This is a genomic window from Phytohabitans maris, from assembly GCF_031085175.1.
Taxonomy (GTDB): Bacteria; Actinomycetota; Actinomycetes; order Mycobacteriales; family Micromonosporaceae; genus Phytohabitans; species Phytohabitans maris.
In genome coordinates this window covers 114,962-172,632 of sequence record NZ_JAVHUY010000005.1, presented here as the reverse complement: position 1 = coordinate 172,632, position 57,671 = coordinate 114,962, and the positions used below count along the sequence as shown (strand labels likewise).

49 protein-coding genes and 1 pseudogene (2 of these 50 running past the window's edge) are annotated in these 57,671 nt (G+C 71.5%); 24 read left to right on the top strand and 26 right to left on the bottom strand.

Annotated features, from left to right (window positions below):
- Positions 1–329 carry the 3' portion of an MBL fold metallo-hydrolase gene (locus RB614_RS07075; protein WP_308711554.1) on the top strand. It extends 505 nt beyond the left edge of the window, so only the last 329 of its 834 coding nucleotides appear in the window; its start codon lies off the left edge, out of view; the stop codon is at positions 327–329.
- A gap of 10 nt (positions 330–339) precedes the next feature.
- Here the strand turns inward: RB614_RS07075 and RB614_RS07070 are convergent, their stop codons facing one another.
- Complete coding sequence (locus RB614_RS07070) at positions 340–714, bottom strand: nuclear transport factor 2 family protein (RefSeq protein WP_308711553.1); 375 nt, start codon at positions 712–714, stop codon at positions 340–342.
- Between the two features lie 86 nt (positions 715–800).
- On the opposite strand from RB614_RS07070, the gene RB614_RS07065 reads away from it, so the two are divergent.
- The 3 genes from RB614_RS07065 (at position 801) to RB614_RS07055 (ending at position 3,698) form a co-directional block, all read left to right on the top strand.
- Positions 801–1,217 carry a DUF1801 domain-containing protein gene (locus RB614_RS07065; protein WP_308711552.1) on the top strand — a complete coding sequence of 139 codons (417 nt, stop codon included), beginning with the start codon at positions 801–803 and terminating at the stop codon, positions 1,215–1,217.
- 421 nt (positions 1,218–1,638) lie between these two features.
- A complete protein-coding gene (locus tag RB614_RS07060; protein ID WP_487379823.1) occupies positions 1,639–2,751 on the top strand; it encodes a lytic polysaccharide monooxygenase in 1,113 nt (370 codons plus the stop codon).
- Positions 2,752–2,891: 140 nt separating this feature from the next.
- Entirely contained in the window at positions 2,892–3,698 is an 807-nt protein-coding gene (locus tag RB614_RS07055) for a DUF6879 family protein (RefSeq protein WP_308711550.1), read from the top strand.
- Here the strand turns inward: RB614_RS07055 and RB614_RS07050 are convergent.
- On the bottom strand, positions 3,669–4,682 hold the full coding sequence (locus RB614_RS07050; RefSeq protein ID WP_308711549.1) for an FAD-dependent oxidoreductase: 1,014 nt from the start codon (positions 4,680–4,682) through the stop codon (positions 3,669–3,671). The genes RB614_RS07055 and RB614_RS07050 overlap by 30 nt on opposite strands.
- A gap of 36 nt (positions 4,683–4,718) precedes the next feature.
- Between RB614_RS07050 and RB614_RS07045 the strand changes: the two genes are divergently transcribed.
- Both RB614_RS07045 and RB614_RS07040 read left to right on the top strand, forming a co-directional pair.
- A complete protein-coding gene (locus RB614_RS07045) occupies positions 4,719–5,729 on the top strand; it encodes an SCO2521 family protein (RefSeq protein WP_308711548.1) in 1,011 nt (336 codons plus the stop codon).
- Entirely contained in the window at positions 5,726–6,736 is a 1,011-nt protein-coding gene (locus RB614_RS07040; protein WP_308711547.1) for a DUF6879 family protein, read from the top strand. The genes RB614_RS07045 and RB614_RS07040 overlap by 4 nt, the downstream gene beginning before the upstream one ends.
- On the opposite strand, the gene RB614_RS07035 is transcribed toward RB614_RS07040, so the two are convergent.
- The 5 genes from RB614_RS07035 to asnB form a co-directional block, all read right to left on the bottom strand.
- Positions 6,729–7,682: an SCO2522 family protein gene (locus RB614_RS07035; protein ID WP_308711546.1), complete on the bottom strand. Its 954-nt coding sequence runs from the start codon at positions 7,680–7,682 to the stop codon at positions 6,729–6,731. The genes RB614_RS07040 and RB614_RS07035 overlap by 8 nt on opposite strands.
- Entirely contained in the window at positions 7,682–8,602 is a 921-nt protein-coding gene (locus RB614_RS07030) for an SCO2523 family variant P-loop protein (protein ID WP_308711545.1), read from the bottom strand. The genes RB614_RS07035 and RB614_RS07030 overlap by 1 nt, the downstream gene beginning before the upstream one ends.
- Positions 8,603–10,456: an SCO2524 family protein gene (locus tag RB614_RS07025; protein ID WP_308711544.1), complete on the bottom strand. Its 1,854-nt coding sequence runs from the start codon at positions 10,454–10,456 to the stop codon at positions 8,603–8,605.
- A 30-nt stretch (positions 10,457–10,486) separates the two neighbouring features.
- Complete coding sequence (locus RB614_RS07020; protein WP_308711543.1) at positions 10,487–11,293, bottom strand: SCO2525 family SAM-dependent methyltransferase; 807 nt, start codon at positions 11,291–11,293, stop codon at positions 10,487–10,489.
- A 121-nt stretch (positions 11,294–11,414) separates the two neighbouring features.
- On the bottom strand, positions 11,415–13,343 hold the full coding sequence (gene asnB, locus RB614_RS07015) for an asparagine synthase (glutamine-hydrolyzing) (RefSeq protein ID WP_308711542.1): 1,929 nt from the start codon (positions 13,341–13,343) through the stop codon (positions 11,415–11,417).
- Between the two features lie 64 nt (positions 13,344–13,407).
- Between asnB and RB614_RS07010 the strand changes: the two genes are divergently transcribed.
- Complete coding sequence (locus tag RB614_RS07010) at positions 13,408–14,856, top strand: aminopeptidase P family protein (protein WP_308711541.1); 1,449 nt, start codon at positions 13,408–13,410, stop codon at positions 14,854–14,856.
- Positions 14,857–14,916: 60 nt separating this feature from the next.
- On the opposite strand, the gene pulA is transcribed toward RB614_RS07010, so the two are convergent.
- Positions 14,917–18,258, bottom strand: coding sequence for a pullulanase-type alpha-1,6-glucosidase (gene pulA / locus RB614_RS07005; protein WP_308711540.1), 3,342 nt, complete (start codon positions 18,256–18,258; stop codon positions 14,917–14,919).
- 80 nt (positions 18,259–18,338) lie between these two features.
- On the opposite strand from pulA, the gene RB614_RS07000 reads away from it, so the two are divergent.
- From RB614_RS07000 to RB614_RS06980, 5 genes are all read left to right on the top strand, one after another.
- Positions 18,339–19,253 carry a serine/threonine dehydratase gene (locus RB614_RS07000; protein ID WP_308711539.1) on the top strand — a complete coding sequence of 305 codons (915 nt, stop codon included), beginning with the start codon at positions 18,339–18,341 and terminating at the stop codon, positions 19,251–19,253.
- Positions 19,254–19,576: 323 nt separating this feature from the next.
- Positions 19,577–22,396: an aconitate hydratase gene (locus RB614_RS06995; protein ID WP_308711538.1), complete on the top strand. Its 2,820-nt coding sequence runs from the start codon at positions 19,577–19,579 to the stop codon at positions 22,394–22,396.
- Between the two features lie 143 nt (positions 22,397–22,539).
- Positions 22,540–23,199: a hypothetical protein gene (locus tag RB614_RS06990; protein ID WP_308711537.1), complete on the top strand. Its 660-nt coding sequence runs from the start codon at positions 22,540–22,542 to the stop codon at positions 23,197–23,199.
- A 2-nt stretch (positions 23,200–23,201) separates the two neighbouring features.
- A complete protein-coding gene (locus RB614_RS06985) occupies positions 23,202–25,787 on the top strand; it encodes an AAA family ATPase (RefSeq protein WP_308711536.1) in 2,586 nt (861 codons plus the stop codon).
- 138 nt (positions 25,788–25,925) lie between these two features.
- Complete coding sequence (locus RB614_RS06980; protein WP_308711535.1) at positions 25,926–26,177, top strand: DUF2630 family protein; 252 nt, start codon at positions 25,926–25,928, stop codon at positions 26,175–26,177.
- A 23-nt stretch (positions 26,178–26,200) separates the two neighbouring features.
- Here RB614_RS06980 and RB614_RS06975 read toward each other — a convergent pair whose 3' ends face one another.
- Together RB614_RS06975 and RB614_RS06970 are read right to left on the bottom strand one after the other, a co-directional pair.
- Complete coding sequence (locus tag RB614_RS06975; protein WP_308711534.1) at positions 26,201–26,866, bottom strand: HAD family hydrolase; 666 nt, start codon at positions 26,864–26,866, stop codon at positions 26,201–26,203.
- Between the two features lie 67 nt (positions 26,867–26,933).
- Positions 26,934–27,773, bottom strand: a complete 840-nt coding sequence (locus RB614_RS06970; RefSeq protein WP_308711533.1) for a carbon-nitrogen hydrolase family protein — start codon at positions 27,771–27,773, stop codon at positions 26,934–26,936.
- Between the two features lie 59 nt (positions 27,774–27,832).
- Between RB614_RS06970 and RB614_RS06965 the strand changes: the two genes are divergently transcribed.
- The 6 genes and pseudogenes from RB614_RS06965 to mug all read left to right on the top strand — a co-directional run bounded on the left by RB614_RS06965 (position 27,833) and on the right by mug (position 32,187).
- Positions 27,833–28,405, top strand: coding sequence for a TetR/AcrR family transcriptional regulator (locus RB614_RS06965; RefSeq protein ID WP_308711532.1), 573 nt, complete (start codon positions 27,833–27,835; stop codon positions 28,403–28,405).
- A gap of 22 nt (positions 28,406–28,427) precedes the next feature.
- Positions 28,428–29,369, top strand: a complete 942-nt coding sequence (locus tag RB614_RS06960; protein ID WP_308711531.1) for a TIGR04222 domain-containing membrane protein — start codon at positions 28,428–28,430, stop codon at positions 29,367–29,369.
- An 86-nt stretch (positions 29,370–29,455) separates the two neighbouring features.
- Positions 29,456–30,367: an MbnB/TglH/ChrH family RiPP precursor modification enzyme gene (locus RB614_RS06955; protein WP_308711530.1), complete on the top strand. Its 912-nt coding sequence runs from the start codon at positions 29,456–29,458 to the stop codon at positions 30,365–30,367.
- Positions 30,364–30,657, top strand: a pseudogene (locus RB614_RS44585) (SCO6045 C-terminal-like domain-containing protein); the annotation flags it as partial. The gene RB614_RS06955 and the pseudogene RB614_RS44585, both read left to right, overlap by 4 nt.
- A gap of 229 nt (positions 30,658–30,886) precedes the next feature.
- A complete protein-coding gene (locus RB614_RS06945) occupies positions 30,887–31,648 on the top strand; it encodes an SDR family oxidoreductase (RefSeq protein WP_308711529.1) in 762 nt (253 codons plus the stop codon).
- The gene (mug, locus tag RB614_RS06940; protein WP_308711528.1) at positions 31,645–32,187 is read left to right on the top strand and encodes a G/U mismatch-specific DNA glycosylase; all 543 of its coding nucleotides are present in this window, start codon (positions 31,645–31,647) and stop codon (positions 32,185–32,187) included. The genes RB614_RS06945 and mug overlap by 4 nt, the downstream gene beginning before the upstream one ends.
- A 26-nt stretch (positions 32,188–32,213) precedes the next feature.
- On the opposite strand, the gene RB614_RS06935 is transcribed toward mug, so the two are convergent.
- From RB614_RS06935 to RB614_RS06925, 3 genes are all read right to left on the bottom strand, one after another.
- Positions 32,214–34,154 (bottom strand): ABC transporter ATP-binding protein, encoded by a 1,941-nt coding sequence (locus tag RB614_RS06935; protein WP_308711643.1) that lies wholly within the window; start codon positions 34,152–34,154, stop codon positions 32,214–32,216.
- A gap of 102 nt (positions 34,155–34,256) precedes the next feature.
- A complete protein-coding gene (locus RB614_RS06930; protein WP_308711527.1) occupies positions 34,257–35,021 on the bottom strand; it encodes an enoyl-CoA hydratase/isomerase family protein in 765 nt (254 codons plus the stop codon).
- Between the two features lie 46 nt (positions 35,022–35,067).
- Positions 35,068–35,295 (bottom strand): helix-turn-helix domain-containing protein, encoded by a 228-nt coding sequence (locus RB614_RS06925; RefSeq protein WP_085066491.1) that lies wholly within the window; start codon positions 35,293–35,295, stop codon positions 35,068–35,070.
- Positions 35,296–35,434: 139 nt separating this feature from the next.
- Between RB614_RS06925 and RB614_RS06920 the strand changes: the two genes are divergently transcribed.
- Positions 35,435–36,613, top strand: coding sequence for a hypothetical protein (locus tag RB614_RS06920; RefSeq protein ID WP_308711526.1), 1,179 nt, complete (start codon positions 35,435–35,437; stop codon positions 36,611–36,613).
- A gap of 116 nt (positions 36,614–36,729) precedes the next feature.
- Here the strand turns inward: RB614_RS06920 and RB614_RS06915 are convergent, their stop codons facing one another.
- Entirely contained in the window at positions 36,730–38,328 is a 1,599-nt protein-coding gene (locus tag RB614_RS06915) for an ABC-F family ATP-binding cassette domain-containing protein (RefSeq protein ID WP_308711525.1), read from the bottom strand.
- Positions 38,329–38,510: 182 nt separating this feature from the next.
- On the opposite strand from RB614_RS06915, the gene ypfJ reads away from it, so the two are divergent.
- Both ypfJ and RB614_RS06905 read left to right on the top strand, forming a co-directional pair.
- Positions 38,511–39,419: a KPN_02809 family neutral zinc metallopeptidase gene (gene ypfJ / locus RB614_RS06910; protein ID WP_308711524.1), complete on the top strand. Its 909-nt coding sequence runs from the start codon at positions 38,511–38,513 to the stop codon at positions 39,417–39,419.
- Between the two features lie 140 nt (positions 39,420–39,559).
- Positions 39,560–40,744 (top strand): MFS transporter, encoded by a 1,185-nt coding sequence (locus RB614_RS06905; protein WP_308711523.1) that lies wholly within the window; start codon positions 39,560–39,562, stop codon positions 40,742–40,744.
- A gap of 396 nt (positions 40,745–41,140) precedes the next feature.
- Here RB614_RS06905 and RB614_RS06900 read toward each other — a convergent pair whose 3' ends face one another.
- Complete coding sequence (locus RB614_RS06900) at positions 41,141–41,785, bottom strand: acVLRF1 family peptidyl-tRNA hydrolase (RefSeq protein ID WP_308711522.1); 645 nt, start codon at positions 41,783–41,785, stop codon at positions 41,141–41,143.
- 28 nt (positions 41,786–41,813) lie between these two features.
- Here RB614_RS06900 and RB614_RS06895 point away from each other — a divergent pair, with 28 nt between their 5' ends.
- Together RB614_RS06895 and RB614_RS06890 are read left to right on the top strand one after the other, a co-directional pair.
- The gene (locus RB614_RS06895) at positions 41,814–42,488 is read left to right on the top strand and encodes a DNA alkylation repair protein (protein WP_308711521.1); all 675 of its coding nucleotides are present in this window, start codon (positions 41,814–41,816) and stop codon (positions 42,486–42,488) included.
- Between the two features lie 61 nt (positions 42,489–42,549).
- The gene (locus RB614_RS06890) at positions 42,550–45,723 is read left to right on the top strand and encodes a penicillin acylase family protein (protein ID WP_308711520.1); all 3,174 of its coding nucleotides are present in this window, start codon (positions 42,550–42,552) and stop codon (positions 45,721–45,723) included.
- Here the strand turns inward: RB614_RS06890 and RB614_RS06885 are convergent.
- Positions 45,715–46,341, bottom strand: a complete 627-nt coding sequence (locus tag RB614_RS06885; RefSeq protein ID WP_308711519.1) for a LysE family transporter — start codon at positions 46,339–46,341, stop codon at positions 45,715–45,717. The two genes, RB614_RS06890 and RB614_RS06885, sit on opposite strands and share 9 nt — an antisense overlap.
- Positions 46,342–46,758: 417 nt before the next feature.
- On the opposite strand from RB614_RS06885, the gene RB614_RS06880 reads away from it, so the two are divergent.
- Complete coding sequence (locus RB614_RS06880; RefSeq protein ID WP_308711518.1) at positions 46,759–49,707, top strand: AfsR/SARP family transcriptional regulator; 2,949 nt, start codon at positions 46,759–46,761, stop codon at positions 49,705–49,707.
- Between the two features lie 52 nt (positions 49,708–49,759).
- Here RB614_RS06880 and RB614_RS06875 read toward each other — a convergent pair whose 3' ends face one another.
- From RB614_RS06875 to RB614_RS06830, 10 genes are all read right to left on the bottom strand, one after another.
- Positions 49,760–50,194 (bottom strand): metal-sulfur cluster assembly factor, encoded by a 435-nt coding sequence (locus RB614_RS06875; RefSeq protein WP_428982951.1) that lies wholly within the window; start codon positions 50,192–50,194, stop codon positions 49,760–49,762.
- Positions 50,169–50,660 carry a Fe-S cluster assembly sulfur transfer protein SufU gene (gene sufU, locus RB614_RS06870; RefSeq protein ID WP_308711517.1) on the bottom strand — a complete coding sequence of 164 codons (492 nt, stop codon included), beginning with the start codon at positions 50,658–50,660 and terminating at the stop codon, positions 50,169–50,171. The genes RB614_RS06875 and sufU overlap by 26 nt, the downstream gene beginning before the upstream one ends.
- Positions 50,660–51,952 carry a cysteine desulfurase gene (locus RB614_RS06865; protein WP_308711516.1) on the bottom strand — a complete coding sequence of 431 codons (1,293 nt, stop codon included), beginning with the start codon at positions 51,950–51,952 and terminating at the stop codon, positions 50,660–50,662. Before RB614_RS06865 ends, sufU begins: the two co-directional genes overlap by 1 nt.
- Before the next feature lie 9 nt (positions 51,953–51,961).
- Complete coding sequence (gene sufC / locus RB614_RS06860) at positions 51,962–52,735, bottom strand: Fe-S cluster assembly ATPase SufC (RefSeq protein ID WP_308711515.1); 774 nt, start codon at positions 52,733–52,735, stop codon at positions 51,962–51,964.
- Positions 52,732–53,061 carry a non-heme iron oxygenase ferredoxin subunit gene (locus RB614_RS06855; RefSeq protein WP_308711642.1) on the bottom strand — a complete coding sequence of 110 codons (330 nt, stop codon included), beginning with the start codon at positions 53,059–53,061 and terminating at the stop codon, positions 52,732–52,734. The genes sufC and RB614_RS06855 overlap by 4 nt, the downstream gene beginning before the upstream one ends.
- Before the next feature lie 11 nt (positions 53,062–53,072).
- On the bottom strand, positions 53,073–54,206 hold the full coding sequence (gene sufD, locus RB614_RS06850; protein WP_308711514.1) for a Fe-S cluster assembly protein SufD: 1,134 nt from the start codon (positions 54,204–54,206) through the stop codon (positions 53,073–53,075).
- Positions 54,207–55,625 (bottom strand): Fe-S cluster assembly protein SufB, encoded by a 1,419-nt coding sequence (sufB, locus tag RB614_RS06845; RefSeq protein WP_308711513.1) that lies wholly within the window; start codon positions 55,623–55,625, stop codon positions 54,207–54,209.
- 11 nt (positions 55,626–55,636) lie between these two features.
- Positions 55,637–56,320, bottom strand: coding sequence for a helix-turn-helix transcriptional regulator (locus tag RB614_RS06840; protein ID WP_308711512.1), 684 nt, complete (start codon positions 56,318–56,320; stop codon positions 55,637–55,639).
- A 270-nt stretch (positions 56,321–56,590) separates the two neighbouring features.
- The gene (locus RB614_RS06835) at positions 56,591–57,529 is read right to left on the bottom strand and encodes a COX15/CtaA family protein (RefSeq protein ID WP_308711641.1); all 939 of its coding nucleotides are present in this window, start codon (positions 57,527–57,529) and stop codon (positions 56,591–56,593) included.
- A 36-nt stretch (positions 57,530–57,565) separates the two neighbouring features.
- A protein-coding gene (locus RB614_RS06830; protein WP_308711511.1) for a S8 family serine peptidase crosses the window boundary here: on the bottom strand, positions 57,566–57,671 show its 3' portion. It continues 3,095 nt past the right edge of the window; the window shows 106 of its 3,201 coding nt (coding positions 3,096–3,201); the start codon falls outside the window, past its right edge; the stop codon is at positions 57,566–57,568.

Genomic DNA, 57,671 nt, shown 5'->3' with positions numbered 1-57,671 from the left:
ACGTGGTCGTGGCCGGCGACCTGGTCGAGGAGGGCGCGCCACCCTCGTTCGGCGACGCGTACCCCCTGGAGTGGCCGGAGGCGGTGGCCGAGCTGCTGCGGCTCACGACGCCGACGACGGTGGTCGTGCCCGGGCACGGCGCCCCGGTCGGCCCCAACTTCGTGAAGGGCCAGCACGAGGAGCTGGCGGCGCTCGACTGGCTGATCCGCGACGGCCACCTCGACGGCGCCTCGGTGGCCACGGTCGCCGCCAAGGCCCCCTTTGGCCTGGACGCCGCCCGGGTGGCGGTCCGCCGCGGCTACGCCGAGCTGTCCGGCCGCACCCAGTAACGCCGCTCGCTCAGTAGCGCTCGACCAGGTGCTCGCGGCCGGCCGGCGGGTCGTAGGGCTCGGGCCAGAAGTCGGTGACCTTGGCGATCAGGCCGGCGTCGTCGAACTCGAAGAACGTGAGCGCCTGCTCCTCCACCCCGTCGGTGACGAAGTGCGCCCAGGTCGCCGCGTGCCGCTCCTCGCCGACCGCCATCCGCACGGTGAGGTGCCAATCCCCCGGGTACTCCACATTGAACCGCAGGTAGCGCACCTTGCCACGGATCCGCTCGCGCGACTGCGGCAGCTCGTAGACCACGTCGTCGGCGAGCAGCGCGGCGAAGCCCGGCCAGTCGCGTGCCTCGGCGGCCGCCCAGTATGCCAGCACCGCGTCGCGTGACCTCGTCATGGCACCCCCTCCTGGTTGGCTCCGGGCGGTCGCGTGGCGCGCCGTCCCGAAAGCTGGAACACAGACTGGCATCCCGGTCTGACAGAATGGGCGCGAGTGCCATGGACGCCGAGGTCAAGACACCCGAGGAGTACATCGCCGCGCTGCCGGAGCCGCGCCGGGGCGAGGTGCGGGTGCTGCACGACCTGATCCGCCGCGAGGCGCCCCAGCTCGAGCCGCACATGGAGTCGTCCGGCCTGGTCGGCTACGGCACCTACCACTACCGGTACGACAGCGGCCGCGAGGGCGACTGGTTCGTGGTCGGGCTGGCCGGCCGGCGGGCACACATCTCGCTCTACGTCAGCGCCTCCGACGGCGACCGGTACCTGGCCGAGACCTACCGTGACCGCCTGCCGAAGGCGGACATCGGGCGCAGTTGCGTGCGCATCAAGCGGCTGGCCGACGTCGACCTGGCGACGGTGGCCGAGCTGGTCCGCGCCGCCGCGGCGGCCCATCCAGGCTGAGCGCGCGGGGTCGTGAAACCGCGGAGGGTGAGGCCGCGGGAATGCACCCCAAGAAAACGCTCCGCTGCGCTCCACGTTTCCCCGGGGGCCCCGCGCGACGGTCCGGACCACGGCGGACGTCGCGGTAGCTCAAGATTTCGGGCTTGTGCGACCGAGCTCTCCGCCGCCGCGGGCGCCGGCCCGCCCAGTGAGCGACATAGACGAGCTGCTATTGCCCTGGATATCGATTCATGGTGCAATGTCGATTGCCGGACGGCGCAGGGCTGACACGCGCCGAGCCGGCTGCCGGGCTATGGGCCATGTGAGAGGCGCGCGTGCGTCCGAGATCGGACGGGTGCGTCGAGCCGACCTTTGCCGCGCCATCCTGTCCGCATCTCCCCCGATTCCGGTGCGCGCCACCACGCGTCACCGGGGCCTCGTACTGAAAGGGAGACCAAAGGTGAAACTTCTACGCAGGGCAGCGGCTGCCGCCGCCGTCGCTGTGGTGGCCGCCGGCATCATCACGGTGATCACGCCCGGCGCGGCCCAGGCGCACGGCGCCGCGATGGTGCCCGGCAGCCGCACCTTCCTGTGCTGGAAAGACGGCCTCTCGTCCACCGGCCAGATCATCCCCAACAACCCGGCCTGCCAGGCCGCGGTCGCCCAGGGTGGCGCCAACCCGCTGTACAACTGGTTCAGCGTGCTGCGCTCCGACGCGGCCGGCCGCACGACCGGCTTCGTGCCGGACGGGCAGCTCTGCAGCGGCGGCAACTCCACCTTCTCGGCGTACAACCTGGCCCGCAACGACTGGCCGCTCACCCACCTGACGGCGGGCGCCAACATCGAGTTCCGGTACAGCAACTGGGCACACCACCCGGGCACGTTCTACTTCTACGTGACCAACAACAGCTGGAGCCCGACCCGGCCGCTGGCCTGGAGCGATCTGGAATCCACCCCGTTCCTGACGGTCACCAACCCGCCCCAGCGCGGCGCGGTGGGCACGAACGACGGCCACTACTACTTCTCCGGCAACCTGCCGTCGGGTAAGAGCGGCCGCCACATCATCTACTCGCGTTGGGTCCGCTCGGACAGCGCCGAGAACTTCTTCGGCTGCTCCGACGTCACCTTCGACGGCGGCAACGGCCAGGTCACCGGCATCGGCCCCGGCCAGGGCACCCAGTCGCCCAACCCGAACCCGACCACCAGCAACCCGGGCCCCGGCCCGACCACGTCGAACCCCGGCCCCGGCCCGGGCACCGGCGCCTGCACGGCGACCTACAGCTCGGTCGGCTCGTGGAACGGCGGCTTCCAGGGTGAGGTCACCGTCCGCAACAGCGGCACGGCCAACATCGCCGGCTGGTCCGTCGGCCTGACACTCGCGTCCGGCCAGACCGTCAACAGCCTCTGGAACGGTACGCAGTCGGGTACCGCACCCAACCTGACGGTACGGAACGCCGGTCACAACGGCGCGCTGAACGCGGGCACGTCGACGACGTTCGGCTACGTCGGCAGCGGCCCCTCCACAGCACCGACACTCAGCTGCTCGGTCGCATAGCAGTCGCACCACCCTCCGGGCCCGGCGCCATCTTCAGCGCCGGGCCCGCCTTCTCGTGACCACTACGGTTCGCCACCATCCCCGATACGGACGGTTGCCACCCTCTCGTCCATGCTGTGCAATCGATGAGCATGAGCCAAGTGCAGGACAAGAGCGACTGGCGCGTGACCCGCAAGATCCTCATCACGACGACTACCGGCGCGGTCGCCTACCTGCTGACGAACCTCACCACGCAACCGAGGATCTGGGGCATCACCATGTCGGTCTTCGTCGCCGGCGCGATCCTGGTCGTCCAGTTCCTGATCGACTTCGCCCGATGGAACATCGCGCAGACCGCCGACCTGATCCGGGACCTCAACGACGGCTTGGCCACCTATGCCGGTGAGGACTGGACCTGGCTCTTCGGCCTGACCGAGACCGCGCAGCGAACGATCGACGCCACCAGCCTGGTCTCCCGCATCGGCACCGGCCGCGGCGTCGACGAAGGCGTCTGGACATCCGACCAGGGCCGGCGCTACCTGCAGATGCAACGCAGGGCGATCGATCGTGGCGTACGTATCCGCCGGATCTTCATCCTCGATCCACCCGCCGACGTCACGGACGAGGTGGTCGCGTCGTGCGAGCAGCATCGGCAGAGCGGGGTCGACGTGCGACTCCTCGATCCTTCGAACCTCGACTGGCCGGACCGCAGCGCCCACTCGGACTTCGTCCTCTTCGACGGCGTAATGAGCTATGAGATCTTCTCGTCGGTCAGCTTCGAGGAAATGACCAAGCCACTGATCTTCGCGACCCACCTCGAACGCCGCCCCAACCGCGTCGACGGTCGCAAGCAATGGTTCGAAGCACTCTGGTCCCGTGCAGTCGAATTCGAACAGCATGAGTCCGGGCCCCGGGTCCTGGAGGCGGTCGCGGATCCGTCACCTACCGACGCCGAGGGAGCCGCGTGACGGCGCCGCGGGCTGTCCACTGTCGACATCCTGGACGAGTCGCAGCACCTCTGCCGCGCATCCCCAGGACAGCGTCACTCCTGAGCCGCCGTGCCCGTAGTTGTGGATCACGTGTCCGCCGTTGAGCTCCACGCGCTCCACCCGTACGCTCCGGCGACTCGGGCGGACGCCGACCCGGTGCTCCCGCACGGTCGCCTTCGCGAGAAGCGGATTGACCGCGACGCACCGCTCCAGGATGCGCCGCGCCTCGCTCCGGTCGAGTCGCAGGCTGCGCCGCCCGGGCTGCGCGGTGCCGCCGAGGACGACGCGGTCTCCTTGCGGGAGTATGTAGGTCAGCTCGCTCGGGTCTTCACCGTCGACCTCCGCGTCGGCGAAGAACTCGTCGATGCCGGGATTGTCGACCACGAGAAGCTGTCCCCGGATCGGCCGGAGCATCGGGTCTGGCACGAGCCGGCGCGCGCCGTAGCCGGTGCAGTTGACCACGATGGGCGCCTCGGCGACGGCGTCGGCGAGGGAGGCGACCGTGCCGGCCTCGATCTGTCCACGCTGGACGAAGCGCTCGCACAGATACGCCAGGTACACCGGCATGTCCACGACCGGCGCCGTGTAGGCCCATCCGGTCACGAAACCTGCCGGCAGGTCGTCCGGGCCGCGCAGCGTGTAGCCTTCGATCTCCGTCGCCCATCGCGGTGGCGGCACTCTTCGTGTGGCCGCTTCCACTCCCGCGACGATGCGGATGCCGGCCCGCTCCCCGGCGAGCGACCGCAGCACCCGCCTCGTCTCGTGGCACCAGTCGATCAGGCGGGGATCCTCCAGCAGGAACGGTCCCCACAGCGCACCCGCTGAGCACGACGTCGTCTGAAGCGGTGGTCGCGCGGTGCGGATCCGCACCGGGTAGCCTGCCTCGGCGAGACAGACCGCAGTCGTCAGGCCGGACACGCCGGCGCCGATGACAAGGATGGGCGGCGGCAGTTTGGGGGGCACCATTTGACATTAGCTGCGATCGTTCCATCGAGGAATATGAAGACTCTGACACATGGTTGCGAAACCAGCGAACCGTGCTGTCCAATCGATGACATCGACCTTGCCGCCGGAGGTGCGATGCTGACCTTGGGAGAGGTTCACACCGGATTCCTGCGAAACTCCACCTCAGTGTCCGGGGATCGCATGTCCCGGGTCCTGGCCCTCGCACAAGGCGAACGTGTTCGCCGCTCGGAAAGACCCATGCCCTATGCGATCTCGCCGGAGAGGTTAAGGGGCATAGACTGCGTGCTCGTCGCCGCCTCAGGCGCTCGGCACCGGACGATCGGCACAGTGGCGACCCACGCCGCGATCACCGGTGGACATGTGCTCCAGGGCTCCGCCTTCACGCGGATTGTCGGCAGCGAAAGCAAACGCCGCCTTCCCTGGCCCCACTATTTGAGCCGTCCGGGAGTCGTCGAGATCGTCGGTAAGATCGATTGGGCCGATCTTGTCGCCGGTTTCCTCTCCGAGTCCCACTCGCGGGACGCAATGGACTTGGGCGCGATCTGCGCGGAGGTCATGCATCTCGTGCAGACTTCGTCCGATCTGGACCAGATCACGCCAATGCGCACGGCACGGGCCCGCCTTCGTTGGGCCGCGCTCGACCAGGACGGAGATCGTCGCGTCCATTTCGCGATCGAGCAGGGTGGCCTGCGCACCCTCCGCATCCCCGGGGACCACGGCGATCCCGGCGCCCTCGCCGAGATCTGCGCGGATCTGGCTATGCACGACTGGTTGCTGACCTCGCTCGAATCGTTGATCGAGCGCAGCGACATCGGTGCGGTCAGCAGGACACAGATCGTTCGGCGGTTCAGGCCGGCCATCGACTACCTACTCCACCTATGGATGCCAGCCGCCCGGGTCGACCAATCGGTATGGGACGCGCTGGAGAGAAACCCCGGATTCACCCGGCATTGGGAGGCGTTGGTCAACCGCATCCGCGATCAATTGGCGGCGGCCACGGTGGCGCTACTGGGCGAGTCGTTGACCGAAATGAGCGACAGATGACGACCATGGATGTCCGCGGGCGGATCGTCCGCAAGGTAGTACTGACGCTCTTCACGAGCTTGATCGCGTACTCCGTCACCAACCTCACCGCGCAGCCGGACATCTACGCGGTGATGCTCGGCGCCTTCGTCGGCGGGGTAACGCTCGTTGTCGACTTTCTCGTCGAGTTCGACAACCGGCTCAAGGCCGTCGAAAAGGGTCAGATGGAGGTCGAGGACGGGCTGACCCATCACGGCGACAGCACCAACGCGCTCGTACGCGATCGCTTCAACGCGGTCGAGCGGATGGTCGAGGAGAAGTTCTCGAAGATCAACGAGGCGACCGCGCTCTTCGGGCTCGTCGAGGCCTCCGCCGTCCGCACCGATCTCGTCACGCAACTCGTGCGGCACTCCACTCAAATCGACTCGTCCTTTCCGCCGATCGTCTACGAATTCGCCCAATCCGAGATCGAGCGGATGACCGCGTTTCTCAAGGAACTTGGCGCCGGCGCCGATGTGACGTACGACGGCGAGGACCGGGACTGGCTACTGGGACTGGCCCGCACGGCGCGGATCTCCATCGACGCCACGAGCTTGACCACAGTGGACGCCGGCGGTGCCCGGTACACGGACGGCGGACTCTGGTGGAGTGACCTCGGCCAGCGTTACCTGGAGGCGCAGCGGGACGCGATCCGGCGCAACGTCGCGGTCCGGCGGGTGTTCATCGTCGACCAGCCGCACCTGGCCTCCGACTCCAGCCTGCGGCAGGTCTGCGCGCGGCAGGAGGAGATCGGCATACAGGTACGCATCCTCGATCCCTCCACCAACCCCCGGCTCCGCAAGAGCTCCCTATTCGACTTCGTCCTGTTCGACAAGGAGATCAGCTACGAGACGACGCCCGCGTCGCGCATCGAGGGCGACTCGCGGCCGACGATCGTCAACACCCGGCTCGTCCGCCGGCCGGGCCGGGTGAGCGACCTGATCAGGCAGTTCGAGGAGTTGTGGGCGGCCGCCGACGAGGTCATATGAGGGCGTAGCGGAGGCGGTCCACCAACTGCCTCGGCAGATCCACGCTCTCCTGCTCGGCGGCGCTGGCGAGCTGGTTCATCGCGTCCGAGTCCGGCCAGAACTGGCTGATGATCGTCCGTACCGCACCCTCGACGGGCAGGAACGAGACGGGCAGGACGGAATACGTGCGGTACGCACTGAACGGGGCGGCCGACGGGTTGAGCCGGACGATCGCCGGCAGCTGGTCCCAATCCTCCGGCCATTCGCCGTCCCAGGTCCGCGGCACCATCACCGGCTCACCTTCGTTGCGCAGGAGCCCGAGTCGCACCAGCTGCCAGACGGCGGCGAGAAAGGCGCACGACCAGACGCGCCCCTGCCGCGACTCGTCCCAGATCTCCACGTCCATGAAGATCGAGTGGCGGTTGGCCGCGTTCTGCACGGGCGGACGCCACTTCTTGATCCCCGCCATCGCCTCGCTCGAGCCCCCGACCGGCGAGCGCAAACCGTTGGAAAGCCAGCCGGTCTCCGTCACCGGTGGCCGCGACCCGTTCGTGCCTGGCGGCGGGTCCGGGACCAGCCGACCCTCCACCAGGCGGGCGAGCGGGATGCCGTCCGCCACCGCACAACCCGACTCGCGAGCCACGTAGTCGATCTCCAGATCGGACTCCCGCGCCGCGTCGAGCACGGTCGGGATCACCTCAGCCGGCGATTTGAACCGCGTGAAGTAGTCGTCGACCAGGAAGCATGTGCTGATCCGGGGCTTCTTGCCGGCTGCCTCCACCTTGGCCTGGCGGCGGGCGGCCTCAGCCCAGGGCGCCACCCGTTCGAAAAGCGCACGCAGCCGCGCCGGCCCCTCGACGAAGTCCTCCATGTACAGGTGACCCAGCTCGATCGAGAGGTGCGACAGCGGCAGCCGCTTGGTCCGCCGCTCCGCCCCCGCCTCCCGGAAGGTCGCGTCCGCGGCCATCAGAGGCTCACCCAGACCGCGTCCTCCGTCAAACGCTTGGCCAGCAGCTCGAACGCGTCGACGGTCTCGCGGTTGGCGATCTGGCGCGCGTACACGTCGTTGTCGGAGATGAGCTGCTCCCGCCACTGGAGCACCGGGTCCAGCGGGATCGCCCCGAGCATCGTCGTCCGGCCGACCTTGCGCGCGCTGGCCAGCTCCTGAAGGTCGCGGTTGCAGTCGCGCAGCCAAGCGATCTGGGACGAGCGCAGGCCCGCGAGCTCGTCGGAGTTGGGGTCGACCACGGCCGTGCGGACGAAGCGGATCGAGTCGGCAAGCTCCCGTGGATCGTGCCCGCGGTCCTGGCCCACCTCGATGATCCCGCGGCGGCCGTGGACGAGCCCGTTCGCCGCGATGATGTGCTGGCGGGTCCAGCGGTGGAAGACCAGCCAGCGAGCGGTCACCGAACGCATCTCGGGCGCGGCCGTGGCCGCCAGCACCATATCGGTCGCGTACGAGCGGCCGGCGCTCAGGTCGAGCAGGCAGAGCTCGAACTCCTCGTCAACGCGGCGCAACAGCCTGACACACCGCTGTACGGCTTCGTCGTCGATGGAGAACTCACTCCCGCCGGCGTCGCCTGGAAAGAGCACGAGCCGCCCCGCGCCGGGCGGCCGATGGCGCAAGCTCGGCCGGTCGGACTCGGTCCAGATGTCGATGGCCACGGGCTCGGAGACGCGCCCCTGCATGTACGAGTGGAGCCCGAGACCCGACGTCACGCCGCGGGCGGCATTGTCCACATTGAAGATCGTGCCAGCCGTGGGCGAGCCGAAGTCGAAGTCGAGGTAGCACACGTCGCTGCCCTGCAGTGCGCGCCGGTAGGCCACGTTGCTGCTGGTGACCGACCGCCCGGTGCCACCCTTGTCGGAGGTCGCGAAAACAAGCACTCAATCCGCCTCGAAGACACTTTGCCGCGCCGCGGCCAGACGATCGAGCTCCCGCAACACGTCACTGGCGAGCACGTACGCCGTCCCGGGGCGTTCGTCCAGGAGCTGGCGCGCCCGGCGCAGGGCGGCTCGGGCGTTCTGCAGCGCGTGGCGGAGCGCGGGTCCGCTCTCCCCGCCGCCGCTGAGCAGCTCGCGGTCGAAGAGGTGGTCGGCCTCGTTGAGCAGCTCGCTGGCCAGCCCGGCGAGCGAGCCACTGCGCAGCGGGGAGGTGTCGAGCAGATTGGCGGCCGCGACCAGGCACTCCACGACGCGTTCGGTGTAGTACCAGGACGGGCTGTCGTCGGATGGATCGATCTCGCTGAACGCACCCGAGGGCTGGTCCCACAGGTCGCGGCCCGCGCCCTCGACGAGACGCCGCTTGACCAGGTGATCCCAGACCAGGTCGGCCTGGGCCAGCAGCCGGCCCCGCAGATCGGTGTCGCGGACCAGCCGGGCGACCTGGAGCATGCGCTTCAACAGCAGGGGTGAGAAGTCCGAAGCGACCCAGGTCAGCCGTGGCCCACCCAGGCCGCCGCTCCCCACCAGCTCGAACGAGACACCGGGGGAATGGAGCGTCACGGCCGGGTCCCGGGCCACCGGGCGCCGGGTCACCCGTCCCCGCGCGGCCAGCTCTTCCAGCACCTGGCCCACCCGGTCGAGGGCGGCGTCCGACCCGCGCCGGCTCTCCAGATCCTGCACGGTTACGGCGCTGACCAGCAGGCTGAGGTGGTCGTTTTCGACCTCGTCGGTGGTGCGCCAGGGAAGGTCCTCCAGCGGCCACCTCCCCGGACCGAACGACGCGATCGTCGCCCAGTACTGCTGGGTGAGGTCCCAGCGGAGCTGCAGCGCGCGGGCGAGGCGCTGCTGCTCCTCGGTGAGCAGCCCGAGGATGCGGGTGCGCTCTGAGAACAGCGCCGCGATGCCGTCCAACGCCACCATGGTGAAGTACAGGTATGGCGCGGCTTCGGCCACGCCGTCCGGCTGCGGCCGAGCATCCTCGGCGGGATCGTCCAGGTCGATCCGCGGGGCGTCCTTGACGATCCCCCAGGACCAGCCGCACTCGAAGAGGCGATGGGGATTTTCCAGATCGAGCACCTGCGCGGCACCGGATCCGATGGTGACCTCCCGCAGCGCGGCGGCAACCTGGCGTAGCGCGCGGCGCAAGTCGTCGATCACGTGCCGCGCCGGCAGGCCGCTCTGGTTGGTGGTGCGCACCAGCGCCCGGCCCAAGGGCGAGTCCGCGTCGAACACGCTGACCGTGAAGCTGCGCAGCAGGCCCACCATCGCGGCGGTGAGCCGCGTGCTCGCCAGCTTTTCGAGCGTGTCGACCTCGACCCGGATGTCTTCCCGGCGCAGCTGCGCCCGGAACACCCGCACGAAACCGATCGTGGCCAAGGCGAGCGTCACCGAGACGGCGAAGGAGTCGACGACATCGAGCTTCGTCTGCGCGTGCGTCGGCTCCCTGTCCCGCTCGGAACTGCGGAAGTAGCTGTCGCCGGAGAAGACGGGTGTGCCGTTGTCGTCCGTGTATCGCCGCATGTACTCCGTCAGGACCCGAACCAGGCGCTGCGGGATCTCCACCGGATCGCCCAAGCCGCGCAGCGCCCGAGCAACCTCGTCGTCCGTGGCATCCGGCTCATCGAGACCGAACGACTCGACCGTGGTGGCCGGCAACATCAGGCAGAGCAGTTGCTCGGCATCGCTGATCGAATTGGCCCGTCCCCGCCCTCCCCACGACCATTTCCCGTCCTGGACCGATGAACGAACCGTCGCACGCCACACCTCGAGAAGCTGCTGTCGCGGCTGCAGCCTCATCTCACGTGTCCATCTGCGGAGGCGTCACCTCTATTTGCCCGCCCTCCCAAGGGCCAGAATCATCCCACCGCTGTAGCCCTCGCGCAGGGGCTTCTGGCTGGCTACCGGCTGAACCTGTGGCTTGTCGACAATGTCTTGCAGGCATTTCTCGACGTCTTCGATGGTAATGGGAACGGCGGGAAAGCGATAGCCACCAACATCGTACCCACCGGACTGCTCCATGAAGGCCGCGGCGAACGGAGCACCCGGCTTCAAGGAGGCCACAAACCGCTTGGTGGCCAGTTCGAACTCCTTGGGATCCTCGGTCAGCGACTCGGCCACGAAGAACATCGTGCCCACGTCGAACGCGGCCTCCGGAAGATCGAACACGCTTCCCTGCCGCACCTCCGCGACGCGGGCAAGCATGCTGCGCGGATCGATGGCACCCTCCGGCACCTCCTCGCCGAACCAACTCCGGCGAGCCCGGGTAACGAGCCGCCAGAACGGATCCCAGGTGGACCGGAACGACCTCAGCTCGCCGCGGAGCCACCGCACGTTCGCCGCGGAGTGCTCCCAGAGAACGATCTCTTCACAGAACGGCAGCATGGCCAACGCGGGGTAGAGGTTGGCACCCGGGCCGACGTCGACGCCCTTTGCCCGGGACTCCGGCGGAAGCTGCGTGAAGAAGTCCTCCATGATGCTGAGAATCTGCTGGTCATCATCCCGAAGGGACTTGTAGTTGGCCTCCCAGTAGGCCGAGGAGTCGAAGAGATCCCAATTGACGTCCTGGTTTCGGACCGCTTCAGAGATCTTGGGCGCCGCGCGGCGCTGGGTGAACTGCGGCGCCTCTGTGGCCATGAGCCGACTCCTCGTCTTGTTCAAACTTCGACCGTACAACGGATGTAAAACCTACCGCTAAACGAACCAGCGGGATATCCGGAAACTCTCCGAGTCGCCGCGTGATTGTCGGCGTTCGGACTCAGGCCACGGGAGAGCTGAGGGGTGGCTTGGTGAGCAGGGCGGACTGGTTGCGTTCGATGCCCGGGTCGATCGTGCCGTCCACGAAGACGCCGTACCAGACACAGAAAACCAGCACCGTCCAGACCTTGCGGGAGTGGTCGGCCTCGCCGCGGCGGTGGTCCTCCAACAGGTCCTCGGCGTACCCGAGGTCCAGCAGCTCGCCCGCCCCGGAGGTGGCCAGGATGTGCCGGGCCCACTCGTACATCTCGCCGCGCAGCCACACCCGCGTCGGTGTGGGGAAGCCGAGCTTGCGCCGGTTGACGATGGGCGGCGGGACCACGCCGTCCAGCGCTCGGCGCAGCGCGTACTTGGTGGCGTTGGAGCGTGGCGGCAGCTTGAGCCCGACCGGCAGCGTGGACGCGACCTCGAAGACGTCCTTGTCCAGGAACGGCACGCGCACTTCCAGCGAATGCGCCATCGAGATCCGGTCGGCCTTGACCAGGATGTCGCCGCGCAGCCAGGTGTGCAGGTCGACGTACTGCATCTTGGTCACGTCGTCCAGGTCGGTGCACTCGGCGTAGATCGGGGCCGTGACGTCCGTGTACCGCACCGAGCCGTCGTTGCGGCGCATCAGCACGCGCTTCTCCACCTCGGCGAACATGCGGGCGTTGCCGTAGTACCGGTCCTCGATCCGGGTCGTGCCGCGTTCCAGGAAGCTCTTGCCCTTGACCCCGCGCGGGATCACCCGGGACATCGCCCGCAGGCCGCGCTGCAGCGGGTGGGGCAGGCGCTGGATCGAGTTGAGCGACAGCGGCTCGCGGTAGATCGTGTACCCGCCGAAGAACTCGTCCGAGCCTTCTCCCGACAGCACCACCGTGACGTGCTCGGCCGCCTTCTTCGCCACGAAGTAGAGCGGTACCAGCGACGGGTCGGCGACCGGGTCGTCCAGGTGCCAGACGATCTTGGGGAGGGCGTCCATCATGTCCTGCGGGCCGATCACCGTCGGGATCGTGGTGACGCCGAGGTGCCGGGCCGAGTCCTGGGCCACCCCGATCTCCGAGTACCCGTCCACGTCGAAGCCGACCGTGAAGGTCAGGATGTTCGGGTTGAACTCGCGCGCCAACGCCACGATCGCGGTCGAGTCGATGCCGCTGGACAGGAACGCCCCCACTGGCACGTCGGCCCGCATGTGCACCCGCACGCTGTCGCGCAGCGTGTCCCGGATCCGGTCGAAGACCTTCTGCTCGTCGTCGACCGGCGCGGGCTGGAAGACCGGCCGGAACCAGCGCTCCACCTCGACGCCGTCCAGCGGCGTCCAGCGCAGCAGCTCGCCGGAGCCGATGCGCTGGATCCCCTCGTGCAGGGTGCGCGGCTCGGGCACGTACTGCAGCGTGAGGTAGTGCGAGAGGCTGGCCCCGTCGACCGGGAGCGGGCCGGCCAGCTCCAGCAGTGCCTTCTTCTCCGAGGCCAGGAAGAGGCCGTCGGTGGTGTCCATGTAGTACATGGGCTTGATGCCGAAGTAGTCGCGGGCGCCGAAGGCCCGCCGGGCCAGCCGGTCCCAGATCACGAAGGCGAACATGCCGCGCAGCCGGGTCAGCACCTGCTCACCCCAGTGGTGGTAGCCGGCCACGACCACCTCGGCGTCGCCCTGGGTCGCGAAGATCGCGCCGCACTCGCGGATCAGCTCCTCGCGCAGCTCCAGGTAGTTGTAGATCTCGCCGTTGAAGGTCAGCAGGTAGCGGTCGTTGGCGTACGAGAGCGGCTCGTGGCTCGACTCGACGTCGATGATCGACAACCGCTTGTGCGCAAAGACCACGTCGCCGTCGACGACATCGATGCCCGTCTCGTCTGGGCCACGATGGTGTAGGCACTCCAGGGCGCCCGCCACGGCGTCCCGGTGGGCGCCCGCATCACCCCGACTAGAGAAGAAAGCCAGAATCCCGCACATATGCGCCATTCTGGCAGCGGGTAACGTCTGACGCTGGAAATCCGGGATTACGGGAGAGCCAGACATGAACATCGACGAGAAGCCGAAGACCGAGTCACACGACCCCGAGTACCCGGAGAAGCTCCTGGAGTTCATGCGCACCGGCTGGCGGGACGACCCCGTGCCGGTGCCCGAGCGGCCGCAGGCGGGCCACCACGCCCGGCGCCGAGCCGCCCTCTCCGCAGCCTTCCCCGGCGAGATCATCGTCGTCCCGACCGGCCACGAGCGGGTACGGGCGAACGACAGCAACTACCTCTTCCGGCCGGGCAGCGACTTCGCCTGGCTGACCGGCGACTACGACCCCGGCAGCGTGCTGGTGCTGCACCCGGGCGGCGACGCCATCCTGTACACCCGGACCCGCTCGTCCCGGGAGCACGACGAGTTCTTCCGCAGCCGCGACGGCGAGCTGTGGCTCGGGCGCCGCCAGACCCTCGGTGAGAAGGCCACCGAGCTGGGCATCCAGACCGCTCCGCTGGCCGACCTCCCGGCCGCGCTGGCCGACCTGCCGCCCGGGCGTACCCGGGTGCTGCGCGGCTTCGACCGCCTGGTCGACGCGGCCGTCCTGCCGTACGACGCCGAGGCGGCCGGCACCCGCGACGCCGAACTGGCCCGGGTGATCGCCGAGCTCAAGCTGGTCAAGGACGAGTGGGAGATCGCCCAGCTGCGCGGCGCGATCGACGTGACCGTGCGCGGCTTCGAAGACGTCGCCCGCATCCTCCCCGCCGACCGGGGCGTCTCCGAGCGGCTGATCGAGGGCGTCTTCAACCTGCGCGCCCGGCACGACGGCAACGGCGTCGGCTACAGCTCGATCGTCGGCGCCGGGGCGCACAGCACGATCCTGCACTGGGTCCGCAACCACGGCACCACGGTCCCGGGCGAGCTGCTGCTGATGGACATGGGCGCGGAGGGGCCGCACCTGTACACCGCGGACGTGACCCGCACCGTCCCGGTCTCCGGCACGTTCACGCCGTTGCAGCGGCAGGTCTACGACATCGTGTACGAGTCGCAGCAGGCCGGCATCGACTCGATCAAGCCGGGCGTCGGCTTCAAGGGCGTGCACCAGGCCTGCATGCGGGTGCTCGCCGAGGGGCTGCACGCGCTGGGCGTACTGCCGGTGAGCGTGGACGAGGCGATGGACAAGGAGTCGACCCTGTACCGCCGCTGGTCGCTGCACGGCTTCGGGCACATGCTCGGCACCGACGTGCACGACTGCGCCAAGGCCCGCAAGGAGAAGTACCGCGAGGGCGAGCTCGGTGAGGGCTACGTGCTGACCGTCGAGCCCGGCCTCTACTTCCAGCCCGAAGACGACCTGGTCCCGGCCGAGCTGCGCGGCATCGGCATCCGGATCGAGGACGACGTGCTGGTCACCGCCGAGGGTGCCGTGGTCCTCTCGGCCGGCCTCCCGAGGCGCGCGGCCGACGTCGAGTCCTGGCTCGCCGCCCAGCGCGAGGCCGGCCCCCGCCTCCCCGCCTGACCCCCGGGTGATCGAAGCTCCCCCCAGGTCGCTAGAACGACTTGGGGGGAGCTTCGATCACTACGAGCGGACGAATACGGCGACCGAGCGGGGCGGAACGGTGAAGGTGCCGGTTGTCGGGTCGAAGGTCGCCGTCCGCAGCACGGGGTCGGCGGAGTGCTTCAGCACCGGGTGGAGGGTCGCGTCGGTGCCGCGCATCGACGGTACGGGCTGGGTGACCGTCTGCTTCGTGGCGTTGAAGACCACCGTGACCGCGCCGCCGCCGAGCTGCATCGTGATCACGCCGGGCACCTCCAGCGGGCCGGAGAGCGGAAACGACAGCTTCCGCTGCACCTCGGCGGCGCTGCCCAGCGCGAACAGCGGCGACGAGGCGCGGATCCGGAGCAGCTCGGCGTACCGGGCCTCGGCCAGCCCGATCGCCGCGCAGTCCGGCACCAGCGCCGGGTCGGCGAGCAGCGGGCGGGCGTACTGCCACTTGTCCTGGTTGTCCGCGGCCGGCGGGAGCCCGGCGCCGAAGCCGTTGCCGTCCGCGCAGTCCCACCGGATCTGGTTGAACCAGTCCCCCGAGTTGTACGAGTTGCGGTCCAGCGACTTGGAGCGCAGCCGCTCGGAGCCGGCGGTGACGAAGCCGATGCCCTGCCCGAGCACGACCGTGGCGAGCGCGAGCACCTGCATGCGGGCCCGGTCCAGCGGGGCGGTCGCCTGCGGCAGCTTGTACGCCAGCGCGTCGTACAGGATCTCGTTGTCGTGCGCGTCGACGTACGTGACCGCCTCGCCCGGCGCCGCCGTGTAGCCGGCCGGTGAGCCGTTGTAGTCGACCTGCGCACCGGTGACGCTCTTGCCGAGCGTGTCGGTGAAGCGGTAGCCGGCCAGGTTTCCGGTCAGCCCGACCTTGATCTGGTCGTGCTGGTGCAGCAGCCGGCGGCGCTGCTCGGCGTCCGAGCCGTTGACCGGGTCGCCGTTCGGGTCGGTGTAGAGCCCGGAGGCGAAGCCCTGCTGCCGCGGGTTGGCGTCGAACGGGCCACCGCCGCGCACCGCGTCCCGCAGCCGGTCGTTGAACGTGGCGATGCCGGTGCCGGCCATGTTCGCCTGGGTCGCCTGGACGAACCGGGCCCCGCCGGCCACCTCGCCGAAGTCCCAGCCCTCGCCGTACAGCAGGATCGCCTTGCCGTCCACACCGTCCTTGCGCACCGTGAGCTGGTCGAGCGCCTTGCGCACCGCGAGGATGTTGTCGCGCGGGTGGTGGCCCATCAGGTCGAAGCGGAAACCGTCCACCTTGTACTGCCGGGCCCAGGTGACCACCGAGTCCACCACCAGCTTGCCCATCATCGCGTGCTCGGGGGCGGTGTTGGCGCAGCAGGTGGAGTTGGCGACCGTGCCGTCCGGCAGCAGCCGGTGGTAGTACCCGGGCACGATCTGGTCGAGCACCGAGCGATCGTCCACACCGGACGCCGACGTGTGGTTGTAGACCACGTCCATCACCACGCGCAGCCCGCCGCGGTTGAGCGCGGCGACCATCTCCCGGAACTCGCGGGTGCGGGCCGCTCCGCCGGGCTCGACCGCGTACCCGCCCTCGGGCACGGTGTAGTGCAGCGGGTCGTAGCCCCAGTTGTAGCCGTCCCGGTCGGCGACCTCGGCGACGCAGGCCTGCTGCTTGTCCGAGTCCGGCGGCAGCGCGGCCAGGTCGCACGGGGGCACCGCCTGGTCGGCACGGCGCTCCGGGATCGTGGCGAAGTCGAACGCGGGCAGCAGGTGCACGTGTGTGACCCCGGCCTCCGCGAGCTTTCTCAGGTGGGTCGCGCCGGCGCCACCGCCGAACGCCGCGTACGTGCCGCGCCGCGCGGCCGGCACGGTGGTGTCGGCGATGGAGAAGTCGCGGACCGAGAGCTCGGTGATCTGGGTACGGGTGGCCGGCACCGCCGCCGGCTTGCGCAGCCGGTCCCAGCCGGCCGGGCTGAGTGCCGGGTCAGTCAGGTCGGCCACGAGGCTGTGCGTCGAGTCAGCGGCGAGCGCGACGGAGTACGGGTCGGTGACCGAGGCGGTGACCACCCGCTGGACGGCCGGCTGCCAGGCCTCGACCCGGAACTTGTAGAACCTCCCCCGCCACGGGCCGGTCGCCGACCAGACCCCGGACTTGTCGTCGCGGCGCATCGGCGTGACGCCCGGGCTGCCCGATGGCGTGTCGTAGAGCTCCAGTGCCACCGAGCGGGCGGTCGGCGCCCACACGGCGAGCGTGGCCCGGTCTCCCTTGACGGTCGGGCCGAGCGCCGCCCCGGACGCCCTGCCGGCGTAGACGTCATCGAGCACGCCGGGGATCTGCACGCCGGTCGCGGCGAGCAGCTTGCCCTCGCGGTCCCGCTCGGTGACGACGACCTGCCCGCGCAGGAGCTCCTTGACCTTCGCCTGATCGCGGCGGGCGACTTCGAGCACCGTGTACTGCCACAGGTGCGGGAACCTGCCGCGCTGCTTCTCGGTGAGGCCGTTGCGCCGCGCGGCGAGCGGGATCCTGGTGTGGGCCCCGGCCAGCTCGCCGTCCACGATGGAGAGCCCGCCGGCCGGGGCGACCGCCAGCTCGTACCGCTTGCCGCCGGTGGACGGGATCTGCCAGGCGACGCTCCCCTTGTCGATCCAGTGCGCCCGCGCCTTGGACAGGTCCTTGTCCTTTGTGTCTCCCTTGTGGAGGATCGCCGCCCCTTCCTCCACCGGCGGTCCCTCTCGGCCGGTCTGCACCGCCGGGTCGCCCTGCCGCACCCACACCTCGCCGTGCTCGGTCACGTCGACGAAGCGGTCCGCCTCGACGTCCTTCACACCGTCCGCGCTGACCACCAGGAAGCCGACGCTCTTCGCGCCCGACTTGAGCTTGACCCAGGCGAACCGCCCGTACGCGTCCTCGCCGGCGAACGGCTGCCCGGCCGGCCACTGGGTCTGCCAGGCGGGGTCGATGTCGCCCCAGGCGTAGAGGCCCCAGCCGTCGTAGCCGCCGGAGGGGCGGTCGTAGTGCACGACCAGCCAGTCCCGGCTGCCGCCTGGCGGGGGTGTGGCCACGCTCGCCCGGGACCGCACCGACGCCGTCCTCCCCTCGCTGTCACGGACCGCCGCCCGGTACTCCAGCTCGGCACCGGCGGGCAGGCCAGCCAGGTCGTGGTGGACCCGGTACGGCGCGCGCCGGGCCGTGCCGAGCTCTTTCCACTCACCATCGTCCACCCCCGCCGCGAACGTGACCGTCGCCAGCGGGTCACCGTTGGCGAAGCGGTCCGGCAGCAGGAAGGAGAACTGTTCGGCTTTCGCGGTGATCTCGTGCTTGGCTGGTGGCGGTACGTTCTCCGCTCCGGCGCTCGCCGGGGCGGAGCTGACGAGGAGTGCGGACGCGGCGACGAGGGACAGCAGGAGCGGGCGTTTCATCGACGACCTTCCTGGTTCGTGGGGTGCCCGCACGCTAGCTCTTGCAGAAAGATCCTGCAAGATATTGCAAGGAGAGTTGGATGATCGAGTTGGTGCTGCCCGTCGCCGGGGACGTGGCGACCGCCGCCGGACGCATCGCGCCGCACGTGCGGCGCACACCCGTCTTCCCCACCGTGGTCGACGGCCGGCCGGTGACGTTCAAGCTGGAGCACCTGCAGCTCACGGGCTCGTTCAAGGTCCGCGGTGCGCTGAACGCGCTGCTCGCCGGCGGTGCCACCGGCGCGGTCGTCACCGCCTCCGGGGGAAACCACGGCATCGGCGTCGCGGCCGCCGCGGCCCGGCTCGGCGTCCGCGCCACCATCTACGTGCCGGAGACCGCGCCGCCGGACAAGACCGCGCGCATCGCCGCCACCGGCGCCGAGGTGGTCCATCACGGCAGCCGGTACGCCGAGGCGGCGGAGGCGGCCCGCGCGCACGCCTCCCGCGACGGCTCGCGGTACCTGCCGGCGTACGACGACCCGGACGTCGTGGCCGGTCAGGGCACCATCGCGCTGGAGATCGCCACCCAGGCCCCCGAGTGCGACACGATCGCGGTGGCGGTCGGCGGGGGCGGCCTCGTCTCGGGCGTGGCGCTGGCCTCCCCACCCGGTACGACGATCGTCGGCGTCGAGCCGGAGCACTGCGCCTGCCTGCACGCCGCGATCGCCGCCGGCGAACCCGTCGACAGCCCGGTCGACTCGATCGCCGCGTCCGCGCTCGGCGCCACGCGGCTCGGGCGCATCCCGTTCGCCATCCTCCGCGACGCCAACCTGCACCTGGCCCTGGTCGAAGACAAGCGGATCCTCGCCGCCCGCGACCGGCTGTGGGACGAGTTCCGCCTGGCGGTCGAGCCGGCGGCGGCCGCGCCGTTCGCCGCCTGGCTCGCCGGTGACGTCCCCGGCGACCACCCCTGCCTTGTCCTCTGTGGAGCGAACGCCCCCTGGACCCCCGCCTGACCCACCGCCCGGTCGCTGCCCGCCGGCGGGGTTGTGAAGCGCGGCGGGTGAGGCCGCGGGAATGCACCCCAAGAAAACGCTCCGCTGCGCTCCACGTTTCCCCGGGGACCCCGCGCAACGGTCCGGACCAGCGCGGACATCGCGGTAGCTCGGGAATTAGGCAGTCGAGGCCAGCACCCCGGGAGCGCATGGGTAAGGAGGAGGGGTAAGCTGGGTCACGGCAACAAGACGGACGTACGGTTTCTAAGGGTTGCCTTACCACGGTGGACGGCACCCCTGTGCGAAAGACTGAGCAGTGACGACGCAGCAGGAGGGAGTACGACGTGGCGAGTCTCGACAGTTTCGGTGCCAAGAGCCGGCTCGACGTCGGTGACGCGAGCTACGAGATCTTCACGGTCGACAAGGTGGAGGGGCACCAACGCCTGCCGTACAGCCTGAAGATCCTGCTCGAAAACCTCCTCCGCACCGAAGACGGCGCCAACATCACCGCCGACCACATCCGCGCCCTCGGCAGTTGGGACCCCGGCGCCGAGCCGAGCGTCGAGATCCAGTTCACGCCGAGCCGGGTGCTGATGCAGGACTTCACCGGCGTACCGTGCGTCGTCGACCTCGCCACCATGCGCGAGGCCGTGCGCGACCTCGGCGGCGACCCGACCAAGGTCAACCCGCTCGCCCCGGCCGAGCTGGTCATCGACCACTCGGTGATCGCGGACCTGTTCGGGCGGGAGGACGCGTTCGCCCGCAACGTCGAGCTCGAGTACCAGCGCAACCGCGAGCGCTACCAGTTCCTGCGGTGGGGGCAGTCGGCGTTCAACGAGTTCAAGGTGGTGCCGCCGGGCACCGGCATCGTCCACCAGGTCAACATCGAGTACCTGGCGCGCACGGTAATGGAGCGCGGTGGCATCAGCTCTCCGGGCGTAACTCATAGCCCGGAAAGGACAGCGTACCCGGACACGGTCGTCGGCACCGACTCGCACACCACGATGGTCAACGGCCTCGGCGTGCTCGGCTGGGGCGTCGGCGGCATCGAGGCCGAGGCGGCCATGCTCGGCCAGCCGGTGTCGATGCTCATCCCCCGCGTGGTCGGCTTCAAGCTGCACGGCGAGGCGCCGGCCGGCACCACCGCGACCGACCTGGTCCTCACGATCACCGAGATGCTGCGCAAGCACGGCGTGGTCGGCAAGTTCGTGGAGTTCTACGGGCCGGGCGTGGCCGCGGTGCCGCTGGCCAACCGGGCCACGATCGGCAACATGTCGCCGGAGTACGGCTCGACTGTCGCGATCTTCCCGATCGACGACGAGACCATCCGCTACCTGCGGCTGACCGGCCGCACCGAGCAGCAGGTGGCGCTCGTCGAGGCGTACGCCAAGCGGCAGGGCATGTGGCACGACCCGGACGCCGAGCCGGACTACTCCGAGCGGCTGGAGCTCGACCTCTCCACGATCGAGCCCTCGCTCGCCGGTCCCAAGCGGCCGCAGGACCGGGTGCCGCTGGGCAGCGCCAAGACGCTGTTCCGGGGCGCGCTGCACAACTACGTCGCGGGCGAGGATGGCGGCCCGGCCGACGAGGCGAGCGCCGAGTCGTTCCCGGCCAGCGACTCGCCCACACCGGGTCACGCCGACGACCCCGCCGACCAGCCGTATGACGTCGTCTCGGCGGCGGCCGGCGCCAACGGGCGCGCCTCCAACCCGATCAGGGTCAAGGGCGACGACGGCACCGAGTTCGAGCTCGACCACGGCGCGGTGGTGATCGCCGCGATCACCTCCTGCACCAACACCTCCAACCCGCAGGTCATGCTCGGCGCCGCGCTGCTGGCCCGCAACGCGGTCGACAAGGGCCTGACCCGCAAGCCGTGGGTGAAGACCACGCTCGCGCCCGGGTCCAAGGTGGTCATGGACTACTACGAGCGGGCCGGCCTCACGCCCTACCTGGAGAAGCTCGGCTTCCACCTGGTCGGCTACGGCTGCACCACCTGCATCGGCAACTCCGGCCCGCTGCCCGAGGCGATCTCGGCGGCGGTCAACGAGGCCGACCTCAGCGTGGTCTCGGTCCTCTCCGGCAACCGCAACTTCGAGGGGCGCATCAACCCCGACGTGAAGATGAACTACCTCGCGTCGCCGCCGCTCGTCGTCGCGTACGCACTGGCCGGCACGATGGACATCGACCTGGCCAACGAGCCGCTCGGCACCGGGCCGGACGGGCAGCCGGTCTTCCTCAACGACATCTGGCCGAGCCCGAGCGAGATCGAGGACGTGATCGCCAAGGCGATCGCGAGCGAGATGTTCACCCGCGACTACGCCGACGTCTTCGCCGGTGACGAGCGGTGGCAGTCGCTGCCCACGCCGACCGGTGACACGTTCTCCTGGGCGGACGACTCGACGTACGTGCGCAAGCCCCCGTACTTCGAGGGCATGGCGTCGCAGCCGGCACCGGTGAGCGACATCGCCGGCGCGCGGGTCCTCGCCAAGCTCGGCGACTCGGTGACCACCGACCACATCTCGCCGGCCGGTTCGATCAAGCCCGACTCCCCCGCCGGCACGTACCTCGCGGCGCACGGGGTGGCCCGGCACGAGTTCAACTCGTACGGCTCCCGCCGGGGCAACCACGAGGTGATGATCCGCGGCACCTTCGCGAACATCCGGCTCCGCAACCAGCTCGTCGAGGGCGTCGAGGGCGGCTTCACGATCAACCACCTCACCGGCGAGCAGACCACGATCTACGACGCCTCGGTGGCCTACCAGGAGGCCGGCGTGCCGCTGGTGATCCTGGCCGGCAAGGAGTACGGCTCCGGCTCGTCCCGGGACTGGGCGGCCAAGGGCACGATGCTGCTCGGCGTACGGGCGGTCATCGCCGAGTCGTACGAGCGCATCCACCGCTCCAACCTCATCGGCATGGGCGTGCTCCCGCTCCAGTACCCGACCGGCGAGACCGCCGAGACGCTGGGGCTGGAGGGCACCGAGACGTTCACGATCACCGGCGTCGAGCGGCTCAACGAGGGCAGCACGCCGCGCACGGTCAAGGTGACCACGGACGCCGGGGTCGAGTTCGACGCGGTGGTCCGGATCGACACCCCCGGCGAGGCCGACTACTACCGGCACGGCGGCATCCTCCAGTACGTACTCCGGAAGATGCTGCGCAGCTGAGCCACCGATCAGGATGCCCCGGCCGCGAGCAGCGGCCGGGCATAGTCCGTTGCGGCCGCAAATAGATCCCATCGAACGCTGTGTCTCGTAACAGTAACGATCCATACTGACCAGCACACCGGCCCTACCCGACGGGGGGCGCAATGCTGGCGAGACGGTTGATTCTCCTGTTCGCTCCGCTCGCGCTGCTGGTCAGCGCCTGCGGCGCCCCCGAGTACGAGTACGTCAAGAACTCCGAGCAGCAGACCTACTTCAAGGTGCCGAACGACTGGCGGCAGATCGACCAGGAGGCGCTGCACGAGTTCGCGGTCGGGGTCGATCCCGACTCGGCCACCGCCCAGCTCCGCGAGCAGCTCATGTGGACCGTGGCGTACGACGCGGCCGAGGAGCCGTCGATCACCCACATCGCCGCCCCGATGCCCTTCGCCGAACCGGCCGTATGGGCCAAGGTCGAGCGGCTCCTGCCCGAGGTCAGCTCCGCGATCTCGCTCGACGTGCTGCGCAACCTCCTGCTGCCGGTCACCGAGGACATGCGCACGGCGGCCGCCCAGGCCGACGCGCTCTATCCCGGATTCGAGCTGCTCCGCGACGACGTGATCGTCCCCGAAAAGGGGCTGCACGGCGTCCGGGTCGCCTACAACTACCAGTTTCTGGGGCGATCCACCACGTTCGACCTGACCGCGCTCGTCAACGACGACGCGAGCCTCCTCTACATGCTCCTCATCCGCTGTGCTGCCCGCTGCTACACCGAGCGCGCCGACGAGCTCGAGAGCATCGCCACCTCCTTCACGGTGAGGAGCTGATCATGGAACCTGTCGAAGGCCTCCGGCCGCCGGACGAGGGTCCGCGCGACGACAACCGGCCGACCCGCCCCAAGCTGCCGCTCTGGGACCGGCTCAAGTTCGTCATCCTGCTCGCGCTGCTGTGGCTGGTGCTGGTCTGGGCCGCGATGGCCGACAACCCGCTGCTGCCGTTCGACGACGCGGCCCGCATCCAGGCGCGCGACTCGATCTGGATCTTCGTGCTCATCGGGCTGGAGGTGCTGCGGCAGATCCACTTCCTGGTCAGCGAGAGGTGGTCCGGCTACCACCACTTCTGGACGCACCGCTTCTTCGGCGGCATCGAGCGGGTCACCCACCGGCGGCTGAGCGACTGGACCCGCTTCCGCATCGCGCGCGCGATCAAGTGGGCGTTCTGGATCGTCGTGTTCGCGCTGGTCGCGGGCGCCGCGCTGGACACGTCCCCGTTCCTGGCGCTCTTCCAGGCGCCGGCGATCCTCTGGCAGTTCCTGCCGTTGATCGTGCAGATCGTCCTGCTCATGTTCGTGCTGATCCTGCAGTTCGTGGCGCTGTTCTGGTTCCTGTCCCGGGGCGGCATCGAGACGTACTACCCGGACGACATCAAGACCCGCTTCACCGACGTCTGGGGCCAGGACCACGTACTCGACCGGATCCGGGAAAACCTGCTCTTCCTGGAAAAGCCGGACGCGATCGAAGCCAAGGGCGGCTACGTGCCCGGCGGCATCCTGCTCTGGGGCCCGCCCGGCACCGGCAAGACGCTCATGGCCGAGGCGATGGCGGGCGAGACCGGCCGGCCGTACGTCTTCGTCGACCCGGGCGCCTTCACCAACATGTTCATGGGCGTCGGCATCCTCAAGGTCAAGTCGCTCTTCCGCAAGTTGCGCAAGCTCGCCCTCCGGTACGGCGGCGTGATCGTCTTCTTCGACGAGGCCGACTCGCTGGGCCGGCGCGGCGCGCTCGCCCAGGGCGGGCCGGGCTTCCCGCGGGGTATGCGGCCGGCCGTGTTCGCCGACGGGTGCCACGGCTTCTCGTACCTCTCCGGCGACACCAGGTGGCTGCTCACCCGCAACGCGCTGGCCGGCGCCAAGCCGCCGCCGGAGGACCCGGACGCCGGCCGCAACCGGGTCGTGATGGGCAACATGGGGATGGGTGGCGGCGGCGACATGGGCACGCTGCAGGCGCTGCTCAGCGAGCTGTCCGGCCTGAAGAAGCCGCGCGGGCTGGTCAACCGGTACGTGCGGCGGCTGCTCGGCATGCGCCCCAAGCCGCCGCCGAAGTACCGCATCCTCACGGTGATGGCGAGCAACCTGCCGGAGGCGCTCGACGAGGCGCTGCTGCGGCCGGGCCGCATCGACCGGATCTACAAGGTCGGCTACCCGAGCAAGGCCGGGCGGATGCGCACCTACCAGGGGTACCTCGACAAGGTGCGGCACGACCTGACCGAGGACGAGATCGACAAGCTCGCCGTCATCACCCCGTACGCCACCGGCGCCACGATCAAGGACCTGGTCAACGAGGCGCTGATCACCGCGATCCGCGACGAGCGCGAGGTCATCGAGTGGCGCGACGTGATGCAGGCCAAGCGCCTCAAGCAGCTCGGCCCGCCGGAGGACGTCGAGTACATCGAGCGGGAGCGGCACGCGGTCGCGGTGCACGAGGCGTGCCACGCGGTCGCCGCGTACCGTACCCGCTACCACATGGAGATCGACATCGCGACGATCGAAAAGGGCGCGGAGTACCTCGGCATGGTCGCGAGCATCAAGCCCGAGGACCAGTTCACGCGCTGGCGCACCGAGTACGAGTCGGACATCTACGTCTCGCTCGCCTCGCTCGCCGGCGAGCGGATGTTCTTCGAGGGCGACAGCTCCTCCGGCGTCTCCGGCGACCTGGAGCACGCGACCACGGTGGCCACCCAGATGGAGGGCTTCTGGGGCATGGGCTCGACGGTCTCGTCGTACGCCGCGTCGGCTCAGATCGGCACCGGCACGCCCGGCGGGCGCGGGCCGGGCAACCGCGAAGACCCGGAGGACGTCGCCCGCCGCGCGCTGGCCGACCGCATCGAGGACAACCTCAACACCCACCTGGAACGCGTCGTCGAGCTGCTCGAGGCCAACCGGCGCGAGATCCTCACGCTGGCGCACGCGCTGGAGACCCACAAGACCCTCACCGGCGAGGACGTGGTCGCGGTGCTGGAGCGGCGGCCGGGCCCGCTCGTGGACGGGACGGTGTACCAGCGGGAGGAGCTGCTGCGCGAGATCGAGGACTACCACCGCGCCGCGGTGGCGGCCCACCGCGGCCACGCCAAGGTGACGGTCCTGCTCCCGTCCGTCCCCGCGGTCACCGCCACCCCGGATGCGGCCTGGCGCCCGCCGGACGCGATCACGGCCGCTTCCCCCAACGGCGGCTCGACGGAGGAGGGTGCCGCACCCGACGGGGAGGCCCCGGCCGAGGCGGCCGGCTCACCCAACGGCAGCGGGTCGGCGGAGGCGGTCGTCGAGACGGACCCGGCCGGCGAGCCCGAGGCACACCCCAACGGCGCGTCCGGTGCACCGAAGACCGGCGAACCCGAGGCCGGCGCCTCAGGGCACTGATCCGCCGGCCGGCCAGCGAGCGTCGGGGCGCCACCCACGCAGCCGGCCCGGTGCGCCAGGGCCGGCCAGCCGGCGGCCGGCGGGCGAGCGGTCAGGTGCGCCACTGGCGGATGCGGCCGGCCGGACTCTCGTAGGCTCATGGTCATGGAAGACACGACGATCCTGTCCGAGATACACAAGCTGGTCGAGGAGGAGCACCGGCTCCGCTCTCAGGTGCAGAAGGGCCAGATCTCCTCCGACGACGAGCGGGACCGGCTGCGCGAGGTGGAGGAGTCGCTCGACCAGTGCTGGGACCTGCTGCGCCAGCGCCGCGCCGCGCGTGAGGCCGGCCAGGACCCCGAGGGCACGCACAGCCGCGCGAAGTCCGAAGTGGAGGGTTACCTCCAGTAGGCACCGCCGCGCGCCAGGCGGGCCTACGCGTACCGGGCCACCCCGGCCGCGGCCAGCACCGTCGCCACGGCCGGGATGATGCCCTCGGCGGTGCGGGTCGGGCGAAAGCGGGACTCCATCCAGCTGCGGCCGCGGTGCAGCCAGACGCTCGGCAGCCCCATCGCGGCCGCGCCGCCGATGTCGGCCTCCGGGCTGTCGCCGACCACCCAGGCGCCCTGCAGGCGCATCCGCACGCGCTGGGCGGCCATCGCGAAGATCCGTGGGTTGGGTTTGCTCACGCCGGCGTCTTCGGAGATGACCCAGTCGGCCACGTAGCGGTCCAGGCCGGTACGCCGGATCTTGATGTCCTGCTGCCGGGTCGTACCGTTCGTCACCACCACGGGCACCCAGCCCGAGTCGTCCGCTATCCGCAGCGCGCAGGCGACCAGCGGATCGAGGTGCAGGCGCTCCGCCAGGCCCTCGGTGAGCTCGTCGACGAGGTCGATGGAGGAGATGCGCAGCCGGTAGCGGTCGCGGATCGCGTCGGCCACGTCCCAGCGGTCGGTCAGGCCGTCGGCGTCGATGGAGAGCAGCCACTGGAGGTCTTCCGGCGGGGCCCCGATCTCCGCCAGAAAGTCCGCTGCCCACGCGCGAAACGTCCCCGCCCGATCGAGCAGGGTGTTATCGAGATCGAGGAGCAGGAGGGGCACTCGCGCACCTTATGTGATTCGGCACACCGTGGAACAGACCCGTTTCGTAAACAAGCCGTGTAACTGACTAACCGCTCAACAGCAAGCGATCGCCGTCGAGATCCGTACGGTGTTCGGCCAGCATCTGGTGTGCCGCGCGGATCCGCTCGACCTCGGCCGCGTCGAGCGTCGCCACCACGACCGCCTCGCCCTCGTCGGCGCCGCGCGCGACCGGGCGCCCCTCCGGGTCGTAGACTGCCGCGCCACCGTTGAAACACCAGGGATCCACGCCGCCCACCGGGTTCGCGAACACCACGTACATCGTGTTGTCCAGCGCCCGCGCCGCGTAGTACACGTCGCGCCGGTGGGCCGAACCCAGCACGTACGCGCTCGGGCACAGGTAACCGTGCGCCCCGGCGACCGCCGCGGCGCGCGCGTGCTCGGGGAAGCAGCCGTCGTAGCAGACGCCGAGCCCGAGTCGCCATCCGTCGATGTCGAGCGTCGCGCCACGCGTACCCGGGATGAAAAGGTCCTTCTCCTCGGGCCCGCACAGGTGTTGCTTGTCGTAGGCCGCGGCCACGCGGCCGGCCCGGTCCACGACGAGCGCGGCGCAGGTGCGGCGGCCGTCCGGGCGGCGGACCGCGGCGCCGACCACGACGGCGGCCGAGCGCTCGGCGGCGGCCCGGCGGAGCGGGTCGAGGCGCGCGTCGGCCACCCACCCGCCGCCGTCGGCCGCGACGTCCGTCGTGGCCGGGCTCGCCCGCAGCGCCGGCGGGTCGTAAGCGGGCAGGAAAAGCTCAGGTAGTACGACGACCGTGGCCCCCCGGTCGGCGGCGATCCGTGCCCAGCGGGCGGCGCGTGCCGCGTTGCCCGCCACGTCGCCGGGGGTCGCCTCGGCCTGGACCGCGGCGACGGTCAGGGGGCGCATGTCACCAAGCCGTACGTACGGATTGCCGGCGAACCGGTCACCGTGACACGATCGAGCACGTGCCGAGAGTGAGTCAGGACCAGCTCGACGCGCGGCGCCAGGAGATCCTCGCCGCCGCTCGCGCCTGTTTCGCTCGGCACGGCTACGAGGGTGCCACGGTCCGCCGGCTGGAGGAAGAGACCGGCCTGTCCCGCGGTGCGATCTTCCACCACTTCCGTGACAAGGAGTCGCTCTTCCTCGCCGTGGCCGAGGACGACGCGGCCGCGATGGTCGAGACGGTCACGCGAAACGGCCTCGTCCAGGTGATGCGCGACCTGCTCGCCCGCGCCGACTCGACCGAGACGGCCGGGTGGCTGGGCAGCCAGTTGGAGGTGTCGCGGCGGCTGCGCACCGACCCGGCGTTCGCGAAGCGGTGGGCGCAGCGCTCGCAGGCCATCACCGACGCCACCCACGAGCGGCTCCGCCGCCAGCGCGACGCCGGCGTGCTCCGCGACGACGTGCCGCTCGACCTGCTGACCCAGTTCCTCGAGCTGGCGTACGACGGGTTGGTCCTCCACCTGGCCACCGGACGCCCGCCGGGCGGTCTCGGGCGGGTGCTCGACCTGGTCGAGGATGCCGTCCGAAAGGCGTGACAGGCTGACTCACACTGGGCGCATGGAGACGGTTCTCGCCGCACAGGGCGACACCTGGGGCATCCCCGGGCCCACTTTCCTGGCGATCTTCGCCGGTGCCGCGGTCGCGCTGGTGATCGCCGCGCTGATCCACCGGGCCGTGCTCTTCGCCGGCCACCACACCCCCGTCGACCGGCTCGGACCGCAGCAGGTCGCCTACCTCAACGGCGGCGACCGGCTCGCCGTCTACTCCTCCCTCGCCGGCCTCCGGGCCGCCGGCGCGATCGAGGTGGGCCCCGGCCGCACGCTCACCGCGTCCGGCCCGATGCCGGCCGGCGCCACCCCGCTCGACCAAGCCGTGTACAACGCGGCCGGCCAGCGCGTCCGCGCCCGCGACGTGGACGGCGACCAGTGGGTGCGGATGGCGCTCACCACCCTCCGCGACGACCTGGAGCGGCGTGGCCTCGCCCCGAGCGAGGGCACGCGGCAGGCGGCGCGGGCGGTGCCGTTCCTGATGCTGGTGCTGCTCGGCCTCGGCGTGGTGCGGCTGGTGGCCGGCATCGCGGGCGGCAAGCCGGTGGGCTACCTGGTCGTGCTGACCATCGTCTGGGCCCTGGTCACGCTCATCGTCTTCCGCACGATCCCGACCCGCACCCGCGCCGCCCGCCGGGCCCTCGACGAGCTGCGCCGCCAGCACACCTACCTCGCCCCCTCGATGACCCCCGCCTGGGCCACGTACGGCGCGGCCGGGCTCGCGCTCGGCGTCGGCCTGTACGGCGCCGCGTCCCTCTGGCAGGCGGACGCCGCCTTCGCCGAAGAGGCCGAGATCCAGCGCCAGTACGCCTCGACCGCCGGCACGGGCGGCTACTACGGCGGCTCGGGCGGCGACTCCGGCGGCTCCAGCTCCGGCGGTGGCGACGGCGGCAGCTCGTGCGGTGGCGGCGGCGGTTGTGGCGGCGGCTGCGGGGGAGGCTGCGGCGGATGACCGTTCCCTCCGGTGCCGGTGGCGCATCCGGCCCGCGCGCTGCGTCGCACCCGGCCGCGTCCCCCGGGCCAGCCGCCTTGCCGGCCATGGCTGGCTCGTCCGGGCTGGGTCGGGCCTCCGGTGCGGGTGGCGGTCTCGCCGCGGGCGGTGGCGCTTCCGGCGCGGGCGGCGCCTTCGGCGGGGATGGCGCCTTCGGGGTTGGGATCGGGTGGCGGCCGGAGATCGCGGGCTTCGTGGCCGCGCTGCCCGGCCTCCGCTTCACCGAGGTGATCGCCGAGTCGGTGCCGGCCTCCGGGCCGGTGCCGGCTCCCCTCGCCGCCCTGCGCGACGCCGGCACCGCGGTCATCCCGCACGGCGTGAAGCTCTCCCTCGGCGGCGCCGAGCCCGTCGACCCGGCCCGCGTCGCGCACCTCGCCGCCGCCGCGCGGCAGCTGGACGCGCCGCTGGTGAGCGAGCACATCGCGTTCGTGCGGGCGGGCGGCCTCGAGGCGGGCCACCTGCTCCCCCTCCCGCGCAGCCGCGAGGCGGTCGACGCCGTGGTCGCCAACGTCGCCCGCGCCCAGGCCGAGCTGCCGGTCCCCATCGCGCTCGAACCGATCGCCGCCATCTTCGACTGGCCCGACGACGAGCTGGACGAGGCGGCGTTCCTGACCGAGATCCTCGACCGGACCGGCGCGCTGCTGCTGCTCGACATCGCCAACGTCTACGCCAACGCCCGCAACCGCGGCACCGAGCCCACCGACCTGCTGGACCGGCTGCCGCTGGACCGCGTGGCGTACGTCCACGTGGCCGGTGGCGCCGAGCACGACGGCGTCTACCACGACACCCACACGGACGCCGTACCGCCGCAGGTGCTCGACCTGGTCACCGAGCTCTGCGCCCGGCACCGCCCGCCGGCCCTGATGCTCGAACGCGACGGCCACTACCCGCCCGCCGACACCCTCCGCACCGAGCTCGACGCGATCGCCACCGCCTCCGGCTACCCGGTCGTGACATGACCCGCCCCGGCGGCACCGCACCGGTCGCACCAGGCGGCGCCACGGGGTCGCTCGCCGAGCGCCAGGCCGCCCTGGTCGCCGCGCTCGTCGCCGGCGCCCCGATCCCGGACGGCTTCGACCCCCGGCTCGTCGAGATCGCACGGCAGGCGTTGCTGCGCAAGCGATCCGGCGAGGTGGCGCGGCACTGGCCGCTGCTGGCGGCGTCGTTCGGCACGAGGTGGCCGGCGGTCTTCGCCGAGTGGGGCGGCGGCCGCCCCACGGCGGGCTCCTTCCAGGACGGTCTGGCCCTGGCCCGTTCCCTGCCGTTGACCGGCGCGGCCGCGGAGGAGCTGGCCGAGCGCGAGGCCGCCCTGCGCCCGCGCCGCCGCCTGAGCCGCCTCTTCCGCCGCCCCCCCCGTCTGGTCTGTACCCCCCCCGCAGGTCGTTCTAGCGACTTGGGGGGAGCTTCGATCACGGCCCATCGCCCCGCCGAGCCGGGCGTGGTGAGCCGACCTGATGGGGTGGTGGCAGGATCGGCGCATGGATCTCGGACTTGCCGGCCGCGTCTATGTCCTCAGCGGTGCTTCCCGCGGCCTCGGGTACGCCACCGCCGAATGCCTGGTCGCGGAGGGTGCCAACGTCGTCGTCTCCGCGCGCTCCGCGGACGCCGTGACCGCCGCCGTCGAGCGGCTCGGCGTACCGGAGCAGGCGATCGGCGTGGCTGCCGACCTCGGCGACCCCCTCGCCGCCGAGCGGCTGGTGGCGGCGGCACGGGAGCGGTTCGGGCGGGTCGACGGTGCGCTGATCTCGGTCGGCGGGCCGCCCCGGGGCACCGCCGCCACGCTGGAGGACACGCAGTGGCGGGCGGCCTTCGAGACGGTGTTCCTGGGCACGGTGCGGCTGGCCCGCACGGTGGCCGAGGCGATCGACGGTGACGGCGCCATCGGGCTGGTCCTCTCCACGTCGGTGCGGAGCCCGATCGTGGGCCTCGGCCTCTCCAACGGCCTTCGCCCCGGCCTGGCCGGCGTGGCGAAGGACATGTCCGACGAGTACGCGCCGCGCGGCATCCGCGTCTTCAGCCTCCTGCCCGGCCGCATCCTCACCGACCGCAACCGCGAGCTCTTCGCGGCGACCGGCGACCCCGAACGGGCGAAGCTGGAGGCGGAGGCGGCGATCCCGATGGGGCGGCTGGGCGAGCCGGCCGAGTTCGGGCGGGTGGCGGCGTTCCTGCTGTCGTCGGCCGCCAGCTACCTGACCGGCCTGTCGATCCCGGTCGACGGCGGCGCCGTACGGGCCCTGTGAAGCCCACGAAGGAGCAGCTCGCCGCCGCGGCCGACCGGACGATCCCGGACGTGATCGCGCCCGGGCTGGCCGTGCTGTTCAGCGGCATCAACCCCGGCCTGTACTCGGCCGCCACCGGACGCCACTTCGCCCGCCCGGGCAACCGCTTCTGGCCAGCCCTGCACCGCTCCGGCTTCACGCCGCGCCAGCTGCGCCCGGACGAGCAGGAGGAGCTGCTCGGCTTCGGGCTGGGCATCACCAACGTGGCCGAGCGCGCCACCGCCCGCGCCGAGGAGCTGAGCACCGCCGAGCTGGTCGCCGGCGCCGGACGGCTCACCGCGAAGGTGCGCCGGTATCGCCCGCGGTGGCTGGCGGTGGTGGGCGTGACCGCGTACCGGACGGCGTTTTCGCGGCCGAAGGCGACGTTCGGCGCGCAGCCGGAGCGGATCGGCACGACCCGGATCTGGGTGCTGCCCAACCCGAGCGGCCTCAACGCCCATTACACGCCGGACGCGCTGGCCGCCGAGTTCACGCTGCTCCGCGGCGTGGCCGGCCGATGACCGCGAGCCGGCGAGGGCGCGCCGGCTCAGGAGTCGGCCGCGTAGTCGCGGGGCGGCGGGACGGTGACCGGCTCGGGGTGGTCGGGGTCGACGTACGGCGTGGGCGAGTCGGCGACCGCGAACTGGGTGCGGTAGAGCTCGGCGTAGAGGCCGCCGACCGCGACCAGCTCGTCGTGGCGGCCACGCTCGACGATCCTGCCCTCGTCGAGCACCAGGATCTGGTCGGCGTCGCGGACCGTGGAGAGCCGGTGGGCGATCACCAGGGCGGTGCGGCCGGCCAGGGCGACCGACAGGGCCCGCTGCACCGCCGCCTCGGACTCGGAGTCGAGGTGGGCGGTGGCCTCGTCGAGTATGACGATCGACGGGGCCTTGAGCAGCAGGCGGGCGATCGCGATCCGCTGCTTTTCCCCGCCGGAGAACCGGTAGCCGCGCTCGCCGACCATCGTCTGCAGCCCGTCGGGGAGTGCCCGCACCAGCTCCTCGACCTGAGCGCCGCGCAGCGCGGACCAGAGCTCGTCGTCGGTGGCGTCGGGCTTGGCGTACCGCAGGTTTTCCGCGATGGTCTCGTGGAAGAGGTGCGAGTCCTGGGTGACCACGCCGATCGTGTCACGCAGCGACTCCAGCGTGGCGTCGCGGACGTCGACGCCGCCGACGAGCACCTGTCCGTCGGTCACGTCGTACACCCGGGAGACCAGCATCGACGTGGTGCTCTTGCCAGCGCCGGAGGGGCCGACCAGGGCGACCATCTGCCCCGGCTCGACCGCGAACGAGACGCCGCGCAGCACCGGCTCGGAGACCGTACGGTCGAGCGTCACCACGTCTTCGAGCGAGGCGAGCGAGACCTCGGCGGCGGACGGGTAGCGGAACCGCACGTCGCGGAACTCCAGCCGCCCCGAGCCGGCCGGGATCGTGGCCGCGTCCGGCTTTTCCTTGATCGACGGCACCAGGTCGAGGATCTCGAAGACCCGCTCGAACGAGACGAGCGCGCTCATCACGTCGACGCGCACGTTGGAGAGGGCGGTCAGCGGACCGTACAGCCGGGTGAGCAGCAGCGCGAGCGTCACGACCGTGCCGGCGCTGACCGTGCCGTTGACCGCGAGCCAGCCGCCCAGCCCGTACGTGAGGGCCTGGGCCAGCGAGGCGACCAGCAGCATCGCGACGTAGAACGTGCGCGAGTACATCGCGGACTGGATGCCGATGTCGCGCACCCGCTCGGCCCGCTCGCCGAAGCGCTTGGCCTCGGTCTCCGGCTGCCCGAAGAGCTTGACCAGCAACGCGCCCGCCACCCCGAAGCGCTCGGTCATCGTGGCGTTCATCTTCGCGTCGAGGTCGTAGCTCTCCTTGGTGATCTCGGCGAGGCGCCTGCCGACCCGCCGCGCCGGGATGATGAACAGCGGCAGCATGACCAGCGAGAGCGCGGTGATCTGCCACGACAGGGTGAACATGACGGCCGCGGTGAGCACGAGCTGGATCACGTTGCTCACCACGCCGGAGAGCGTGGACGTGAACGCCCGCTGGGCGCCCATCACGTCGTTGTTGAGGCGGCTGACCAGCGCGCCGGTCTGCGTGCGGGTGAAGAACTGGAGCGGCATCCGCTGCACGTGGTCGTAGACCCTCGTGCGCAGGTTGAGGATGATGCCCTCGCCGATGCGGGCCGAGTACCACCGCTGGACGAGCGAGAGCAGGGCGTCGACGACCGCGAGGCCGGCGATGAACAGGGCCAGCCGCACCACCGTGCCGCCGGCGTCGCCAGCGCCGCGGGTGATCGCGTTGACCACGTCGCCGGCGAGGACCGGGGTGGCCACCCCGATGCCCGCCGAGATCACCACCGCGATCAGGAAGACCGCGATGTCGGCGCGGTAGGGCTGGGCGAACGACAGGATCCGCCTCGCGGTGCCGCGGGCGAGCCGGTGGCCGGCCACCTTGTCACGGGCACGCATCGCCCGCAAGGTCTCCCAACCGCCCATGCCGCCGTACGACACGCGTCACCTCCGCGTCAGTCCTGGGACAAGTCTGCGTCCCCGGTATGACAGAACCCGCCAGGTAAGCGCGTTCTTCCCGGAGAGCCGTTACTCCCCCAGGCCCGCGAGATCGCGGAAGCGGCGCACCTGCGCCTCGCGCTCGGCCAGGTCCTGTTCCTGGTACGTGTGGTCGGCGGCGGCCGCGAGCAGCGCCTTGACCTCGACGACCGCGTCGCGCGGCGAGGAGAGCACGGCGGCGGCGAGGTCGCGGGCGGCGCCGTCGAGGTCGGCCCGGGGGACGACGAGGTTGGCGATGCCGGTCCGCTCGGCCTCCGCGGCGCCCATGCGGCGCCCGGTGACGCAGATCTCCAGGGCGCGCCCGTACCCGACCAACTCCAGCAGGCGTTTCGTGCCACCCAGATCGGGTACCAGCCCGAGCGTGACCTCGGCCATGGACAGTTGCGCGTCGTCGGCGAGCACGCGCAGATCGCACGCCAACGCGAGCTGGAATCCGGCGCCGATCGCATGACCCTGGACGGCGGCGATGCTAACGACGTCAGGGCGCCTCAACCACGTGAATCCCATTTGAAAGGCGTGAATGCGATCCGCGCTTTCCTCTGGGCTGAGGCGAGCCATCTCCGTGAAAGAATTCGTCCCTTCACCACTCACTAGTGAAAGGTCCAGCCCCGCGGAGAAGGCCCGCCCCTCGGCCCTCACGATTACGACCCGCGCATCACCAGGCAGGTCGCGGGAGAAGTGTGACAACGCCGTCCACATCGCCGGCGTTTGCGCGTTGAGCACGTCGGGCCGGCACAACGTCAGAGTCGCGACCGGCCCGGCGCATTCCAGCCGAACGCCGCTGTCGTCGGTCATCGGGGGGTTTCCGACAGCGGCAGGGTGCCGAACAGGCGAAAGGCTCTCACGCCTTCTTGCGGCGACGCGCTCCGCCGCGCTGGCGCAGCTGCACGCCCGATTCGGTCAGGACCCGGTGCACGAACCCGTACGAACGGCCGGTGGAGGCCGCCAGAGCACGAATGCTCTCGCCGGACGTATACCGCTTGACCAGGTCTTTAGCGAGCGTCTGCCGCTCGGCCCCGACGATCCGGCGACCCTTCTCAGTGCTGGTGGCTGTGCCGGTGGCTGCCATGTTGATTCCTCACGTCCCAGACTGTGCGGTTTCTTTGCGGTCCTGTCTATTAGACCGCCTCGAACGATCATGCGCTAGATATCAACCCTTCGCCAAGCGACACGCACACCTTGTCGCCTACCCGATACCGTGGTGCGCCGTGACAAGCGAAGCGCGGGTGACGCGGTGGGACCTGTTCGTGTGGCTGGCTCTAGCCGCCGCCGGACTCGCGTTCACCTGGCTGGCGGTACGGTTCGCGTCCCCTCTCGGGACCGATGCCGCTCCTTTCCTCGGGACCTACCGACCCAAGGTCGGACCGTCCTCACCGCTCGCACCGGCGGTGGCCGCGACCGTGCTCACAGTTGCCGCGCGAGGGTGGTGGGACCGCGCCGCGTGGCCGATCGTGCTGCTCACCGGCTATCTCGCCGGGCTAATGTGGACCGTCGCATTGGCCGTTGTCAACGGTGAGCGCGGCTTGTACGGCCCCGCGAACCACTCCGGCGAGCCGCCCGGCCCGGCCCTGGTACTGCGCTGGATCCACCGGGCCGGGATCACCGATCCGCTCGCCGTGGGGCTGCTGCTGACCGCCGTCGGCGCCCTGCTCGTGCCACTGGTCCTGGCGGCGGCGCGGAACGGCTGTGGCGACCTGGAGGCCCGCCGCTACCTGCCGGTGGTGGCGCTCGCACCGTACGCCATCTGGGTGGCCGCCAGCCTCGACGCTCTGGTCGCGGTGCTGGTCGCGGCGATGGTGGCGGCCGGCGCCTGGGCCAGCGACCACCGGCGCACCGGGCCGAAGGCGGGAGCCGGGGCGATCACCGCTGGGCTGCTGCTGGGGGTGGCGGCGATGTTCTCGTTCGCCGTACCATGGATGGGCTTTTCTCTGGTTTGTCTGTATTTTGCGCGGCGGCGGGCGGCGCTCAACTTCCTCACCGGCCTCGGCGCCCTCGTGCCGGTCGGGGTGGCGCAGCTGCTCGGCTTTCGCTGGGTGGACGGCCTGCTGGCCGCGCAGCGCGAGCGCCCGGTGATCTGGTGGGGCGTGATCAGCCTGGCGGTGCTGCTGCTGGCCGCCGGGCCGGCGCTGGTGGCCAGCCTGCGCAAGATGCGCAACACCCCGGGCTGGCCGTTTCTGGTCGGCGCCGGCGCGGCGGTGCTGTCCACTGTGCTCGCCGGCCTGGCCCGGGGCGGCGTCGAGCACGCCTGGCTCACGTTCTTTCCGTGGCTGACGGTCGCCGCGACCGCCCCCGAGCGCCAGGCCGGCCCCCCGGTCCCGGCCCCCCTGCTGCTGGCCGCCGCGGGCGCCGCGACCGCCGTAGCCCTCCGCGCCGTCCTCGCCCCCTAGGACCCCGCCCGCCGTGTCGCGGTTGATCAGGGAGTTCGTGGGCGTGTCTGCCGGCGCGCCGCCCCACCAAGTCCCTGATCAACCGCGAAAGAGGGGGCCGGCCGCGGAGCGGCGCGCTAGGCGAGTTCGACGAGTTCCAGGAGGTCGTCGCTCCAGGCGTCCTCGTCGCCGTCCGGGAGCAGGATGGCGCGGTCGGGCTTGAGCGCCTGCACGGCCCCCGGGTCGTGGGTGACCAGCACGATCGCGCCAGGGTAGCGGGCGATCGCGTCGAGGACCTGCTCGCGGCTGACCGGGTCGAGGTTGTTGGTCGGCTCGTCGAGCAGCAGGACGTTGGCGCCGGAGCAGACCAGGGTGGCCAGCGCCAGCCGGGTCTTCTCGCCGCCGGAGAGGACCCCTGCCGGCTTGTCGACGTCGTCGCCGGAGAAGAGGAACGCACCGAGGATCTTGCGCAGGTCGGTGTCGGACTGCTCGAACGCGGCGCTGCGCATGTGCTCCAGGACGCTGCGCTCCACGTCGAGCGTCTCGTGCTCCTGCGCGTAGTACCCGATCCGCAGCCCGTGCCCGGCCACCACCTCGCCGGTGTCCGGCCGCAGCAGCCCGCCGAGGATGCGCAGCAGCGTGGTCTTGCCGGCGCCGTTGAGGCCGAGGATCGCGACCCGGGAGCCGCGGTCGACGGCCACGTCGACGTCCGTGAAGATCTCCAGCGAGCCGTACGACTTGGAGAGCCCGGTCGCGGTCAGCGGCGTACGCCCGCAGGCGGCCGGGGTCGGAAAGCGCACCTTGGCGACCTTGTCGGCGACCCGCTCCTCCTCCAGGCCGGAGAGGAGCTTTTCGGCGCGGCGGGCCATGTTTTGCGCGGCGACGGTCTTCGTGGCCTTGGCCCGCATCTTGTCCGCCTGGGCCATGAGCGCGCCGGCCTTCTTCTCGGCGTTGGCCCGCTCCCGCTTGCGCCGCCGCTCGTCGGTCTCCCGCTGCTCCAGGTACTTCTTCCAGCCCACGTTGTAGACGTCGACGACCGAGCGGTTGGCGTCCAGGTACCAGACCTTGTTGACCACCGCGTCGAGCAGGGACACGTCGTGGCTGATCACCACGAGCCCGCCCTTGTGCGCGGCCATGTATCCGCGCAGCCAGGTGATCGAGTCGGCGTCGAGGTGGTTGGTCGGCTCGTCGAGCAGCAGGATGCCGGCCCCGTCTTCGCCCGCGTCGCGAAAGAGGATGCGGGCCAGCTCGATCCGGCGCCGCTGGCCGCCGGAGAGGGTGCCGATGGTCTGGGCGAGCACCCGGTCGGGCAGCCCGAGGTTGGCGCAGATCCGGGCGGCTTCGGCCTCCGCCGCGTACCCGCCGAGGGAGGCGAACTGGTCCTCGAGCGTGCCGTAGCGGCGGAGCGCGCGCTCGTCGTCGGCCAGCTTGCCCTCCATGGCCTTCATCTCGGCCAGGAGCGTGTCCAGGCCGCGGGCGGAGAGCACGCGGTCGCGGGCGGTGACCTCCAGGTCGCCGGTGCGCGGGTCCTGGGGCAGGTAGCCGACTGCGCTGCGCCGGTCGACGGTGCCGGTGTAGGGCAGGCCCTCGCCGGCGAGCACCTTGAGCGTGGTGGTCTTTCCGGCGCCGTTGCGGCCGACCAGGCCGATCCGGTCGCCCGGCTGCACGCGCAGCGTGGCGTCGGACAGCAGGATCCGGGAGCCGGCGCGAAGCTCCAGGCTGGTAGCGGTGATCATGTGGCTAACTCTCACTCTCGTGGTCGAAGGCTGACTCAGGGCGCACCAAAGGGCCGGCCGGTCATCGACCCGGTCGGCCCGGAGAGGCTCAGCCTTCGCAGAGCAGCACGGCAGCGATTCTACCCGGCGAGGCGTGGGGTCCCAACCGAGTAAGAACCAAGATCACTGGGTACCGTGCTCGGGTGGAGCTCAACGAAGATGCCCGGATCGACACCAGCCAGGTCGAGGACCGGCGCGGGTCGCGCGGCGGAGGCGGACTCGGCGGCATCCCGCTGCCGAGCGGCAAGGGTGGGTGGATCGGCCTCGTCGTGGCGCTTCTGGTGGTCCTGGCCGGCGGCGGCGCGGGCCTGACCCAGATCACCGGCGGTGACGAGGGGCAGGGCGACAACACCGCGCTGGAGCAGCGGTGCGCGGCGCAGAACGCGCTCGACCAGCTCGACTGCCGCAACACGCTCTACGTGAACGCGGTCCAGGCGTACTGGCAGACGGCGCTCCCCCAGCACTTCGGCAAGCCGTACCAGCAGGCCGACACGGTGCTCTTCAGCCAGGCGGTGAGCACGGGCTGCGGCACGGCCGACTCGGGCGTGGGGCCGTTCTACTGCCCGGCGGACGACCGCGTGTACATCGACCTCTCCTTCTACGAGCAGCTCGCGGACCAGCTCGGCGCGCCGGGCGAGTTCGCCCAGCCGTACGTGCTGGCCCACGAGTACGGCCACCACGTGCAGGACCTGCTCGGCACCGAGGCGCAGATGCGCCGCCAGCAGCAGCGCGACCCGGGCAACGCCAACCAGCTCTCGGTGATGCTGGAGCTCCAGGCGGACTGCTACGCGGGCGCGGCGGCCAAGGGCATGACCGGCTCGACCGACTCCAGCGGGCAGAAGATCTTCAAGAGCATCACCCAGCAGGACATCCAGGAGGGGCTGGACACCGCGGCCGCGATCGGCGACGACACGCTCCAGCGGAAGTCGGGCGGGCGGATCGACGAGTCGCAGTTCACGCACGGTACGTCGGCGCAGCGGCAGGAGTGGTTCGGCCGCGGGTACCAGACCGGCGACCCGACGCAGTGCGACACGTTCGGCGACGCGCTCTGACGGTAGACTCGTGCAATCGGTTGCTACGAGCTGACGATCAACGGTGAACGGCACGCCGTCGAGGCCGACCCGGACACGTCCCCGCTCGCGCCCGGCTCCGGTCTCGTCGACGGCCGGTTCCTCAGTGGACCGTCAGCGGCATGACGCGGCACACCCGGCTGCTGCAGTTCACCGCGCTCGCCAGCACACTCGACCGGTTCGCGATGCCGCCCATGCTGCTGGCCATCTCGCATGACCTCGGCGTCCCGGTGGCCGGGGTGGCCAGCGCGGCCGGCGCCTACTTCCTCGCGTACGGCCTGATGCAGCCCGTCTGGGGCCTCCTCGGCAGCCGGCTCGGCGTGGTCCGGTCACTCCGGCTCGCCGTACTCCTGGCGGCGCTGACCACCGCGGGCACCGCGCTGGCCACGGACGCCGCGTCGCTCGTGGCCTTCCGCCTGGTCGCCGGCGCCGGCTTCAGCGCGGCCGTGCCCGCCGCGCTCTTCTACGCCGGCGCCACCGCGGCGCCGGGGCGCCGCCACCGCGACATCACCGGCCTGATGGCCGGTGTCGCCCTCGGCACAGCCGCGGCGACGGCGGGTGCGGGGGCCTTGGCCGCCACGGTCGGCTGGCGGTCCGCGTTCCTTTTCACGGGTACGACGGCCCTGGTCGCCTGTCTGGTGCTGAGTCGGCTGCCCGAGCTGCCGGCCCCGCGTGCGGCCGCCGACGGCATCTTCGCCCCGCTCCGCGCGGTGCTCCGCTCCGGTCCCGCCCGCACGCTCCTGCTGCTGGCCACTGTGGAGGGTGGCATTCTGCTGGGCGTGCTGACGTTCCTGCCGGCGGCGGTGGGTGCCACCGGCAGCGGCGCGGCGCTGGCCGGCGGCGTCACCGCGGCGTACGGCGTTGCCGTGCTCATCTGCGCCCCGATCGTCGGCCGCCTCCAGCAGCGGGTGCCCGCCGCCGCCCTCATCGCGGCCGGCGCCGCCCTGGCCGCGATCGGCTGCGTGGTGGCCGCGTTCACCGCGACGCCGGTCGCCGGCGCGTTCGTCTGCCTGCTGATCGGCGCGGCCTGGGCCTCGATGCACTCCACGATGCAGACCTGGGCCACCGAGGTGGTGCCGGAGGCCGGGCTGACGGCCGTGTCGCTGTTCGCCGGCGCGCTCTTCACCGGCAGTGCGCTCGCCGCGGTGGCCGGCGGCCCGCCGGTGGAGGCGGGCCGGTTCGGGCTGGTGTTCGGTGTCGCGGCCGCACTGCTGCTGCCACTCGGTGTGGCCGGCGCGACGGCTCGGGCCCGGTGGCGGCCGCCCGTGGCCGTGCCGTCGCCCGTTCGTGGGAGGGACGGAGCGTGACGGGCTCTTACCCGGCTACCGGCCCAACCCGATCGCGCGCCGCCCGTTCGGCCAGCGTCGGCCTGGTGATCCCGACCTGACCAACCCGCTCTTCCCACCGATCGCCCGCGGCGTCGAGGACGTGCCGCGGCCGGTGGGCTACAGCGCCCGCGGGTGGTCGGGATCGACGCGGTCCGTCGCCACACGGGCGCCGGGCTGCCGCCCCGCTCGCGGGAGCGGCTGAGGTGGCTCGCGCAGGGCACGCTGGCGTGGGTGGCAGGTCTTGGCTGATCGACATCGTCACGCGCAAGAGATCGTGGTACTTGGCTGCCCCCCGAGGGGCACTGAAATACCACGATCGCCTCTGCGGGCGCGCGACGGGTGTCTGAGGGCGTCCTGGTCGGGGAGTGCCAGGGACTACGGCGGAGGGAGGTGGATGGAGACGGCGCGGGCGGCGCGGATCGCGTCCACAAGTACGGCGTGGCGAGGGTCGGGGACCTGGAGGTGGCGTTCGGCGCGGAGGGCGGCGAGCGGGGCCAGGCGCCGGTCGGTGAGGATCGTGTCGACCGTGCGGCGGTCGCCGCCGCAGACCAGGGCGGCCAGCGTCGCCTCGGCCGGGAGCAGCACCCGCGCGGCCAGGTCGGCGGCGTCGCCGGCGGCGGCCTTCGCCTGGTTTTCCCGGCGGCGGGCGAAGCGCTGCTGCGACCAGCCGCCCGCCGCGGTGCGGCTCTGCACGTAGCTGGTGTCCACCTTGGACGCCTCGATCCGGTCGCCGAGCGCGATCCCCACCGCCACCGCACCTTTGCGGGCCAGCAGCAGTCCCAGCCGGTGCGGCGTAAGCGAGGCGGCCACGAAGGAGGGCAGGTCGGTGTAGCCGGTCACGCCGGGTGGGGCATGGATCTCGGCCACCGCGCCGTCCGGGGCCCGCAGTGCGACGCCGACGTCGGAGACCACCGGCTCCGCCGGGCCGTGGCGGGCCGCGAAGCCCTCGACCCACCTCGCCAGGCGCTCGGGGTCGACGTCGACCCAGCGCCCGCCGCCCGCGGCCGGTCGACTGCCCATGGGCCCGACGGTACGGCATGATCAGGCTATGACGCCGCTCGCCACCGCGGTCCTGGGCCGCCTGACCCGGGTGTACGGCGGTGCCCGCGACCCGGATCGCGGGCCGGCGATGGCGGCGTACATGCGGGACCAGTTCCCGTTCCTCGGCATCCAGGCGCCGGTGCAGCGGGTGCTCGCGCGGGAGGTGCTCGACGGGCTGCCCCGCCCGAGCGAAGACGATCTGCGGGACGTGGCCGAAGCGTGCTGGGCCCTGCCGGAGCGGGAGTACCAGTACTTCGCCTGCGGCCTGCTGCGCCGGCACGCGCGGGCGTGCTCGGCCGGGTTTCTGGAGACCGCCCGCTTCCTCGCCGTGACCAAGCCGTGGTGGGACACAGTGGACATCCTCGCCGCGCACCTGGTCGGGGCGCTCGTCTCCGCGCATCCGGCGCTGGTGTCCACGATGGACGAGTGGGTGGCCGACAAGGACAAGTGGCTGGTGCGTACGGCGATCCTGCACCAGCTGCGCTACAAGGAGCGGACGGACGCGGAGCGGCTCTTCCGGTACTGCACGCGGCAGGCCGGCCACACCGACTTCTTCGTGCGCAAGGCGATCGGCTGGGCGCTGCGCGAGTACGCGAAGACGGAACCGGCGGCAGTCCGGACATATGTGGCGGGTCACCGGCTGGCCCCGCTCTCGGCCCGAGAGGCATTGAAGAACCTCTAGGCACGGCACCGCTTGGCAAGTTACCATCCGGTACACGAATGTTCCTCACATATTAACAGTCATGAGGATCGCCATGCGCAGACCCGCCTCCCTCCCGGTCCTCGCCGCGGCGCTGCTCACCGCGACGACCGCCCTCATCGTCCCCGCGCGAACCACCGCCGAAGCCGCGCAAGCGCAGGCCGCCGCCGTCCTGGCGGCCAACGACTACTGCCTGGAGCAGTGCTCCGACATCCTCCCGCCCGGCCAGAACGGCAACGCCACGCTCGTCGAGATCCTCGCCCACCAGGCGCTCGGCACCCGCCCCGCGCACTCGGCGGACCAGATCGACGAGTACGCCAACCTCGTCTACAACTACGCCGGGCTCACCGACGGCCAGATCGGCAGCTACTTCAACAACGCCTCGTTCGGCGTCCCGGCCGGGCAGGTCGAGCGCACGTACCAGCCGCGCGCCGACGTGACCGTGGTGCGGGACAAGGCGACCGGCACGCCGCACATCACCGGCACGACCCGGTCCGGCACGATGTTCGGGGCCGGGTACGCCGGTGCCGAGGACCGCCTCTTCACCATGGACCTGCTGCGGCACGTCGGGCGGGGCACGCTCACCCCGTTCGCCGGCGGCGCGCCCGGCAACCGCGCGCTGGAGCAGAGCGTCTGGCGCAACTCGCCGTACACCGAGGCCGACCTCCAGGCCCAGGTCGCCGCGCTGCGCCAGCAGGGGTCGCGGGGCGAGCAGCTCCACTCGGACGTCGAGGCGTACATCGCCGGCGTCAACGCCTACATCTCCGCGTGCATGGCCGGCCGCAACTGCCCCGGCGAGTACGTGCTCACCGGCCACCTCGACGCGATCACCAACGAGGGCGGGCCGGAGCCCTTCACGATGACCGACCTCATCGCCATCGCCGGCGTCGTCGGCGGGCTCTTCGGCGGTGGCGGCGGCAGCGAGATGCAGTCCGCGCTGGTCCGCATCGCCGCACGCGCCAAGTACGGCCCGACCGAGGGCGACGCGGTGTGGCGGGCGTTCCGCTCGCAGAACGACCCGGAGACCGTGCTGACCCTCCACGACGGGCAGAGCTTCCCGTACGGCTCGGCGCCGGACGACGCGCCCAGCGTGGTGATGCCGGACGCCGGCTCGGTCCAGCCTGAGCCGGTGATCAGGGACCAGACCGGGTCGGCGACGGACGGCGCGGTCGCGCTCTCCGAGCTGTCCATCGGCGCGGCCCACCGCGGCATGTCGAACGCGGTCGTCATCTCCGGCCAGCACACCACCTCGGGCCACCCGGTGGCGGTCTTCGGGCCGCAGACCGGCTACTTCTCCCCGCAGCTGCTGCTCATGCAGGAGCTGCAGGGGCCCGGAATCAGCGCGCGGGGGGTCGCGTTCGCCGGGGTCAGCCTCTACGTGCTGCTCGGCCGGGGCCAGGACTACGCGTGGAGCGCCACGTCGTCCATCCAGGACATCACCGACACGTACGCGCTGCCGCTGTGCACGACCGACGGCACGGCCCCGACGCTCGCCAGCAACCGGTACCTCCACCAGGGACAGTGCAAGGCGATGGAGGAGCTGTCGCACGTCAACTCCTGGAACCCCACCGTCGCCGACGGCACGCCCGCCGGCTCGTACCGCATCGTCGCCTGGCGCACCGCGCTCGGCCTGGTCGCCTGGCGGGGCACGGTGGACGGGCAGCCGTACGCGTTCGCCCAGCGCCGCTCCACGTACGGCCGGGAGGCGCACTCGGCGATCGGCTTCCAGATCTTCAACGACCCGGCGGCGATGGGCAGCGCCAGTGCCTTCGCCGCCGCGGCGTCCAACGTGGAGTACGCGTTCAACTGGTTCTACGTCAACTCGACCCAGTCGGCGTACTTCAACTCGGGGCGCAACCCGGTGCGGGCGGCCGGCTCCAACCCCAACCTGCCGATGGCCGCGCAGTACGAGTGGACCGGCTTCGCTCCGGCCGCCGCGCACCCGCAGTCGATCGGCCAGGACTACTACGTCTCCTGGAACAACAAGCAGGCCCGCGACTTCGGGGCGGCGGACGGCAACTTCAGCTTCGGCTCGGTGCACCGGGGCGAACTGCTGGACACGCCGGTGAAGGCCGCGCTGGGCGCCGGTCAAAAGCTGGACCGGGCCGCCGTCGTACGCATCGTGGAGAACGCGGCCACAGTGGACCTGCGCGGCAAGGAGGTGCTCGACGACCTGATCCGGGTCATCGAGAGCCAGCCGGTCACCGACGCCACGCTCGCCTCCACCGTGACCCAGCTGAAAGCCTGGCAGCAGGCCGGCGCCACCCGTAAGGAGACCTCGGCCGGCTCGAAGGCGTACCAGCACGGGGCCGCGATCCGGGTCTTCGACGCGTGGTGGCCGCTGCTCGTGAGCGGACAGTTCAAGCCCGGCCTCGGCCCCGACCTGTACCAGTCGCTGGTCAACGCCATCCAGATCAACGAGTCGCCCTCCGGCCACCAGACCGGTGAGACGTCCAGCTTCCCCGGATCGGCGAACGAGGCGCAGCCGCACAAGGGCTCCGCCTTCCAGTACGGCTGGTGGGGCTATGTGGACAAGGACATCCGTCGGGTGCTCGGCGAGCCGGTGCAGGGTGGGCTCGGCCGGGCGTACTGCGGCAACGGCGACCTGGCCGCCTGCCGCACGGTGCTGCTCGACACGCTGCGGGCCGCCGCCGCCCAGCCAGCGTCCACTGTGTACCCCGGTGACGACCACTGCTCGGCCGGCGACCAGTGGTGCGCCGACGCGATCGTGCACTCACCGCTCGGCGGCATCACCTCGCCGATCATCGCCTGGCAGAACCGGCCGACGTACCAGCAGGTGGTGTCGTTTCCGGCCGGGCGCGGGCAGGACATCGGCAACCTGGCCGCGGGGCGCCCGGCGACCGCGACCGGCACGCAGTCGCCGCACGTGGCGGCCCGGGCGTTCGACGGCGACCCGGGCAGCCGGTGGGCCAGCTCGTGGACCGACAACCAGTCGCTGACCGTCGACTTAGGATCGGCTCGTACCGTGGGGCGGGTGATCCTCCGGTGGGAGGCGGCGCACGCGTCGTCGTACCGCATCGAGACCTCGACCGACGGGACGAGCTGGACCACGGCGTGGTCAACCGCCGCCGGCAACGGCGGCACCGACAACGACGCCTTCACCCCGACCACCGCGCGCTACGTGCGGATGGTCGGCGTCCGCCGGGCCACCTCCTACGGCTATTCCCTGTACGAGATGGAGGTCTACTCAGGATAGGGCGGTGCCCGCCGCCAGGGCGACGATCAGCGCGCTCGACACGAGGGCGGTTGCCAGCCGGCCACGCGGCCCGGTCAGCAGCCGCCCGACGAGCGTGCCGCTGCCCGCGATGACGAGTTGCCAGCTCGCCGACGCCAGGAACGCGCCCGCCACGAAGAGCGCCTCTCCCCCGGCGCTCAGGCTCTCCGCCGCCTGCCGGCCGAGCACGAGCGCTCCGAAGTAGACGATCGTCATCGGGTTGAGGAGGGTGAGCCCCAGCAGCCCCGCGTACGCCCGTACCGGCGAGGCGAGACCGGCGTCCGAGCGGGCCGCGCGGGCCGGGTCGCGGTGGTGCCGGACGGCGGTGTACGCGGTGCGCGCCGCCAGCCCGAGCAGCACGGCCACGGCCACCCAGCGCAGGGGCGCGGCGGCCGGCTCGATCACGCCGGCGAGGGCCGCGCCGCCGACCACCGCGGCGAGCGCGTACAGCCCGTCGGCGGTGGCCACGCCCAGGGCCGCGGCGGCACCGACCCGGAACGAGGTACGCGCCGCCAGCCCCATGATCAGGATCGCGATCGCGCCGACCGGGACGGCCACGCCGTAGCCGGCGACCACCCCGTCGACGAACGCGCCGGTCACGATCGTGGGTGCGGGATCGCAGCCGGCGACCCGCCACGCTGCTGTCGCGTGCCGGCGAGGGCGGCGGCGACAGGGACGCGGAAGGTCTTCGACTCGATCACGCCGCCAGTCTGCGTCACCCGTACCGCCGGGACGAATGATTTTTTTGTTGACGGTTGAACCATCTGGCGCCGGGCGCGTGGATCCGGTCGAGGGGTGGGGCGACGGAGCGGGGTAGGCAATGAGCGGGAGTCGCGAGGCTACGGACCTTGAGGCCAGCGGCGGACGAGCGCCGAGCGACGGAGCGGGGTAGGCAATGAGCGGGAGTCGCGAGGCTACGGACCTTGAGGCCAGCGGCGGACGAGCGCCGAGCGACGGAGCGGGGTAGGCAATGAGCGGGAGTCGCGAGGCTACGCCGAGCGACGGAGCGGGGTAGGTATGGTCACGTTCCGCATTCTCGGTCCGCTGGAGGTGGAGGGGGCGGAGGGCCGGACCGTGCCGCTCACCGCGACCAAGCCGCGCACCCTGCTCGCCCTGCTGCTGCTCCACGCCAACCGGCCGGTCGGGGTCAGCACGCTCACCGACGCGCTGTGGCCGCTCAAGCCGCCCCGGACGGCCGCCGGCGCGCTCCGCACCCACGTCTCCAGCCTGCGCACCTCGCTGGGGCTGACCGGGCTGACCGCGCGCCCGCCCGGATACCAGCTCCAGGTCGACCCGTACGACCTGGACGTGCTCCTCTTCGACCGGCTCGCCGGCGAGGGGCACCGCGCGGCGGCCCGCGGCGACCTGGCCGGCGCGGCCGACCGGTGGGAGCGGGCGCTCGGCCTGTGGCGCGGCCGGCCGCTCGACGGGCTGGAGCTCGGCGCCGCGGCCGAGTCCACATTGGCCGACATCGCCGAGCGGCGGCTCACCCTGCTGGAGCACTGGGCCCAGGCGCGGCTCACACTCGGCGAGCACGCCGGTACGCTGCCCGCGCTCGCCGCGGCCGCCGCCGAGCAGCCGCTCCGCGAACGGCTGCACGAGCTGGCGATGCTCGCGCTCTACCGGTCCGGGCGGCAGGCCGAGGCGCTGGAGACGTTTCGCCAGCTGCGCCGGCGGCTCGTGGCCGACCTCGGCGTCGAGCCCGGCCAGGCGCTGCAACGGCTCCAGCGCCAGATCCTCTCCGCCGACCCGGCACTCGACCCGCCCGGCGAGCCCGGTGCCGTACGCGCGGGACCGCCGGCGCCCCGGCAGCTGCCGCCGGACATCGCCGCGTTCACCGGGCGGCACCGCGAGGTCACCACCGCCCGGGCCCGCCTCGCCATCTCCCCGCTGCGCCCCGCGCCGCTGGTCGCCATCTCCGGGCCGGGCGGCGTCGGCAAGTCCGCCCTCGCCGTGTACCTGGCGCACCGGCTCGCGCACCGCTTCCCGGACGGGCAGCTCTACGTCGACCTGCAGGGCGCCACCGCCGGACTGCGCCCGCTGCCGCCGCTGGAGGTACTCGGCCGGTTCCTGCGCGCCCTCGGCGCCCGCGACTCGGACATCACCACGGTGGACGAAGCGAGCGCCGCGTTCCGGGCGGTCGCGGCGGGGCGCCGGCTGCTCGTCCTGCTGGACAACGCGCAGGACGCCGAGCAGGTCCGCCCGCTGCTGCCGGCCGGCCCGCACACCGCGGTACTGCTCACCAGCCGCCCGATACTGTCCACCCTGGACAACGCGGCACACCTCCACCTCGACGTGCTCTCGCCGGTCGACGCGATGCTGCTGCTGAGCCGCCTCGCCGGCGCCGACCGGGTGGCCGCCGACCCGGGCGGCGCGCAGCGGGTGGCCACCTGGTGCGGCTGCCTCCCGCTGGCGCTGCGGATCGCCGGCGCACGGCTCGCCGCCCGCCCTTCGTGGCCGGTACGGGAGCTGGCCGAGCGCCTCTCCGACACCCGCCGCCGGCTGGACGAGCTGAGCATCGGCGAGCTGGGCGTGCGCTCCAGTTTCCAGGTCAGCTACGAACTGCTGCACGACGGCGCGGAGGCGGACGACCGGGCGGCCGCACGGGCGTTCCCGCTGATCGCCCTCCCCGACGCGGCCGACCTGAGCGTGCCGGCCGCCGCCGCGCTGCTCGACCTGCCGCCCGCCGCGGCCGAGCGGATCCTCGACCGGCTGGTCGACTCCCAGCTGCTGGCCTGCCCGGCGCCGGGTCGCTTCCGGCTGCACGACCTGCTGCGGCTCTTCGGCAGGTCACTGGCCACATCGGACACTGGCGCGCTGGTCCGGCTCCTGCGCTGGTACTCGGCCACGGCGTGGCAGGCGTACCGGCGGCTGCGCCCCGCCGACGGGCGGCCGGCGACCGCCGGGGAGTGGGCGGAGGGCGGGACATCGTTCTCCGATGTGGACGGTGCCCTCGACTGGCTGGAGTCCGAGCGGGCCAACCTCCTGGCCGCCGTACACCAGGTCGCGGAAACCCCGGCACTGCCGGCCGCCGCCGCGACCAGCCTGGCCCGCGCGCTGTTCGCGTTCTTCCACGTGCGCGGCTACCTCAACGACTGGGTCGAGGTCAACGAGGTGGCCCGCGCCGTCGCCCGCCGGGCCGGCGACCCGATCGCCGAGGCGCACGCCAACCGCGACCTGGGCGCGGCGTTCGAGGTGCGCGGCGAGTACCAGAAGGCGCTCGGCTGCCTGCGCGAGGCCCTCGACCGGTACGCGGCCGCGGGCGACCGGGCCGGCGAGGCGGCCTGCCTCAACGGGCTCGGCACCGTGTACGACAGCCTCGGCCGGCTCGCCGAGGCCGCCGAGGCGCTGGAGCGGAGCCTCGCCATCGTCCGCGGCCAGGGCGACCGGCACGCCCAGGCGATCAGCCTCAACAACCTCGGTGACGTCTACTGTGGACTCGGGTCGTACGACCGGGCTGCGGCGAGCCTGCGCGAGGCGCTCGCCATCTTCCGCGACAACGGCAACCGGCGCAGCCAGGCCGCCGCGCTCAACAACCTGGCCCAGGTGCACGAGCGGGAGGGCCGGTACCCGGAGGCGCAGGCCTGCTACGAGGAGAGCTACGCGATGTTCGTCGACCTGGGCGTCTCCATTGGACAGGCGACCGTGCTGGCCCAACTGGGCCGGGTGCACCGGCTCCGGGGCCGGCACGGCGAGGCGCTGGAGCGGCTCGGCACCGCGCTGGAGCTGGCCGAGAAGATAGACGAGCGGCGCAGCGCGGCGGTCTGCCTCCGCGAGCTGGGCACGACCCACGCCGAGCTGGGCGACCCGGCGGCGGCGCGGGCGGCGTGGGTGCGGGCGCTGGCGGTCTTCGAGGCGCTCGGCGTGCGCGAGGCCGACGAGGTCCGCGCTGACCTCGCCACGGCCGGGGCAGGTAACGCGACCGGGATCACCCACCTCGCACCACGAGCGACGCCGGGCGGCTGACATCGGGCTGACCGATTCCCCACGGCGGCGCCCCGTTTCATACGTCGGTGGGTCAGACGTTGAAGCCGAGCGCCCGCAGCTGGTCGCGACCCTCGTCGGTGATCTTGTCCGGGCCCCACGGCGGGAGCCAGACCCAGTTGATCCGGAAGTCCTTCACCAGGCCGCCGCCGGGGCCGCTGAGCAGCGCCGACCTCGTCTGGTCCTCGATCACGTCGGTCAGCGGGCAGGCGGCCGACGTCAGGGTCATGTCGAGGGTGGCGACGTTTTCGTCGTCGATGTGGATGCCGTAGACGAGGCCGAGGTCGACGACGTTGATGCCCAGCTCGGGGTCGACGACGTCCTTCATCGCCTCTTCCACGTCCGCGACCGCGGTGTTGGCAGTGGCGTCACTCATCGCCGTCCTCGCTTCGCCGCAGGCGACGACGAGGCTCCAAACGCACGGAGCCCGATGGTTCGCTCGCTCATGATCCCTGCACCTCCGAAGCAGCGGCCGACGGAGAAGAACCGGCAACGCCGGCTCGCACCGCGGCGTCCTTGAACGCCATCCACGGTAGCAACGCGCACTTCACGCGGGCCGGGTAGCGGGCCACGCCGGCGAAGGCGATGCCGTCGCCGAGGAGCTCCTCGTCCGGCGTCACCTGGCCGCGGCCGCCCATCAGCTCCACGAAGCCGTCCATGATTTTGAACGCCTGCCCGGCGTGCTGGCCGCGCAGCAGCTCGTGCAGCACGCTCGCCGAGGCCTGGCTGATCGAGCAGCCCATGCCGTCGTACGACACGTCGGCCAGCACGTCGCCATCGGCCGCGACCCGGATGGTCACCTCGTCACCGCAGGTCGGGTTGACGTGGTGCGCCTCGCCCACGGACGAGCCCGTCACCGGCTCGCGCAGGCCGCGGCCGTGCGGATGTTTGTAGTGGTCCAGGATGATCTCCTGGTACAGCTGCTCGAACTCCATCAGCCGAACACCTTCCGCACCTGCTCGAGGCCGCGCACCAGCGCGTCGACCTCGTCGGTCGTCGTATAGAGGTAGAACGACGCGCGGGTCATCGCCGGCACGCCGTACCGCACACAAAGCGGGCGGGCGCAGTGGTGACCCACCCGGACCTCCACCCCGACCGAGTCGAGGATCTGTCCCACGTCGTGCGGGTGTACCCCGTCGAGCCCGAACGAGATCGTGCCGCCCCGGCCCACCGGCGTGGTGGGGCCGAAGATCCGCAGTCCGGGCACGGTGCCGAGCGCGTCCAGCGCGTACGCCGCGAGCTCCTTCTCGTGCCAGCGGATGGCCTCCATGCCGATGCCGGTGAGGTAGTCGACGGCCGCGCCCAGCCCCACGGCCTCGGCGATCGGCGGGGTGCCCGCCTCGAACCGGGCCGGCGGCGCCGCGAACGTCGACCGCTCCATCGTGACCGTCTCGATCATCGAGCCGCCACCGAGCACGGGCGGCATCTGCTCCAGCAGCTCGTACCGCCCCCAGAGCACGCCGATGCCGGTGGGACCGCACATCTTGTGCCCGGTGAACGCCAGGAAGTCGGCGCCCAGGTCGGCCACGTCGACCGGGATGTGCGGCACGCCCTGGGAGGCGTCGAGCAGCACCAGCGCGCCCACCTCGTGCGCCCGCGCGGTGATCGCCGAGGTGGGGTTGACGGTGCCGAGCACGTTGGAGACCAGCGCGTACGACACGAGCTTGGTGCGCTCGTTGACCAGCTCGTCGAGGTCTTCCAGGTCGAGGCGGCCGGCGTCGGTCACCTTGAACCACCGCAGCGTCGCACCGGTGCGCTCGCAGAGCAGCTGCCACGGCACGATGTTGGAGTGGTGCTCCATCTCGGAGATCACGATCTCGTCGCCCGGGCCGAGCGCGAGGCGCGAGGCGGCCGGCGAGTTGGAGATCGCGTACGCCACGAGGTTGATCGCCTCGGTGGCGTTCTTGACGAAGACGATCTCCTCGGGGCTGGCGGCGTTGACGAAGCGGGCGACCTTGGCGCGGGCCCCCTCGTACGCCTCGGTCGCCTCGGTGCCGACCTGGTGCACCGAACGGGCGACGTTGGCGTTGTGGTGCTCGAAGTGCTCCCGCATCGCGTCGATCACCTGGCGCGGCTTCTGCGACGTGTTGCCGCTGTCCAGGTAGACCATCGGGTGGCCGTTGACCTCCCGACCCAGGATCGGGAAGTCGGCGCGCACCTTCTCCACGTCGAAGCGGGGCACGTCGCCGTACTGCGGCATGCCCTCCGGGATCGTGATGGTGGTCATCGGTACCTCTCAGGCCGAGGCCGGTCCGGCCCCTGCCAGGTAGCGCTCGTAGCCCTCGGCTTCGAGCTTTTCGGCGAGCTCGGGCCCGCCCTCCTCGACGATCCGCCCGGCCACGAAGACGTGCACGAAGTCGGGCTGGATGTAGCGGAGGATGCGGGTGTAGTGGGTGATCAGCAGCAGGCCGGTCTCGCCGGTGGCGCGGACCCGGTTGACGCCCTCGCTCACCACGCGCAGCGCGTCGATGTCGAGGCCGGAGTCGGTCTCGTCCAGCACCGCCACCTTCGGCTTGAGCAGCTCCAACTGGACGATCTCGTGGCGCTTCTTCTCGCCGCCGGAGAAGCCCTCGTTGACGTTGCGCTGGGCGAAGGCCGGATCCATGTGCAGCCGCTCCATCGCGCCGCGCAGCTCGCCGGCCCAGGTGCGCAGCTTGGGCGCCTCGCCGTCGACCGCGGTCTTGGCGGTACGCAGGAAGTTGGCCACCGAGACGCCGGGGACCTCTACCGGGTACTGCATCGCGAGGAAGAGGCCGGCGCGGGCCCGCTCGTCGACGGTCATCGAGAGCACGTCGACGCCGTCGAGGGTGACCGAGCCGCTGGTGACCTGGTACTTGGGGTGGCCGGCGATCGAGTACGCCAGGGTGGACTTGCCCGAGCCGTTCGGCCCCATGATCGCGTGCGTCTCGCCCGCCTTCACGGTCAGGTTGACGCCCGCCAGAATAGGCTTCAGCTCCCCCTCGGGCAGCTTGACCGACACCTGCAGGTCACGGATCTCCAGGGTGCTCATGACGGCTGTACTCCATTGCTAGGCGTGAGCGATACGTAGACGTCGCCGTCGCGGACCTCGACGGGGAAGACCGGGACGGGCTCGGTGGCCGGCAGGCCGGTCGGCTCGCCGGTGCGCAGGTCGAAGCGGGAGCCGTGCAGCCAGCACTCCAGCGTGCAGCCGTCGACCTCGCCCTCCGACAGCGGCACCTCGGCGTGCGAGCACACGTCGTGGATGGCGTAGAAGTTGTCGTCTTCGGCGTGCACCACGGCGATCTCGGTGCCGTCGACGTCGGCGGCGACCGAGGTGCCCTTGGGGACGTCCTCCACCGAACAGACCTTGATCAAGCTGGAGGGCATCATGCCCCCGCCTTCAGGAGCCGCTCCTCGATCGAGGCGCCGAGCCGCTCGCGCAGCTCCTCGACCGGGATCTTGTTGATCAGCTCGGCGAAGAAGCCGCGCACGACGAGCTTGCGCGCCTCGGACTCCGGGATGCCCCGGGCCATCAGGTAGAACAGCTGCTCGTCGTCGAAGCGGCCGGTCGCGCTCGCGTGGCCGGCGCCGGCGACCTCGCCGGTCTCGATCTCCAGGTTCGGTACGGAGTCGGCCCGCGCGCCGTCGGTGAGGACGAGGTTGCGGTTGATCTCGTACGTGTCGGTGCCGGTCGCCTGCACCTGGATCAGCACGTCGCCGACCCAGACGGTGTGCGCGCCCTCGCCCTGCAGCGCCCCGCGGTAGCCCACGTAGCTGCGGCAGTCGGGCACGCTGTGGTCGACCAGCTGGCGGTGCTCCAGGTGCTGGCCGGCGTCGGCGAAGTACAGCCCGTACAGCTCGGCCTCGCCGCCCCGCCCGGTGTAGTCGACGCTGGTGAACTGCCGTACCAGGTCGCCGCCGAGCGTCACCTGGATGTGCGTCACCCGCGCGTCGCGCCCGAGCCGGAAGCGGACGTGCTGGGCCTGCACCGCGTCGGCCGCCCAGTCGGCGACCGTGACGAGCGTGAGCTTGGCGCCGTCGGCGACCGCGACCTCGACGTTGTCGGCGAGCGTGACCGCGCCGGTCTGCTCCAGCACGATCGTCGCCTCGGCGAACCGCCCGACCTCGACGAAGGTGTGCCCGAATCCCACCGAGCCGTCGCCGGTCAGCGTGAGCACCGCCGGCGCGCCGAGCACCGTCTCGGCGTCGACCGCGACCAGGGCAGCCTGCGTGGCGCGGCCGTAGGCGAGGGCGCTGATCCGGTCGAACGGCGTCAGCACGCTCCCGATCCGCGGGTCACTCTTGTCCACGGTGGACACGGAGATCCCGGCGGGCAGCTCGTCGTACCCGATGGCCGGGGCGGGACCACCGACCACGTCGCCGGTGAGGCCGCGCAGGCGCTTGAGTGGCGTGAAGCGCCACTCCTCCTCCAGGCCCGTCAGGGCCGGGAAATCGGCCACGTCGAACGAACGCAGCGCCTGTGCCTTGGTCTTGGACGGCGCCGCGAGGGTGTCGGTCATCTAGCCGACCGCTCCTTCCATCTGCAGTTCGATGAGGCGGTTGAGCTCCAGCGCGTACTCCATCGGGAGCTCCTTGGCGATCGGCTCGATGAAGCCCCGCACGATCATCGCCATCGCCTCGTCCTCGGTCAGGCCCCGGCTCATCAGGTAGAAGAGCTGGTCCTCGCTGACCTTGGAGACGGTCGCCTCGTGGCCCATCGCGACGTCGTCTTCGCGGATGTCCACGTACGGGTACGTGTCGGAGCGGGAGATCGTGTCGACCAGCAGCGCGTCGCACTTCACCGTGCTCTTGCTGTGGGTCGAGCCCTCCAGCACCTGGACCAGGCCCCGGTACGAGGTGCGGCCGCCGCCCCGCGCGATCGACTTGCTGATGATGGTGGAGGAGGTGTTGGGCGCGGCGTGCACCATCTTGGCGCCGGCGTCCTGGTGCTGCCCCTCGCCGGCCATCGCGACCGAGAGCACCTCGCCCTTGGCGTGGTCGCCGGTCATGTACACCGCTGGGTACTTCATCGTGACCTTGGAGCCGATGTTGCCGTCGATCCACTCCATGGTCGCGCCCTCGTGCGCCACGGCCCGCTTGGTGACCAGGTTGTAGACGTTGTTGGACCAGTTCTGGATCGTCGTGTACCGGCAGCGCGCGTTCTTCTTCACGATGATCTCGACGACCGCGCTGTGCAGCGAGTCGGAGGAGTAGATCGGCGCGGTGCAGCCCTCGACGTAGTGCACGTACGCACCCTCGTCGACGATGATCAGCGTCCGCTCGAACTGGCCCATGTTTTCCGTGTTGATCCGGAAGTAGGCCTGCAGCGGGATCTCCACGTGCACGCCCTTCGGCACGTAGATGAACGAGCCACCGGACCAGACGGCGGTGTTGAGCGCGGCGAACTTGTTGTCGCCGACCGGGATCACCGTGCCGAAGTACTCCTTGAAGAGCTCCGGGTGCTCCTTGAGCGCGGTGTCGGTGTCGAGGAAGACGACGCCCTGCTCTTCGAGGTCTTCACGGATCTTGTGGTAGACCACCTCGGACTCGTACTGCGCGGCGACACCGGCCACGAGGCGCTGCTTTTCCGCCTCGGGGATGCCCAGCTTGTCGTACGTGTTCTTGATGTCGGCGGGCAGGTCGTCCCAGGTCGCCGCCTGCTTTTCGGTGGAGCGGACGAAGTACTTGATGTTGTCGAAGTCGATCCCGGTGAGGTCGGCGCCCCAGGCGGGCATCGGCTTGCGGCCGAACAGCCGCAGGCCCTTGAGCCGCAGGTCGAGCATCCACTCCGGCTCGTTCTTCTTCGCCGAGATGTCGCGGACGACCGCCTCGTTGAGACCCCGCTGGGCGGCGGCGCCGGCGATGTCCGAGTCGGCCCAGCCGTACTCGTAGTTGCCGAGGACGGCGAGCTGCTCCGCTTGGGTCATCTGCTCGGTCATCTATCAGGTCCTCACCGTGTTGTCTGGGCCGGGATGTGCGTGGTGCACACTCCGTCACCGTGCGCGATGGTGGCTAGCCGCTGCACGTGGGTGCCGATCAGGCGGGAGATCACCGCGGTCTCGGCCTCGCACAGCTGGGGAAACTCGGCGGCCACGTGCGCCACCGGACAGTGGTGCTGGCAGAGCTGGCCGCCGGACGCGATCGTGGAAGCGTTGGCAGCGTAACCCTCCGCTGTCAGCGCGGCCGCGAGCGCCTCCGCGCGGGCGAGCGGGTCGTCACCGGCCCCCGCAAGCGCCGCCCGGCAGCGCACCTCCAGCCCGGACACCTGCTCCGCAGCGAACTCCGCGACCGCGGCCGACCCGCCCTTTCGCGAGATCCAGCGCAGGGCGGCGGTGGCCATGCCGTCGTAGAAGTGGGTGCCGCAGTCCTGCTTGCCGGCGTCGGTCAGCACGAACACGCGGGCCGGCCGCCCACGCCCCCGGTGCGCCCGGACCGGACGCTCACGCGACACCACGACGCCGTCGGCCAGCATCGCGTCGAGGTGCTTGCGGATGGCGGCGGAGCTGAGCCCGAGCTCGGCGCCGAGCTCGGCGGCGGTAGCCGAGCCATGCGCCAGCAACAGCCGGGCAACGCGGTCACGGGTGCGCCCGTCGACCACGACCGGCTGCTCGGGGAGCGCCGCCGCTTTTTTCACAACGCCCACGTTACGTATTTCCGTCAGCGCCCGCAAACCCGGCCCGAAGTGATCCACCCCACCGGGGTGACCCGCTTGCGCCCGATCAGCCGCGCCGTCACCTTCATGCCGCCCCGCGATCCTACGCCGCCGCCGCGCGGCGCAGGCCCGCGGCAACCACGCAGTTGATCAGGGAGTTGGTGAGCGTGTCGGTCGGCGCGCCACTCCACCAACTCCCTGATCAACTGCGGCAGGGAGGTCGGGCCGCGCGGCGAGCGCGGGCGGGGCGGGCTAAGGGAGCGGGGCGGGGGTGAGTTCGTCGTGCGGGGCGGGTGTGGTCCCGCGGGGCTCCGGGGTGGGCGGGATTTCTGGTGCCGGAGTGGTGTGGAGGGTCCAGAGGACCGAGAGGGTGGCCAGCCAGACCAGGCAGGCCCCCAGCATGTGGGCGCCGACCAGCACCACCGGCAGGTCGGTGAAGTACTGGACGAAGCCGATCAACCCCTGCCCCAGCTCGACGGCGAGCAGCACCAGCGCGGCGCGGGCGGCGGCCTGGAGACCGGTCGCGCGGAAGGCGAACCACGCCGCGACCGTCAGGCCGAGCAGCAGGAACACCAGGTCGGCGTGGACCTGGGAGATGGTCTCCGGGTCGAGGCCGTTGCGGGCGGCGCCGTGGTCGCCGGAGTGCGGGCCGCTGCCGGTGACCCACGTGCCCACGACCAGGACGGCCGCACTGGCGGCGGCGACGAGCCACACCAGCGGGCGCAGCGGCGGCGGGACGGTGCTCGCGGTCGCGGGCGGGTCGCCGGTGGAGCGCCACAGGGCGTACGCCACGGCGAGCATCGCGATCGACGCCAGGAAGTGCAGGCCGACCACCCAGGGGTTGAGGTCGGTCAGCACGGTGATGCCGCCGATCACGCCCTGCAGCGGGATGCCCAGCAGCACCGCGCCGGCCAGCAGCACCTGGGACCGCCGCCTCGGCCGCCGCCGCCACGCCGCGACGAAGGCGGCCAGTGCGACCAGGCCGACCACGTACGTGAAGAGGCGGTTGCCGAACTCGATGGCGCCGTGGACGCCCATCTCGGCGGTCGCCGTGTACGACGCGTCGGTGCAGCGCGGCCACGTGGGGCAGCCGAGCCCGGAGTCGGTCAGCCGGACCGCGCCCCCGGTCACCACGATCGTGACGTTGGCGGCGATGGAAGCCAGGGCCAGTCGGCGGAGCACGGCCACTATCGTACGTAGTAGGTGCGGCGCGCGGAGACGCGGGGCTCAGGCGGCCAGCTTGTACGCCCGGATCACCGTCTGCGTGACCGTGTTGCCGGCCGCGTCGACGGCGGTGGCGCGGAGCGAGACGTAGCCGTCGCGGGCCGGGTGG

Coding starts and splice junctions, on each gene's coding strand:
- RB614_RS07070 (WP_308711553.1), bottom strand. CDS start 714: ATGACGAGGTCACGCGACGCGGTGCTGGCATACTGGGCGGCCGCCGAG.
- RB614_RS07065 (WP_308711552.1), top strand. CDS start 801: ATGGGCGCGAGTGCCATGGACGCCGAGGTCAAGACACCCGAGGAGTAC.
- RB614_RS07045 (WP_308711548.1), top strand. CDS start 4,719: ATGAAGACTCTGACACATGGTTGCGAAACCAGCGAACCGTGCTGTCCA.
- RB614_RS07040 (WP_308711547.1), top strand. CDS start 5,726: ATGACGACCATGGATGTCCGCGGGCGGATCGTCCGCAAGGTAGTACTG.
- RB614_RS07035 (WP_308711546.1), bottom strand. CDS start 7,682: ATGGCCGCGGACGCGACCTTCCGGGAGGCGGGGGCGGAGCGGCGGACC.
- RB614_RS07025 (WP_308711544.1), bottom strand. CDS start 10,456: ATGAGGCTGCAGCCGCGACAGCAGCTTCTCGAGGTGTGGCGTGCGACG.
- RB614_RS07020 (WP_308711543.1), bottom strand. CDS start 11,293: ATGGCCACAGAGGCGCCGCAGTTCACCCAGCGCCGCGCGGCGCCCAAG.
- asnB (WP_308711542.1), bottom strand. CDS start 13,343: ATGTGCGGGATTCTGGCTTTCTTCTCTAGTCGGGGTGATGCGGGCGCC.
- RB614_RS07010 (WP_308711541.1), top strand. CDS start 13,408: ATGAACATCGACGAGAAGCCGAAGACCGAGTCACACGACCCCGAGTAC.
- pulA (WP_308711540.1), bottom strand. CDS start 18,258: ATGAAACGCCCGCTCCTGCTGTCCCTCGTCGCCGCGTCCGCACTCCTC.
- RB614_RS07000 (WP_308711539.1), top strand. CDS start 18,339: ATGATCGAGTTGGTGCTGCCCGTCGCCGGGGACGTGGCGACCGCCGCC.
- RB614_RS06990 (WP_308711537.1), top strand. CDS start 22,540: ATGCTGGCGAGACGGTTGATTCTCCTGTTCGCTCCGCTCGCGCTGCTG.
- RB614_RS06985 (WP_308711536.1), top strand. CDS start 23,202: ATGGAACCTGTCGAAGGCCTCCGGCCGCCGGACGAGGGTCCGCGCGAC.
- RB614_RS06980 (WP_308711535.1), top strand. CDS start 25,926: ATGGTCATGGAAGACACGACGATCCTGTCCGAGATACACAAGCTGGTC.
- RB614_RS06970 (WP_308711533.1), bottom strand. CDS start 27,773: ATGCGCCCCCTGACCGTCGCCGCGGTCCAGGCCGAGGCGACCCCCGGC.
- RB614_RS06960 (WP_308711531.1), top strand. CDS start 28,428: ATGGAGACGGTTCTCGCCGCACAGGGCGACACCTGGGGCATCCCCGGG.
- RB614_RS06955 (WP_308711530.1), top strand. CDS start 29,456: ATGGCTGGCTCGTCCGGGCTGGGTCGGGCCTCCGGTGCGGGTGGCGGT.
- RB614_RS06945 (WP_308711529.1), top strand. CDS start 30,887: ATGGATCTCGGACTTGCCGGCCGCGTCTATGTCCTCAGCGGTGCTTCC.
- RB614_RS06935 (WP_308711643.1), bottom strand. CDS start 34,154: ATGGGCGGTTGGGAGACCTTGCGGGCGATGCGTGCCCGTGACAAGGTG.
- RB614_RS06930 (WP_308711527.1), bottom strand. CDS start 35,021: ATGACCGACGACAGCGGCGTTCGGCTGGAATGCGCCGGGCCGGTCGCG.
- RB614_RS06925 (WP_085066491.1), bottom strand. CDS start 35,295: ATGGCAGCCACCGGCACAGCCACCAGCACTGAGAAGGGTCGCCGGATC.
- RB614_RS06915 (WP_308711525.1), bottom strand. CDS start 38,328: ATGATCACCGCTACCAGCCTGGAGCTTCGCGCCGGCTCCCGGATCCTG.
- RB614_RS06905 (WP_308711523.1), top strand. CDS start 39,560: ATGACGCGGCACACCCGGCTGCTGCAGTTCACCGCGCTCGCCAGCACA.
- RB614_RS06900 (WP_308711522.1), bottom strand. CDS start 41,785: ATGGGCAGTCGACCGGCCGCGGGCGGCGGGCGCTGGGTCGACGTCGAC.
- RB614_RS06895 (WP_308711521.1), top strand. CDS start 41,814: ATGACGCCGCTCGCCACCGCGGTCCTGGGCCGCCTGACCCGGGTGTAC.
- RB614_RS06890 (WP_308711520.1), top strand. CDS start 42,550: ATGAGGATCGCCATGCGCAGACCCGCCTCCCTCCCGGTCCTCGCCGCG.
- RB614_RS06880 (WP_308711518.1), top strand. CDS start 46,759: ATGGTCACGTTCCGCATTCTCGGTCCGCTGGAGGTGGAGGGGGCGGAG.
- sufU (WP_308711517.1), bottom strand. CDS start 50,660: ATGGAGTTCGAGCAGCTGTACCAGGAGATCATCCTGGACCACTACAAA.
- RB614_RS06865 (WP_308711516.1), bottom strand. CDS start 51,952: ATGACCACCATCACGATCCCGGAGGGCATGCCGCAGTACGGCGACGTG.
- sufC (WP_308711515.1), bottom strand. CDS start 52,735: ATGAGCACCCTGGAGATCCGTGACCTGCAGGTGTCGGTCAAGCTGCCC.
- sufD (WP_308711514.1), bottom strand. CDS start 54,206: ATGACCGACACCCTCGCGGCGCCGTCCAAGACCAAGGCACAGGCGCTG.
- sufB (WP_308711513.1), bottom strand. CDS start 55,625: ATGACCGAGCAGATGACCCAAGCGGAGCAGCTCGCCGTCCTCGGCAAC.